This is a genomic window from Streptomyces panacea (genome assembly GCF_040560175.1).
Lineage (GTDB): Bacteria > Actinomycetota > Actinomycetes > Streptomycetales > Streptomycetaceae > Streptomyces > Streptomyces panacea.
On record NZ_JARJHW010000035.1, the window covers coordinates 1 to 47943 of the forward strand.

General features: G+C 68.3%; 52 protein-coding genes and 4 pseudogenes. 27 read left to right on the plus strand and 29 right to left on the minus strand.

The window, feature by feature from the left end; all coding sequences use genetic code 11:
* Window positions 1-1680 (minus strand): MobF family relaxase (gene mobF, locus P3L51_RS11525; protein WP_354605037.1); only part of this gene is annotated, 1680 nt, incomplete at its 3' end.
* A gap of 408 nt (window positions 1681-2088) precedes the next feature.
* Here mobF and P3L51_RS11530 point away from each other — a divergent pair.
* From P3L51_RS11530 to P3L51_RS11545, 4 genes are all read left to right on the plus strand, one after another.
* Window positions 2089-2382, plus strand: a complete 294-nt coding sequence (locus P3L51_RS11530) for a hypothetical protein (protein WP_354605038.1) — start codon at window positions 2089-2091, stop codon at window positions 2380-2382.
* Between the two features lie 9 nt (window positions 2383-2391).
* Window positions 2392-2529: a hypothetical protein gene (locus P3L51_RS11535; RefSeq protein ID WP_354605039.1), complete on the plus strand. Its 138-nt coding sequence runs from the start codon at window positions 2392-2394 to the stop codon at window positions 2527-2529.
* Window positions 2529-3320, plus strand: coding sequence for a carbon-nitrogen hydrolase family protein (locus tag P3L51_RS11540; protein WP_354605040.1), 792 nt, complete (start codon window positions 2529-2531; stop codon window positions 3318-3320). The genes P3L51_RS11535 and P3L51_RS11540 overlap by 1 nt, the downstream gene beginning before the upstream one ends.
* Window positions 3321-3786: 466 nt before the next feature.
* On the plus strand, window positions 3787-4170 hold the full coding sequence (locus P3L51_RS11545; protein ID WP_354605041.1) for a hypothetical protein: 384 nt from the start codon (window positions 3787-3789) through the stop codon (window positions 4168-4170).
* A gap of 617 nt (window positions 4171-4787) precedes the next feature.
* Here the strand turns inward: P3L51_RS11545 and P3L51_RS11550 are convergent.
* Together P3L51_RS11550 and P3L51_RS11555 are read right to left on the minus strand one after the other, a co-directional pair.
* Complete coding sequence (locus P3L51_RS11550; protein ID WP_354605042.1) at window positions 4788-5237, minus strand: hypothetical protein; 450 nt, start codon at window positions 5235-5237, stop codon at window positions 4788-4790.
* A gap of 103 nt (window positions 5238-5340) precedes the next feature.
* The gene (locus tag P3L51_RS11555; protein WP_354605043.1) at window positions 5341-5961 is read right to left on the minus strand and encodes a hypothetical protein; all 621 of its coding nucleotides are present in this window, start codon (window positions 5959-5961) and stop codon (window positions 5341-5343) included.
* Between the two features lie 220 nt (window positions 5962-6181).
* Between P3L51_RS11555 and P3L51_RS11560 the strand changes: the two genes are divergently transcribed.
* Window positions 6182-6586: a DUF8825 domain-containing protein gene (locus tag P3L51_RS11560; RefSeq protein WP_354605044.1), complete on the plus strand. Its 405-nt coding sequence runs from the start codon at window positions 6182-6184 to the stop codon at window positions 6584-6586.
* A 14-nt stretch (window positions 6587-6600) separates the two neighbouring features.
* Complete coding sequence (locus P3L51_RS11565) at window positions 6601-6927, plus strand: DUF6233 domain-containing protein (protein ID WP_354605045.1); 327 nt, start codon at window positions 6601-6603, stop codon at window positions 6925-6927.
* 350 nt (window positions 6928-7277) lie between these two features.
* Here P3L51_RS11565 and P3L51_RS11570 read toward each other — a convergent pair whose 3' ends face one another.
* The 4 genes from P3L51_RS11570 to P3L51_RS11585 all read right to left on the minus strand — a co-directional run bounded on the left by P3L51_RS11570 (window position 7278) and on the right by P3L51_RS11585 (window position 9315).
* On the minus strand, window positions 7278-7598 hold the full coding sequence (locus tag P3L51_RS11570) for a GYD domain-containing protein (protein WP_354605046.1): 321 nt from the start codon (window positions 7596-7598) through the stop codon (window positions 7278-7280).
* 387 nt (window positions 7599-7985) lie between these two features.
* Window positions 7986-8339 (minus strand): hypothetical protein, encoded by a 354-nt coding sequence (locus P3L51_RS11575; protein ID WP_354605047.1) that lies wholly within the window; start codon window positions 8337-8339, stop codon window positions 7986-7988.
* A gap of 50 nt (window positions 8340-8389) precedes the next feature.
* Window positions 8390-8863 carry a hypothetical protein gene (locus P3L51_RS11580; protein ID WP_354605048.1) on the minus strand — a complete coding sequence of 158 codons (474 nt, stop codon included), beginning with the start codon at window positions 8861-8863 and terminating at the stop codon, window positions 8390-8392.
* Entirely contained in the window at window positions 8860-9315 is a 456-nt protein-coding gene (locus P3L51_RS11585; RefSeq protein ID WP_354605049.1) for a DUF6228 family protein, read from the minus strand. The genes P3L51_RS11580 and P3L51_RS11585 overlap by 4 nt, the downstream gene beginning before the upstream one ends.
* Before the next feature lie 220 nt (window positions 9316-9535).
* On the opposite strand from P3L51_RS11585, the gene P3L51_RS11595 reads away from it, so the two are divergent.
* A complete protein-coding gene (locus P3L51_RS11595; RefSeq protein ID WP_354605050.1) occupies window positions 9536-9823 on the plus strand; it encodes a DUF6207 family protein in 288 nt (95 codons plus the stop codon).
* On the opposite strand, the gene P3L51_RS11600 is transcribed toward P3L51_RS11595, so the two are convergent.
* From P3L51_RS11600 to tpg, 4 genes are all read right to left on the minus strand, one after another.
* Window positions 9805-10851, minus strand: coding sequence for a UvrD-helicase domain-containing protein (locus P3L51_RS11600; protein WP_354605051.1), 1047 nt, complete (start codon window positions 10849-10851; stop codon window positions 9805-9807). The two genes, P3L51_RS11595 and P3L51_RS11600, sit on opposite strands and share 19 nt — an antisense overlap.
* A 543-nt stretch (window positions 10852-11394) precedes the next feature.
* Window positions 11395-11595: a hypothetical protein gene (locus P3L51_RS11605; RefSeq protein WP_354605052.1), complete on the minus strand. Its 201-nt coding sequence runs from the start codon at window positions 11593-11595 to the stop codon at window positions 11395-11397.
* A gap of 1020 nt (window positions 11596-12615) precedes the next feature.
* Entirely contained in the window at window positions 12616-12807 is a 192-nt protein-coding gene (locus tag P3L51_RS11610) for a hypothetical protein (RefSeq protein ID WP_354605053.1), read from the minus strand.
* A gap of 1232 nt (window positions 12808-14039) precedes the next feature.
* Entirely contained in the window at window positions 14040-14630 is a 591-nt protein-coding gene (gene tpg / locus P3L51_RS11615) for a telomere-protecting terminal protein Tpg (RefSeq protein WP_354605054.1), read from the minus strand.
* A 94-nt stretch (window positions 14631-14724) separates the two neighbouring features.
* On the opposite strand from tpg, the gene P3L51_RS11620 reads away from it, so the two are divergent.
* Together P3L51_RS11620 and P3L51_RS11625 are read left to right on the plus strand one after the other, a co-directional pair.
* Window positions 14725-15009 (plus strand): hypothetical protein, encoded by a 285-nt coding sequence (locus P3L51_RS11620; RefSeq protein ID WP_354605055.1) that lies wholly within the window; start codon window positions 14725-14727, stop codon window positions 15007-15009.
* Window positions 15010-15598: 589 nt separating this feature from the next.
* Window positions 15599-16072 carry a recombinase family protein gene (locus P3L51_RS11625; protein WP_354605056.1) on the plus strand — a complete coding sequence of 158 codons (474 nt, stop codon included), beginning with the start codon at window positions 15599-15601 and terminating at the stop codon, window positions 16070-16072.
* Here P3L51_RS11625 and P3L51_RS11630 read toward each other — a convergent pair.
* The 3 genes from P3L51_RS11630 to P3L51_RS11640 all read right to left on the minus strand — a co-directional run bounded on the left by P3L51_RS11630 (window position 16002) and on the right by P3L51_RS11640 (window position 17608).
* Window positions 16002-16472 carry a VOC family protein gene (locus P3L51_RS11630; RefSeq protein WP_354605057.1) on the minus strand — a complete coding sequence of 157 codons (471 nt, stop codon included), beginning with the start codon at window positions 16470-16472 and terminating at the stop codon, window positions 16002-16004. The two genes, P3L51_RS11625 and P3L51_RS11630, sit on opposite strands and share 71 nt — an antisense overlap.
* Window positions 16473-16708: 236 nt before the next feature.
* The gene (locus P3L51_RS11635) at window positions 16709-17257 is read right to left on the minus strand and encodes a hypothetical protein (protein WP_354605058.1); all 549 of its coding nucleotides are present in this window, start codon (window positions 17255-17257) and stop codon (window positions 16709-16711) included.
* A gap of 105 nt (window positions 17258-17362) precedes the next feature.
* The gene (locus tag P3L51_RS11640; protein WP_354605059.1) at window positions 17363-17608 is read right to left on the minus strand and encodes a hypothetical protein; all 246 of its coding nucleotides are present in this window, start codon (window positions 17606-17608) and stop codon (window positions 17363-17365) included.
* Window positions 17609-17680: 72 nt separating this feature from the next.
* Here P3L51_RS11640 and P3L51_RS11645 point away from each other — a divergent pair.
* From P3L51_RS11645 to P3L51_RS11665, 6 genes and pseudogenes are all read left to right on the plus strand, one after another.
* A pseudogene (locus P3L51_RS11645) lies at window positions 17681-17929 on the plus strand (DUF6233 domain-containing protein); the annotation flags it as partial.
* A gap of 543 nt (window positions 17930-18472) precedes the next feature.
* Window positions 18473-18790: a hypothetical protein gene (locus P3L51_RS11650; protein ID WP_354605060.1), complete on the plus strand. Its 318-nt coding sequence runs from the start codon at window positions 18473-18475 to the stop codon at window positions 18788-18790.
* 227 nt (window positions 18791-19017) lie between these two features.
* Window positions 19018-19188, plus strand: coding sequence for a DUF3885 domain-containing protein (locus P3L51_RS35970; RefSeq protein WP_435594432.1), 171 nt, complete (start codon window positions 19018-19020; stop codon window positions 19186-19188).
* A 225-nt stretch (window positions 19189-19413) separates the two neighbouring features.
* A complete protein-coding gene (locus tag P3L51_RS11655) occupies window positions 19414-19677 on the plus strand; it encodes a hypothetical protein (protein WP_354605061.1) in 264 nt (87 codons plus the stop codon).
* Between the two features lie 91 nt (window positions 19678-19768).
* A protein-coding gene (locus tag P3L51_RS11660; RefSeq protein WP_435594433.1) for an IS5 family transposase occupies window positions 19769-20628 on the plus strand; the annotation gives its coding sequence in 2 pieces (ribosomal slippage) (window positions 19769-20123 and window positions 20123-20628; 861 coding nt in all).
* Window positions 20629-20748: 120 nt separating this feature from the next.
* Window positions 20749-21018: a hypothetical protein gene (locus tag P3L51_RS11665; protein WP_354605085.1), complete on the plus strand. Its 270-nt coding sequence runs from the start codon at window positions 20749-20751 to the stop codon at window positions 21016-21018.
* A gap of 541 nt (window positions 21019-21559) precedes the next feature.
* On the opposite strand, the gene P3L51_RS11670 is transcribed toward P3L51_RS11665, so the two are convergent.
* The 4 genes from P3L51_RS11670 to P3L51_RS11685 all read right to left on the minus strand — a co-directional run bounded on the left by P3L51_RS11670 (window position 21560) and on the right by P3L51_RS11685 (window position 25344).
* On the minus strand, window positions 21560-22621 hold the full coding sequence (locus tag P3L51_RS11670; RefSeq protein ID WP_354605062.1) for a tyrosine-type recombinase/integrase: 1062 nt from the start codon (window positions 22619-22621) through the stop codon (window positions 21560-21562).
* A gap of 105 nt (window positions 22622-22726) precedes the next feature.
* Window positions 22727-23848 (minus strand): NADAR family protein, encoded by a 1122-nt coding sequence (locus P3L51_RS11675; protein WP_354605063.1) that lies wholly within the window; start codon window positions 23846-23848, stop codon window positions 22727-22729.
* Window positions 23849-24047: 199 nt separating this feature from the next.
* A complete protein-coding gene (locus P3L51_RS11680) occupies window positions 24048-24530 on the minus strand; it encodes a hypothetical protein (protein ID WP_354605064.1) in 483 nt (160 codons plus the stop codon).
* 4 nt (window positions 24531-24534) lie between these two features.
* Window positions 24535-25344 carry a tyrosine-type recombinase/integrase gene (locus P3L51_RS11685; RefSeq protein ID WP_354605065.1) on the minus strand — a complete coding sequence of 270 codons (810 nt, stop codon included), beginning with the start codon at window positions 25342-25344 and terminating at the stop codon, window positions 24535-24537.
* An 8-nt stretch (window positions 25345-25352) separates the two neighbouring features.
* Here P3L51_RS11685 and P3L51_RS11690 point away from each other — a divergent pair.
* Window positions 25353-25835: pseudogene (locus tag P3L51_RS11690) on the plus strand (ATP-binding protein); the annotation flags it as partial.
* A 275-nt stretch (window positions 25836-26110) separates the two neighbouring features.
* Here the strand turns inward: P3L51_RS11690 and P3L51_RS11695 are convergent.
* The 4 genes from P3L51_RS11695 to P3L51_RS35980 all read right to left on the minus strand — a co-directional run bounded on the left by P3L51_RS11695 (window position 26111) and on the right by P3L51_RS35980 (window position 28683).
* A complete protein-coding gene (locus P3L51_RS11695; RefSeq protein WP_354605066.1) occupies window positions 26111-26563 on the minus strand; it encodes an RNA-binding domain-containing protein in 453 nt (150 codons plus the stop codon).
* 74 nt (window positions 26564-26637) lie between these two features.
* A complete protein-coding gene (locus P3L51_RS11700) occupies window positions 26638-27177 on the minus strand; it encodes a hypothetical protein (protein WP_354605067.1) in 540 nt (179 codons plus the stop codon).
* A 702-nt stretch (window positions 27178-27879) separates the two neighbouring features.
* Window positions 27880-28272 carry a hypothetical protein gene (locus P3L51_RS35975; protein WP_435594430.1) on the minus strand — a complete coding sequence of 131 codons (393 nt, stop codon included), beginning with the start codon at window positions 28270-28272 and terminating at the stop codon, window positions 27880-27882.
* A gap of 186 nt (window positions 28273-28458) precedes the next feature.
* Window positions 28459-28683, minus strand: coding sequence for a hypothetical protein (locus P3L51_RS35980; protein WP_435594431.1), 225 nt, complete (start codon window positions 28681-28683; stop codon window positions 28459-28461).
* Window positions 28684-29088: 405 nt separating this feature from the next.
* On the opposite strand from P3L51_RS35980, the gene P3L51_RS11710 reads away from it, so the two are divergent.
* The 3 genes and pseudogenes from P3L51_RS11710 (at window position 29089) to ku (ending at window position 31513) form a co-directional block, all read left to right on the plus strand.
* Entirely contained in the window at window positions 29089-29814 is a 726-nt protein-coding gene (locus P3L51_RS11710) for a dienelactone hydrolase family protein (protein WP_354605068.1), read from the plus strand.
* A 411-nt stretch (window positions 29815-30225) separates the two neighbouring features.
* Window positions 30226-30408 (plus strand): annotated as a pseudogene (locus tag P3L51_RS36100) (DUF8825 domain-containing protein); the annotation flags it as partial.
* A gap of 184 nt (window positions 30409-30592) precedes the next feature.
* Window positions 30593-31513 (plus strand): non-homologous end joining protein Ku, encoded by a 921-nt coding sequence (ku, locus tag P3L51_RS11715; RefSeq protein ID WP_354605069.1) that lies wholly within the window; start codon window positions 30593-30595, stop codon window positions 31511-31513.
* 597 nt (window positions 31514-32110) lie between these two features.
* Here ku and P3L51_RS11720 read toward each other — a convergent pair.
* Window positions 32111-32992 carry a M4 family metallopeptidase gene (locus tag P3L51_RS11720; protein WP_354605070.1) on the minus strand — a complete coding sequence of 294 codons (882 nt, stop codon included), beginning with the start codon at window positions 32990-32992 and terminating at the stop codon, window positions 32111-32113.
* A gap of 370 nt (window positions 32993-33362) precedes the next feature.
* On the opposite strand from P3L51_RS11720, the gene P3L51_RS11725 reads away from it, so the two are divergent.
* Both P3L51_RS11725 and P3L51_RS11730 read left to right on the plus strand, forming a co-directional pair.
* A complete protein-coding gene (locus P3L51_RS11725) occupies window positions 33363-33554 on the plus strand; it encodes a hypothetical protein (RefSeq protein ID WP_354605071.1) in 192 nt (63 codons plus the stop codon).
* A gap of 889 nt (window positions 33555-34443) precedes the next feature.
* Window positions 34444-34602, plus strand: a pseudogene (locus P3L51_RS11730) (aldo/keto reductase); the annotation flags it as partial.
* 17 nt (window positions 34603-34619) lie between these two features.
* Here P3L51_RS11730 and P3L51_RS11735 read toward each other — a convergent pair.
* The gene (locus tag P3L51_RS11735; protein WP_354605072.1) at window positions 34620-35201 is read right to left on the minus strand and encodes a TetR/AcrR family transcriptional regulator; all 582 of its coding nucleotides are present in this window, start codon (window positions 35199-35201) and stop codon (window positions 34620-34622) included.
* 137 nt (window positions 35202-35338) lie between these two features.
* Here P3L51_RS11735 and P3L51_RS11740 point away from each other — a divergent pair, with 137 nt between their 5' ends.
* A complete protein-coding gene (locus P3L51_RS11740) occupies window positions 35339-36580 on the plus strand; it encodes an MFS transporter (protein WP_354605073.1) in 1242 nt (413 codons plus the stop codon).
* Window positions 36581-36618: 38 nt separating this feature from the next.
* On the opposite strand, the gene P3L51_RS11745 is transcribed toward P3L51_RS11740, so the two are convergent.
* The 4 genes from P3L51_RS11745 to P3L51_RS11760 all read right to left on the minus strand — a co-directional run bounded on the left by P3L51_RS11745 (window position 36619) and on the right by P3L51_RS11760 (window position 41856).
* Window positions 36619-36999 carry a cupin domain-containing protein gene (locus P3L51_RS11745; protein ID WP_354605074.1) on the minus strand — a complete coding sequence of 127 codons (381 nt, stop codon included), beginning with the start codon at window positions 36997-36999 and terminating at the stop codon, window positions 36619-36621.
* A 995-nt stretch (window positions 37000-37994) separates the two neighbouring features.
* Window positions 37995-38972 (minus strand): PDR/VanB family oxidoreductase, encoded by a 978-nt coding sequence (locus tag P3L51_RS11750; RefSeq protein WP_354605075.1) that lies wholly within the window; start codon window positions 38970-38972, stop codon window positions 37995-37997.
* 44 nt (window positions 38973-39016) lie between these two features.
* On the minus strand, window positions 39017-40453 hold the full coding sequence (locus P3L51_RS11755; protein ID WP_354605076.1) for a glutamine synthetase family protein: 1437 nt from the start codon (window positions 40451-40453) through the stop codon (window positions 39017-39019).
* 8 nt (window positions 40454-40461) lie between these two features.
* The gene (locus P3L51_RS11760) at window positions 40462-41856 is read right to left on the minus strand and encodes a Rieske 2Fe-2S domain-containing protein (protein WP_354605077.1); all 1395 of its coding nucleotides are present in this window, start codon (window positions 41854-41856) and stop codon (window positions 40462-40464) included.
* Window positions 41857-41968: 112 nt separating this feature from the next.
* Between P3L51_RS11760 and P3L51_RS11765 the strand changes: the two genes are divergently transcribed.
* A complete protein-coding gene (locus P3L51_RS11765) occupies window positions 41969-42760 on the plus strand; it encodes an IclR family transcriptional regulator domain-containing protein (RefSeq protein WP_354605078.1) in 792 nt (263 codons plus the stop codon).
* Between the two features lie 233 nt (window positions 42761-42993).
* Here the strand turns inward: P3L51_RS11765 and P3L51_RS11770 are convergent, their stop codons facing one another.
* A complete protein-coding gene (locus P3L51_RS11770) occupies window positions 42994-43926 on the minus strand; it encodes a PaaX family transcriptional regulator (protein ID WP_354605079.1) in 933 nt (310 codons plus the stop codon).
* A 178-nt stretch (window positions 43927-44104) separates the two neighbouring features.
* Here P3L51_RS11770 and P3L51_RS11775 point away from each other — a divergent pair, with 178 nt between their 5' ends.
* The 4 genes from P3L51_RS11775 to P3L51_RS11790 are packed head-to-tail and all read left to right on the plus strand — an operon-like array spanning window position 44105 to window position 47930.
* A complete protein-coding gene (locus tag P3L51_RS11775; RefSeq protein WP_354605080.1) occupies window positions 44105-45007 on the plus strand; it encodes an SDR family NAD(P)-dependent oxidoreductase in 903 nt (300 codons plus the stop codon).
* A 13-nt stretch (window positions 45008-45020) separates the two neighbouring features.
* The gene (locus P3L51_RS11780) at window positions 45021-45905 is read left to right on the plus strand and encodes an amidohydrolase family protein (RefSeq protein WP_354605081.1); all 885 of its coding nucleotides are present in this window, start codon (window positions 45021-45023) and stop codon (window positions 45903-45905) included.
* A 49-nt stretch (window positions 45906-45954) separates the two neighbouring features.
* Entirely contained in the window at window positions 45955-47469 is a 1515-nt protein-coding gene (locus P3L51_RS11785) for an acyl-CoA synthetase (RefSeq protein ID WP_354605082.1), read from the plus strand.
* Entirely contained in the window at window positions 47466-47930 is a 465-nt protein-coding gene (locus P3L51_RS11790; protein ID WP_354605083.1) for a MaoC family dehydratase, read from the plus strand. The genes P3L51_RS11785 and P3L51_RS11790 overlap by 4 nt, the downstream gene beginning before the upstream one ends.
* Window positions 47931-47943: the final 13 nt, after the last annotated feature.

Here is a 47943-nt window from a genome sequence, read left to right on the forward strand (position 1 = left end):
CCGCATTCCGTTCCGGAGTCTGGTGGCGGCGGCCAGGGCGAACTGCCGGGTGTGCTCCATCGTGAGGACATCGGTCGCCTGCTCCTGGTCCCGGCCGGCCTTCCGGTCCGTGCGGTCCGGGCGCCGTCGCGGAGCCGGGGTGGCGGGCACGGTCACGGTGTGCGGCAGGGTGCGGGAGCCCAGGCGGCGTGAGCGTCGCGCGGCGTTCACCCGGGCGGTCAGAGCACCGGCGGCGAGGCGGGCCCGCTCGTATCGGGAAGCCGTCCGGTTGCGGGTCAGCGGGCGCAGCACGGCCTGGTCCTCAGTGTCGCGCGGGTACAGGGCGCGCAGGTCGGCGGTCATCATCCGGCCCCGCCCGACAGGTCGGGTGTAGTAGTCGACGACCGCCTGCACGATCTGTTCGTCCAGGCCCGGCTGGTGGGGTCGGCCGCGCAGGACGTAGGAGAGGTGCCGTCGGGCTTCGGCGAGCAGATGGTGGCGCTTGAACGCGCCGTGCATCACGTACACCACGGCGACGGTTTCGACGGCGGCCAGCGCGATATCGACAGCCGGCCGCACCCGGGCCCACACCGCCGCGGCCGCCGCCCTCGCCCGGACCGCGAGCCGGTAGACGGTACAGGCGCCCACCTTCCGGATCGCCGAACGCCTCCAGCCGTCGCGCAGTTCGGACAGTGACCGCGCAACGGTGCGCTTGGGCGGGCGCGTACGGTCGGCGGCCTGACAGTCCAGTCCGTAGGCGGCCCGCTCCCCCGGCGGGTGCCCGTGCTTCTCCTCGTAGCCAGCCACGAGGGCGGGCATCGCATCCTCAATCTGTTGACGGCGGGTCGACTGCCAGCCGATCAGCCGCTGGGCGATCCCCGCGATCTCCATGACCGGCCGTTTGCCGGGCGTCACCTCGCGCGGCTCCCACGCCCACCCGAGCCGGGCGGACACCTCCTCCATGAAGTACAGGGTGTAGAGGGTGCCGGCGGCGACGATGTTCTCCAGCATCGAGTCCGCCGACAGGTTCCCCCACTTTCCGTCCGGCCGCCGGGCGCGGATCGACACCAGGCCGTGGTCATGGAGCAGGGGCTGTCCGGCTCTCGACTCGTAGTGCCGGAACACCGCGACGACCAGCCCGTCCCGGATCGGCTTGCGGTGCTTGCCGCCGCTTCCCCAGCGGATCTGTGCGACCGAGTCCTCCAGCCACGCCAGCGCCTTGTCCCGGGCGATGTCCTGGCACAGCTCCAGCACCAGGCGGTGCTCGTCATCCATGAGCGCCCAAGAGATCTGCGCGGTCGACGGCGCCCGGAACACCAAGTCCAGGGCCAGCCACGGCGAGCGCTCCTTGGCGTCCTCGGTCTTGGGTGACTGGTTGTGCTCGATGGGCCTGCCCAGCACGGTCGCCCGCCGGGCCTTCGCCGGGCTCTTGCCATCCGCCAGGAGCTCGCCCTCGATCCGGTCGGCGTCCGGGTGCCGGCCTTGCCCCAGGAGCAGCTCAGCCTGCCGCTCGGTCACCACGTCCCCAGCCGCCAGCCCGACCGCGGCAAGTCCCCGCCCCTTCCAGACGCCGGGCGGAACACCGGCTTCGTCCTGGGCGGCGCGCAGCGCCTTGCCCGCAGGGCGGTGGCCGTCGCCGACCGTCACGCTGCGGAAGTAGTACTGCCACCCACCCGGGCCGACCTTCTTCGCGCTGAGCATCGGGCCATGGAACACCGCCCATGAGCTGCGCAAAAGCGTGACCGGGGGCGCTTCCCGCCTGGCGGGAAGCCATCACCAGATTCCTTGCCGCAGCGCCCGCCAGGCGGGCCATCACACCAGCCCGAGACGGTAAGCCGCCGACGTGTGCACAGTCCGCCGCATGACGAACGAACTGATCCACGCAGCCGCCTGCCCGCTCTGCTCGCGACCGCTCCGGCCGGAGTTCCGCAGCACCCGCCCCTCCGCCCAGCAGGACCACCCGGCCCGCGTCTGGTTCTACCCGTACCGCTGCGCCAGCTGCGAGGCCGCCCGGCCCCAGACGTTCTGGGAGCCACCACCGCCCCCGGCCACCGGCCGGGGGCCGGGGGCCGGGGGCCGGGGGCTTCGTGCTTTCCGGAGGAGTTCGCCGTGCCCACCTACGAGGCCCTGCCCCGCTTCACCGCCGACCTGAACCGCCTCATCCCCGAACCGCGCCGCGCGTTCCATCGCGTCGTCACCCGCGCCTTCGTGCCCGATCTCCGCGCCGGAAGCGGGTTCCGGGACGGATTGCGTATCAAGGGTGTCCGCTGCGCACCGGGCGTCTACGAGCTCACGTGGTCCGGAGGCGGGCGGGCGACCTGGTCATACGGGACCGAGCGGATACGGGGCGTGTTGACTGAACTAACTTCGACGTTTTCGCAGCTCAGAGGGGTTGTCTGTTAGCTTCTCGGCATGCTTGATCACAGCGGTTCCGCCCTCCTCGCCCGGATGCCCGGAGTCCACATCCAAGTCGCGGTCCAGTGGCAGAAGGCATCCGGCGGCGACTGGGCCGCTTACGCAGCCGAGATCAGCCGCCGAAAGAAGGACTGATGAAAGCCTCCATAGCGATCGCGCAATTTCCCATCACCTGGGACATCGAGCATAATCTCGCGGCCATCACCTCGCTCCTGGCAGACGTCCAGCCAGACGAGATCGTCGTACTCCCCGAAGGTGCGCTGTCCGGCTACGGCGCCGACCTCTCAGCCCTCGAACGCCTACCGCCCTCGGCCCTCGCGCATGCCATGGACTGCCTCGCAGAGCTAGCTCAGCGCAGAGCCATCCACCTGTTCTGCGGCACTTTGCTATTCGAACGTGGTGCTTGGAGCAATGCCGCCCTCTACTTCTCTCCGGACGGCACCCGCTGGACCTACCGGAAGATAAACCTGGCGATGAACGAGCGAGGTCAACTCGGTGCAGGCTCTGAGCTCTCGACGCTCACGATCCACCTGGCGAGCGGACCCATCACGCTCGGCGTCCAGATTTGCCGGGAGATCCGTTTCCCCGAGCAATGGCAGCATCTAGCCGACCGCGGAGCACAGGCTTTCATCTACCTCACCCATGCAGCCAACCCCTCCGAGCCCGCAGGGGTCTGGCGGAGCCACCTCATCAGCCGCGCAGCGGAGAACCAACGGTTCGTCCTGGCAGCCAACGTGGCAGATCCTCACCAGCACTGCCCCAGCATGATCATCTCACCGAGAGGAGAGGTCCTCGCCGAGGCGAACTCTGGCGAGTCCACCGTAATCAGAACCACGATCGACCTTGACGAGTCCGCCAATTGGTACCTCGGCCAGCGCCGACGGGACCTACTCAAGACGAGCTATCAAGATCGAACAAACGTATAGCAATGGGACGACTGGAGGGCCTCAACGGCCAGGCATTCCGAGAGTTCCAATACCCGACTCCACCATTAGCCATCTACCCCGTCGATGCGCTCGAAGCGCACCGCGCCTTCATCGCCCGTCGCCCCGACCTCCGCCCAGCTGGCTTTGTTCACAAGAACGGACAGCGGATGTTCACCACTTCGGGAGGCACTGCGGTCGGCGACTGTTCGATTTCCGTTTGTGAGGTGGCAGTACGTCCAGGGTCGAGCAGGACCGTATTCCGGCGACTTAACGTGATACCCGAGCGCCTGCGGTGAGCTTCCACTTCGCTCTTACGGTGGGTTTGTCTATGAAAGTCACGAATGGAGCGGCGCGAGCTCCTACGGTCCGTAGTGGCCGGGCTCATTGAAGCCGGCGGACGTTCCTTTGAAAGGACTCACTCCGCATGCTCAAGAACAGCAGCAAAAGAACGCGCACAGCAGTCTGGGTGGCAGCCGCGCTCACGCTCGTGACCGGAGGCGTGTGCGCCGGGGTGGCTGGAGCGGCAGCCGCCCCTGGGGCCAAGGCGACGGCCCCGTACGCCCAGGCCGCCGCGGTGGTCAACTCCGACGGAAGCATCAACCGGTCCAAGGGAATCAGCAGCGTCACGAAACCTGCCGTCGGAAAGTACTGCGTCGAGTTGGAGGACAAAGACCTGGACCTCACCAAGCTCGTCCCGGTAGCGACCCTCCAGTACACCTCCTTCGAGTACGGGATCCGCATCTCGTACTGGCCGCACCCTGACTGCGGAGGCCGCGCGGACACCATTCACGTCATCACGGGAATGCCGAACAAGTGGGTAGACCAGGCCTTCGGGATCGTCGTCCCGTAAATCTGCACCGCTGGTGAACAGCGCCGGTGATTCCTAGGCCCCGCTCGGCATTCCGCCCGGCGGGGCCGCCCTTGTCCAGGCCGAGTCGGCTCACGGCCGACGCCTCGATGTGCAAGCAGTTCGATTCCCACGGTTCGCTCAGATGCCTCCCGAAGTGGTGAACATCTGCTGTCCGTTCTCGTGAACAAAGCCACCCAGCCGAGGAATACAGGGCTGTCACCGCCGAGGAATGGCAGGAGTTCCTGTCCCACTTCGAGCGGAGGAAGCTGGCGCTGGGCGAGTGCGGGCGGGCCTACGGAACCGACATCCACGAACACGCCTGCGTCCGCTGCCCGGTCCTGATCGTCGCCCTGGACGAGAAGCCCCGCCTGGAAGAGATCCGCGACAACCTCAAAGACAGGATCGCCGAAGCCAAACGCGAAGGATGGCTCGGCGAAGTCGAAGGCCTGTCCACCAGCCTCGCCGCCGCCGAAGACAAGATCGCCCAGATCGAGGCCCAGCAGGAGAAGAAGCAGTCCCCCGTCTTCCTGGGCCTACCCAACCTCACCCAGCTCACCGCCCGCACCAGCGAAGTCACCGAGTAGCGAGTTCGCATGGGCTGTCCCGTCATGTTCTCGTTACCAGCAAAGTCGTGGGTCGTGTTCGTGCTCGGGGGAGTGCAGCGATAGCGCCTCTGCGTCCGGTCCGTCTGTTCGTTGTAGGTATCCAGGTCGGGGACTGTCGTCCCACCACGGCGGTGGCGGGGTGTGGACCCGCTGTGTGCGCGGAATCGATACCTCGGCCAGCACCCCATCATGGAACATCCACAGCCCGAAGCAGTCGTCGTCTTCGTCGTGGAGCATGACCTGCACGCACTCCGGGTTGTTCCACGGCAGCGCCTCCAGGTCTGCGAGGACCCCGCGACGCTGGCTCTCGCGGAAGAACTCGAGATACCACCCGCCGACGAACCAGTCCGGTATCCGCTCGAAACAGCCGCGCCAAGTACGCGTCTCGTCGACCCGCGTCAGCGGCTCCATCACCTCGTCCTCATACCGTGCAAGGACTAGCACCTGCGCCATTCTGCTCATATGGGCATGTCATCCCGTAGAGCGGTCGAGTGGCAAGTTCGTTTCGACGCACGGCGTACGACTCACGCGCGTCCAACACGATCTCGGACCTCTACGGAGCAGCTCATAGCCGCCGCGCTTCGTGGACGAACCTCCACAAGGCCACCCCGGCCGCTTGATGAACTCTTTGTTCAGAGAAGGCACGCAGCACATCGTCTGGCGTCGCGTCGGCACGCACACCATCTTCAACCGGCCCTGAGTAGCACGCTGGTTCGGCCGGGCCGGGGTCCGCGCCGATGGTGTGGTCGATCACCTCGCACACCGCCCGCAGGCCCGCCGCGTCGAGGCCGTTGGCTACCAGGACGGGCGCCGTGCACGCGGCGCCGCACAGGACGAGGAGGGCAGCCCGGTGGCCGGGCGTCAGCGGCAGGTCGCCGTCGAGAATCCACCACGGGTCCGTGAGGCGCTCGCGCAGCTCCGGCATCATCCCGCCCCGCCCTTCGTGCTCCGGGGTGTCATGGTCGTACGGGTCCAGTCCGGTGAGCGCCTGGGTAATTTCACCGGCGAGGTCGAGCAGGCACCTGGGCTGGCCCCGGCCGACCAGGTCCCGCAGCCACCCTGCCGCCCGCAGGCCTGCCTCGCCCGTCGCCGCCAGCGCCGCGCTCTGCTCCGGCCCGGGCCACCGGTTCGTCCCCTCCGGCGCGGGCGGGCCGGGCGGCGGTGTGCTGAAGCTGCTGGTACTCATGCCCCTCTCAACGAGCAGCGCCAAGACGGCGGCCCCGGGCCGGTGGGCGCAGTTGTACGGAACGGGCGGCGCGGCACGTGCGCCGGCCTGTTCACCGAGGAACGGGAGGGTTCCAGCCGCGTCCGGGCACGAAGAGGGTCCCCCTGATCGTGGGTGGTCGCCCGTTTGGCGCGGGGTGGCGCCGCGCCGCCCATATTCGAACAGGCGTAGCATTCCGGCCGTGGCCGAATACGCCTTCCCCCAGGACCTCCGCGACGCTCAGCTGCGCCTTCACCAAGTGACCGCGGCCTACAACCAGTTGTGCCGGACCCTGCCGTGGAGCGTGGAGCCGGCGCCCGGATGGGCCGCCGGGGAGAAGCAGCCGTACACCGACTACAAGAGCACCAAACGGGACAGCCCCGGCTACACCAACCACCAGAAGAGCGAAGTGGCCCGGCTGCGCGCCGCTGTCCTGGCGCTGTCCGTCACGGTCTCCACGCACCCGTACTGGTCCACGCTCGGGCCGGGCACGGTGGCGGAGGGACGGATGGCCCTCAAGCAGACCGCCCCGGCGTCGGCCGGTGATGTGGCCGCGGAACAACCGGACGACGGCGCCCTCGGGTCCCCTGCTGCCCGCGCCGCCTGACCGCCGGCTTCGTCGTGTCCCGTGATCCCCGGGTCCGCCTGGAGCAGCTGCGCTTCCTGTACAACATCCAGCTTGACCACCTGCGGCAGACCGAGCACTGGATACGGGTGGCCGAGGAGCGCGTCGCGGAGGCGGCCTCCCGCGTGCCCCCTCCACCACCGCAGTGGGGATACAGCCACGCCAGAGGCGACAAACCTCCCACCGTCCACGCCTGGGACTGCGGCATGAGCGGCCCGAAGAAGCCACTCACCCGCGAACAGGCACTGCGGGCGCTGACCATCGACCAGATCCCGCCCTGCGTCTACTGCACCCCGGACCGAGACCTCGGCGTACTCGAGTAGCGCCAGACAGCTCGTGACCTGGGCGAAGAAGCGCCTCAACCGGCACGCTGCACAACATCAACAAACTCATCAATCACTCGACCAGGAAACGCTCTTGACCGTCACCGAGCAGGAGCCGTGCGACAGCCTCTCGCCTGCCCGGCCTGTGCGCCCAAACCCCGCGGGCCGGCCCCGGACGCCCACTCGGCTCGAAGAACCAGCGACCCACAACTCAGCCAGCCTTCTCCGCGGGTAGCGTGCGGGCCAGGGCGTGGACGCCCGATCAGAGGTCACCCGACAGGCTCTTACGTGAGGTCGCCATGCCTCGCGTCACGGCGGGCCGCACGGGCGACGAGTCCGACCGCTTCGCGTCACGGGCCGGGGGCACGGAAGTTCACCTGCCGGCGGGCCGCCTCGTCGATCTCGTCGATGGTGAGGAGTGGGGTGGCCCGGGTGTGGAGGGCGCCGCTGGCCTTGACGGTGAGACTGACGGCGGCCATGGAGACCGGGTCGGGGAAATCGACGATGAGCACGATGTCGTCCTCCCCGAAGGCAAAGTACATGGTCTCGACCTTCCCGCCGAGGCCGCTTACGACCTGGTCAACGGCGGCACGTCGGCCGCTCGCGCCTTCGCTGAGCAGCCCCTTCGTACCCTCGGGCGTATAGGTGGCTTGGATGAGGAACTTCGGCATAGGGACGCTCCGTGCCCATCGACTGTCCGGTACGCAGAATGGACTTCCCGGGTCACAAGTCCCTCACGTACCGAACGGCTGGATTCACCCGGTAGGAGTGCACGCCAGTCCGGGCCCGGACCGCCGAGCGTCGGGCCACGGCCGGGGTGGGGTGCCGTCGGCCCGTGGTGCGAACTGGGCGCGGCAAGGTGAGGATCAGGGGTACGGGCGGAGGTCCGCCCCCGCCGACTGGCAGCCCTGGCCGCCATCCGACCCCGGAGGTTTCCCATGCCGTCGGCGCAGCTGGCTCCGTCCGAGGTGACCCGTCTCGCTGAAGGTGAACCACGTCGGGGCTGTGAACGGCGGTGGTTCAGATTGAGCGAGACGGAGGCGCGGTCGGCGTCTCGCTCAATCTGAGTTCTGAGCGCCAGGACTTGCCTCGCGTTCGGCGGCGAACTCGTCCAGAAGCTGGAACAGGATCTTGATCCCGTGCTTCTCGTCCTCGGGCGGCAGGTCGGCGATGTTGTTCCAGCCCTCTGGGAGCGCGATATGCAGAACCTGTCCGGGCCAGGCATGGTTGCAGTTGCGGCCGCGACGGGCGATGAGCCACTCGTGCCAGCCTGTGAGCCCCTGTCCGCCGTGGCGCATTGCGTGTTGGTCGTAGCCGGTGAGGAAGGCGGTCAGCTGATGGAACGAGGAGGCTCTGCCGACGAACATGCCGGGACGCCTGCCGACGCAGGCGAAGTACTCACGCTCGCTCATTTCCCTGATCTGACTCATCGGTATCCTTCGCAGGTCTGGCGCGGATTCGGCTATGCACCGTGCGGATGGCGGCGGTCGCTCCACAGTCGTCTGAGGGCTTCGAGTTCGGTGCGGGGGAAGTGCTCGCCCCATTTGCCTCGGTAACCGCTGTCGCCGTAGGTCCGAGACACCTCGTCGAAGCAGCGGACCACAGCCCGGGCGAGTGCATCGATGGGGAGTCGGGACGACCAGATCTCGGTGCCTCTGTTGTCGTGGTCGCTGGCGCGACGTAGTCCCAGCAAGCGGATCCAGACATCCGCGGCTTCGCGGTAGAAGATCCACCGGTAGGCGGTCGGCTCGGCTTCAAACTGGGCGCGGGCTTCCGTCTCGCCCGCGACGAGCCGGGCCACCGCCGTCAGGAACTCTTCGGGCGCGTCGCTGATGTAGGACGCGGTCAGCTCCGCTTTCGCCTGCTGGTCCTCAACGACACATGCGGCCCATCCATGTGTCCCCAGCGTCCAGGCGATTCGTATGCCAGCTGTCACTGCGGCTCCCCGGCGAGGAAGTGCCGGACATCGGCCGCCAGGGAAGCCATCTGCTCACCGGCCTCCAGCCAGGTGGTCACCGAGGCGCTCCAGCCGCCGGCGGCCTTCGGCCATGGCCGCAAGGTCCAGGTCAGTCCGACGTGGCCGCCTGACCGGAAGACGGCTGACACTGCGAGGTCGCGGTCGTTGGTCTGCCAGCTCCGTTCGCCGTCCCATCCCCGGTAGCCGGCGGCGAGCTCTTCCAGGAACGGGACCAGATCGCTGTCCCAGATCCAGGCGACGACCTCATTGACTCGGGCGGCCAAGCCTGGAGCCCGTAGTTCGACGGCGTAGTGCACAGAGTCTTCGTCGAAGCTGAACCGATCGCAGAACCTCACACCGACAGCCGAGTTGTCCTGGCAGCGGATCGTCACGCCGGCCTCATCGTCAGTGCCGACGTCCGGGGTGGTCATGGGCGGAACGCTAGGTCAGCAGCACGTTCGACGTCACCTGGATTCGCTGTCGGTGGGGTGGAGAATGGCTTCGGCGATGTCACGGACGCGTTCCATCGTGATGTCGGTCCGCTGTTCGACTGCGAGAGGGTGATCGGTCGGCTCCAGCTCGATGAAGGGACGCTGCCCGATGGGGCCCCTGCCCTGCGGCGCTACCCGCCGACAAAGACCGGCCGGCTGTGTGCCGCGCTCGCCCTGCAACCGATCCCGAAACCGCCCCGCCCGCAGCGACTTCGACGCGACGCGGATTCCCGAGCCCGGCCCTGTCGTCCTGGACCTCACCGCTCACGACGAGGCGACCGCGCACGCCGTGATGGAAGTACTGGAACGCCTGTGGGCCACCTCCGGCATCACCCCCGTACGACGGGAGCCCGGGGTGCCGGGAGTCCGCGCCCGCATCCACGCGGACATCCGGCCCACCGGCACCCAGCCGTATTCCCTCGACTCGGGCTACGGCGCAGGGGTGTAGACAACGGCCGTGTTCTCGCACGGCCTGTCTTGGTCCAGGAAGGCGAGGACCTCGGCAAGGGCATCGGCGTTGCCTCGGCACAGGACCGCGTCGGGGACCTTCACCTCGGTCAGTTTGGACGGTTCAGCGGCGTGACCGGTGAGCCTCATCACCGAAGTAGACGCGCGCAGCCAGTGGTTAGCCACCTCTGCGATGGCCGGCCCGAAGCGGAAGGACTGGGTGAGCTCCATCCGCATTCCGGGGAACCCGCTCATGATGTCCTTGGCATGACGCCATTCGTAGATCTGCTGGGCCGGGTCGCCGACGCAGACGCGCTGGACGTCCTGCGCGAGGAAGATCTCCTCGAGGACCGGGTTCGTGTCCTGTGCCTCGTCCAGCAGGATGTAGTCAGCGCGCAGCCGGGGGCGGGTAAGCGCCCACATCTTGAGGTAGTGATCGTGCTTGAAAGGCAGTGTGCCGTTCGGTGAACAGATGTCGTCCCATGCCCACCGCGCACGGGGCAACAGAACTCGCGCAACGTACTGCTGCCCGTCATCGTCGAGACCCTTGACGGTGCCCAAGTGGCGCGCTGCGACCTGCTCCTCGGTGGAGTAGCAGAAGTGCTTGACCATCTCCATGACCAGGTGAGCCAGCATTGTCGTCTTGAGCCGGCGGCCTCCGACAGCAAGGTCCCGGTCGATGCCGAGGAGCTGCGCGGTGCGCCACAAGGGCATGTGCTGTGAGGCGTCCAAACGGGCCTTGAAGCGGCTCCCTAGCGCCCGGTAGGCGAGTCCGTGAGAGGTGCTGCAGCGGACATTGTCACCGAAGCGCGCCTTGGCCTCCTGCGCGATGAGCCTGTTGAAGGCGATGTACATGCCTCGGCGGCGGGTTGCCGCGCCCATCATCACCAGTGTCGATGTCTTTCCCGTACCAGCACCTGCCACCAGGGCAAGATCATGGCCACCGGCAAAGCTGTCTCGTGCTGCCGCCTGTTCCTCGGTCGCCTTCACTGCCACCGCGTCGTCCCTTTCCGCAAGCTTGCTGTTCACTCCGTCTGCCAGTGGATCTCGGCCGGACTGGCTCTGGGCTGGTGAGCAGCATGACGGAACGCACTGACACTCTGTCAGGATGCTGCGAACAGAGGTTTGAAATTGCGAAGAGGTGACCGAAAAGAGCGGTGCCTTCGGGCCTTGCTGTACGCATCCCGCACAGGGGCGGGGTTGCCGGTCGTGTGCACCACCGGTCGAGCCGTCCACGCTGGCCGCCATGGGAGCGCGCGTGGGCCCATCACGGAACTCCGCGAACGCGGCCATGTCACCGCTGGAGAAGCCGAAACATCGTACTGAGGCCCGTGGACCGCAAGTACCGGACTCCCTACCTCCACCCCTGATCGCCTCCTACGGCAACCAGGAGGCGCGGGAGGAAGCAGCCGAGCGCATCGAGGCTGGAGAGCTGGCCGGCGGTCGGCTGCTGCTGGGCGAGAACGGCCTTGGCTGCATCGGCAACACGCATCTGCCACCGGGTCGTGCGAATGCTGCACCGCCATCCACGTTGCCGCGCCCGAGCAGCGGGACCAGGAGCACGAGCAGCAGCTACAGGTTCAGGGAGAGGGGCTCGCCCCAACCGAGCGGCACACACGCCTGGTAGAGATTGTCGGCCGCCGCGTTCTCGGCTGCCATGCCCAGCATCAGCGTGAGGCTGTTCAGCGTCTTGCCCTCCGCGCCGGTTTTCTCGAGGCGGTCGGCGAAGACGCGGTGCGCCCGGTCAGGGCTTCGGACCAGCCGCCGGCGCACGTGGCGGGGTCCACGCCGGTGACCGGGGTGAACCACAGGGCTGCGTGCGACCTCGCCGCGTCACCCAAGCCCCGCAAGCGGACTGGCCAGTGACCCCCGACATGGAGCCGGCCCCCACCGTCTCCCGCCTCCCGCGCCAAGTCCGGCCGCAGGACCGCGAAGGCGTCGAGGCCTTCATCGTCCGCCTCGCCCAGGCCAACCATCTCCAGCCCGCCTACCTGCGGGACTACCTCTGCCCGCCGCCCCACCACCGCGGGAAACCGAGCTGGGGCCGGCTCGCCGCCGCGACCGGCCGTCACCCCGCCGCCCTGCGAGAAGCCCTCGAAGGCCCGGCAACCCGATGCGCCGAGTGTGACGCCCCGCTCCCGCCCAAGGGGACCGCCGGCGGAAGCCCTCGGCGCCACTGCTCCGCCCGCTGCCGCCAACGCGCCCATCTGCGACGCACCATCGGCACCCCGACCTGCGGATGCTGCGGAATCGAACTGCCCCGGACCTCGGGGAAGAGCACGCCGTCCTGGTGTTCCCCACGCTGCCGCCGGATGGCACACCGCCAAGGAGTCGAGCGGCCCCCCGAGCCGCCGGCCACAGCTGCCTCCCCGCCGAAGCTCTGCACGAAGTGCGGCGAGATCATCCACCGCATCCCCATGAGCCGCCGAGGCCCGGCTGACTACTGCCAGAGATGCCGAGACCAGGACTACCTCCAACGCCAGCAGAACCCCGCCCAACCTCCCGCCAGCCACAGCGTTTCCACGGGCCCGGCATACGGCTTCTGCCGATCCCCCATGGAAGCGGCCTCAGCCGCCCGACGATGGTGCTCGCACGCCTGCCGACAAGCCGCCTACCGAGCAGGCAAACTCGGTGAGCTCCCAGAGCAAGCGCCTGACCTGCGCGTGTCCGGTCTCCTTGAGCCTTGACCGATCTCACTACTGCTCTCGCTTGTGGCCAGCCGACTGCGGTCCGTGCTGTGGACAACTGGCCGACCACGCACGGTTCCGGGCCCGGGTGGCCGGTCAGCCGGCGCTAGCTGGAGGTGCTGACGATCAGGGGATCGAGCGGATCGCCCTCGTATCCGACGACGAGGCAGGCCGCGGCGACCGGTCCTCGGGAGAGCTCCACGAGCCGGGCCAGGGCTGCCGCCTCGGACGGCAGTCCGGCCGGATCGAGGCCGAGCGCCCGGGCCGCGCGGTCGCGTCGCCGGTCGAGGTCGGGCATGTCCTCCCGATACTCGTCGGCGACCGCCTGGAGTTCTCCGGCTGTCCGCCCGGGAGCATCCCCGCCACCACGGTGCCACCAGACACAGACGCACCAACTCTGGCAGTCCGAGGGCGAGTGGTCCGGCCTCGCCATCGAGGCTGACGTACACCACGGGGCGTTCCTCTCCGCCCTCGCCGACGAAGCAGAACGCGTCCCCTGAGGCCGCCCGCGCAAACTGCTCCAGCCGGGCTCCAGAGGCAAGCCGGACCCCGTCTTCCAGCTCCTGATCGGCGGGGTCCGTCGCGTCGAGATCCGCAACACCAGCGAAGAAGTCGATGACCTCCTGGTCGGCACCCAGGAGAGGCAACAACGCGCCGTGGTGGGCGGGTACGTCGACTGGTGCATTCAATCCGTTCACCTGGCAACCGTAACTGGGGCCTCCGACAGCGGCGGCGTCAGACCGCCAGGGGCCTGGGCAGGGACAAGGTGGCGAGGCCCGCAGGCGTGGGTGCGGTGAGGCTGGTCAGGGTCCGATATGACGGGACAGCACGAGCAAGATCCGATAACACAGGACAACCTCCGGACCCCGAGAAACGGACACAACGGGCACCTGTCGACGGGGGCGTGACAGTTTTCTAGGGGAGCGTGACACGGGTGTCATGCTCACGCTCCGTCAGCGTGACACGGGTCGCGGGCAGTTGTGGCCGGAGTCAGTGGCCCTCGGGGCGAGCGCGGGTGAGGTACGCGGCGAGCACGCCGGCACCCTCGGGCTCGGTGGTGGCGAGCCGGGCCGCGAACGCCAGCTCGTCGACGTTGGTACCGGGGACCAGGCGGGCGAGTTCGGCGAGCCAGCGCGGAGTGCGCGAGGACCAGCGGCGTCAGCAGGCCGGTAGCTGCCTCGCGGGCGGCCGGGTCCGCGTAGTGCCCGAGGTGCGCGGCCAGGGCGTGCGCGAGCCAGCCGTCGACGTCGGCCTGGACGTACCCGCCCGCGCACCGGGTGAGTTCGTCCCGGGCGGCTTCGTCACCGTCGCGGGGCTCGGTCTGCTCCAGCGTGCCCAGCTCGCGCAGCGCCTGGAGCTCGTCGGCGCGGGGCCCGGGGGCGAGAGGTCGGCGGGTATCGCCGCCGGGCGGCCACATCCTGGTCATCTTCGGTCTCGCATTCGTGGTGCGGATTTCAGGATCGGGCTGCTGTCAAATCAGTGCGGGCATCCCCGCCGAATAGTTATAGCAAGCCGGTAATTCCGGTCGGGTCAGAACTCGAATTCTATCGACTGTACGGGCGTGATTTCCGCGCGCAGACCATCGGTCCGACTTCCCCATTCCGTGAAATACAACTCGGTAATGGCCTCCGCGACAACCGGATGCAACTCTTCCTCCGTCGCACCGGCCTCCTGAAGCTGGAGTATCCGGGCGGCGTAAGTGGGCGAGATCGGGGTGGTGATGTGCCGCTCGCGGCCGTCGTCGGAGGACCCGGAGGCGGTGAACCCGAAGTAGGCGACAACGTGCACCATCATGCCGCCGGAGGTGGACGCCTGCTCCCGCACCTGCGCCCTGACCTGCGGTTGCCACTCGGACTCGGTCGCCTCCACCAGCGCCTCCCGGAGCCGCTTCTGCGGGGTTCTCAGCTGCCCGGCGCGGTAGCGCTCCACCGTGCGGCGTGAGGTGCCCAGACGCTCCGCCAGGTCCTTCGCCGAGTCCTTCGTGCGCGTGAGGAGGAATTTCACCTGAGCCTTTGCCGATTTCGGCGCGGGCCGGGTGAACACCTTCCGCTCCGCCTGTGCGAGGGCGTCCAGGATCTTGCTGCGGCGCGGGGCCGACTTCTGCTGCTCGTGATCGCTCATGTCCCCCAGGGAGCCACCGGCCGCCTGTGGACAGATCTTGAAGTCCGCGCAGGCGACGGCAGGGCTGTCGGTGTCCGTCCGTACGGTGGGAGGCGTGACGACATCCTCCGCCCCCGAGCCGATATCGGTGCCCATCCGGGTACTGCTGCCCGGGGACCAGGAGGTCGTCGCGCACCTGTGGTCCCGGCGCCAGCTGCGCGACGGCTGGTTGTACGAGGTCGGCCCCCGGGCCTACCGCAACGGCCCCGGGGACTCGGTGGAGCCTGCCGAGTACCGCGTCTGGGTGCGCGTTCCGCAGCACGTACGGCCCGTGGAGGGCGTCTCGTACGACGCTTCTGTGTCAAGTCCGAGCGTGTTGCCGTCCGAGCCTCACGCGTAAACGAGCTGTTGGGTGCGTATGCGGTCCATCTGGAGCCGTCGGCCCCGGGCCAGGTGATCCGGCTGGTGGCCTCGGCGGTGAACACCTTCGAGGAGCGGTTCTGTGCCACCACGACGGACCGGGTTGTCGGCGATAACCCGCTCCCGGCTGGACGACTTGGTGGCCGAGGACGACGGCGAGGGCAGCGTGGGCGGTGGCCGGACGTTCTTCACCGAGTTGAAGGCCGACCCGGGCGCGCTCGGGCTGGAAAGCCTGCTGGGCGAGGTGAACAAGCGCCAGGTAGCCGACCAGGCTTTCCAGATGTGCCGTCAGGTTCTTGTGTCGTCGCAGCTCACGGATCTGCTCGGTGGGAAGGTCGCGCCAGCTCTCGGCGAGTCCAGCAGCTTGTGGGGCGTAAAGGTCGAGTCGTCGACATGTCGGACGCCAGCGCCTCGGGACTCCAGTCGGTGTCCGTGTCGTCGGGGCCCAGATGGTCGATCACCCACATCCGGAGCATGAACTCCTGCTACCGAGAACCGGGGATCAGTCACCGCGTCATGGCCTGGCCCTGGGGCGGGTGAGGACTGCTGTTCGCAGGGGCGTTACGAGGGTGGGCCAATGCGGGGATCTCGACTCGCAGCTGGATGCGCTCGCCAAGCACGCCATCGAGCGAGAGAAGATCTTCAGCGAGAAGATCAGTACCCGCATCAAGGTCCGCCCCGCCTTCGAGGAGGCGCTGAAGACCGCCCGGGAGATCAAGGCGCACGCGCCGCATTGCCGGGTCCTGCTCACGGTGTACGAGATGAAACGACTCGGGCGCGATGCCGCCGAGCTCACAGCCCTCGCCGACCATCTGACCGAGCATGGCCTGGTGCTGGAGATGCTCGCCGGACCGCTGCCCGGCATCTACGACCCCACCGGGCCGGGCAAGCTCCTGTTCGGCTTCTTCGCCGCACATGTCCCGCGCATCCCGGGCAGGTGGGACTCGCCGAGTGTGGCCGGAACCCCGGCATTCACTCCGAATCGCCGGCGCGCGTACTTGACGGCCAGTGAGCGGGCGACCAGTCTCCGTCTGGGTCGGTAGTTTGCCCTACTTCGATCAGGTGGCCGTCGGGATCGCGGATGTAGCAGCGGATCTCGTACTCGTGCTGTTTCGGCGGCGTCAGGAACTGGGCACCCCGGGCGCTCCACTCCGCGTACAAGGCGTGGACGTCTTTGACTCGGATGTTGAGGAAACTGCTGACCCGGTCGGGATCGCGCGGCGTGTCAAGGGTGACCGTCGGCTTGTCGTCGGTCGGGCCTCCGCCGACGTTGATGATGATCCAGCTGTTGGCCAGTGCGACGTAGGTCAGCCCTCCGGGGCCGGAGTAGGCCACCCGGCCGCCGAGTACTTCGGTGTAGAAGCGTCGGGAGCGCTCGACATCGTCCGAGACGATGAAGTGGGCCAGCACAATTCCTTCCGGCGGTGGCGGGAGCTCGGCCATCTGGGTACCTCCACACGTCGGTCTCATACCCCGTTTACGACGCCGCCTGCAGGCGGCGTTGCCGCGATCGGGATTCGGCGTTGATCTAGCGTGCCCCTCGAAGCAGCCAACAATTCACGGCGTCACCCTTCTGGCAGATTCGCGGACTGTCGCCGCAAGCGTGTCCGAGCCGCCCGACGAGAAGGGTTCGACAGAGCCCTGATGTTCGTCCGGGGGTGCCGGGCCGCGGCTTGCGTTCACCCTTGCAGGCGAGTCCGGACGCCGGCACAAGCCTCACCCAGGACCCGGAAGACGGTCCCGGTCGCGGCGCCGTAGACGAGGTGGGGGCCGAGATCGGCCGCGAGGGTCTTGAGGTCGTACTTCCAGATGGGCTCGTAGAGCCCGGCGATCGGCAGGGTGATGTAATCGCTGAGCCACACGAGCGCGCCGAACGACACGCCATAGACCCCACAGGGCTTGCGCACCGATCCGGCGAGTACGCCGTAGAGCGCTCCGTTGGCCGCACCGTACGACCAGTGCATGAACGTGCTGACCGGCCAGGCTGCGGCATCCGGGAGTTCGCGCTGGGTGAAGCCCTCGATCAGGCGCTTGCCGACCTGTCCGGGATCCGGCGCCTCCTGCCAGGTGCGGACCGGAGCGAACTCCCACCGCAGAGGATTGCGCTCACCGCCGGATCGGCGCTGCCGCAGGAACCGGACCGTGTCCATGCAAGCGGTGCCGACCAGGCCGGCGGCCAAACCCGACGCGATCGCGCCGAGCGGAGTCAACTGCTTCGGGGTGCGCATTGTGCATCGCTCCTGCTGGTCTTGGCGATACGGGGCCAGTCTGCGCGACGTCGCGCGAGCGGGCGACGCCGACGTCTCCTCGCAGGCATGCTCACATGCACACCCTCATGACACCATCCGGAGCGGACGGGCCGGGTACTCAGGTCTGGCGGGCCTGTACGGACCAGACCTCGCGCTGCCGAGCACCACGGCGCAGGCGAGGATCCAGACGGTCAGGGCGGTGATGCCGAGGGCCAGCCCGTCGTGGCGGAGTACGCGATCCCGGAAACCGAGCCCTCGCCACCGCTCCGGCAGCCCCGACCAGGCGCCGGGCTCGGCGTACCACCACCGCCGACCCAGAACAGACTCCACTCGCTCAACACACAGACTCCAACCAGGCAACACGGCCTGCAGCAACACGCGGAACGTACACAGAACCGCGCCGTGCCCACCGTCTACCTGGAGCCGTCCTCACCTCTCCAGCAGGCTCTGGGGCCGTCCCGCCCGTCCGGCTGGGTGCTGGCGAAGGCCGGCGGGCGTGGTCCCGTCCGGGGCGTTATCCACGCCGTCGACTGCGAGGAAGCGCCGACCGGAGCGCCGGTCCTCACCCTGGAGCGGGCGCTGGACGCAGCCGAGAATCCCGGCAACCGGCTGTGCTCGCTGTGCGGCGCGGCCCTCGAACTGGACCCCGTATCGACCACGATGGCGGAGAGGCGTAGCGGGGCGGCCGGTTCGGTCAGCCATCGGCGACGGTGGTTGCCGCCAGCACATCAAGGGGGAGCGGGGGGCGCCGGGCGACGATCAGCGCAGAGCCGACATCCCGGGTGGCGTCTTGCGGCGATGTCGATGAGCCGGAGACGGGAGCGCCCGCTGCACCATCGGCAGTGCACCGACCACGGCGCGGTGGGGGAACCCGGGAAGGGCTCCACCGGGTCCAGGCCGAAGTTGCCCAAGATGATCACAGTCCGTCGGCGGCCTCAGGAAATGGCTTCACCACCAGGTTGACCAGGGACTTCGTGACCATGGTTGGCTCCTGGTCACGACCTCGTGCCCGGCAGCCGTACGGCTCTTGTGAGGGCCACGGTCATGGTCGTCTCTGCCACGATGGCTGCAGAGCTGGCAGGCGACGGGCCGTGGTGTGATGCCGATCGAGCATGACTGCGTACTCGTCGTCGCTGTCGGTGCGCGTACTTCGCCTTCATCCGGTTCAGCTCGTTGCCCAGCCGGGAGGATCGGATGCTGCTGCGTCCCGGAAAGACCTGCGATGAAGCACTCGCCTTCCTGAAAACCCTGACTGAACAGGGCCTCAACGACGTGCAGAACTCCGTACCTCACCTGCCTGGCGGCGACATACGGCCGTCCATCCGCAACGAGACGGAAGCCAGCCTGAGCCTGAGCGTAGACAAGTACGACCGGTGGACCCTGGAGGCGATCAGGACGGGATCCTCCACCGGGTGCGGACCGGCCGGCGGGGCTGCAACCACCGTCGGCGATCACGATGACGGCTTGGGGCGCGGGCCTTCCTCCGAGAGTGGTGAGGACCAACCCTCCTGACGCGTGGACGTGTCCACGCGGTAGGCGGCAGCGGCGCGCTGGGCGCGTTCGGCACGTGCCCAGCGCAGCGCGGCGGCCTCGGTCGCCGCAGCCTGGCGGCGGAGCTGTACGCGGGACTGCTCGATCGGGGCCGGCGCATCGTCAGGGGCAGCGTCGGGTGCAGGGAACGCCCGGCGCGACAGCCTCGGTCCATCGCAGCCGCCGCCAGCCAGGGCCGGGGGCTGCGGCTGGTAGCTGACGATGTGATCGCAGGAGTCACCCTGGCCCCGCTCGATCTTCGCTGGCTTTACCACCCCTATGACGGAGGCGGGGATGTATTCGCCCCAAGCACCAGCGTCAGGGACGCCCTCAAGGCAGCACATCCTGACTGGCTTTCCACCCACCCGACCGGCATGTGATGGTTACTTCTCTGAGTCCGGACCTAGGCCGTTTCGTTTGGATCATCGGGCTGACCACAGCAAGATGCCTGCGATGTGGAGAAGTCCCGGCCAGGTAGATCGTGGCGGTCTTCTCGTACCATCGGCACGGACGCAGGCGGCCGCAAGGCGGAGACCGTCGAGGTCAAGCCGTCCGTTCCGCCCGCGCACTGACCTGACGGACACGCCGGAGAAGAAGGGCACCGAATGAGCAGGCTGCTGGAAGCGGTGTGTGCGCTGACCATCGGCGTCCTCGTTGCGCTCCTTGTATGGGGTGCTAACCCTGGCGCCGTGCGGGTGGCGTGGCGGGAGGGCGAGATGAGCGGTGTGACGGTCGTGTTCGTGGCGGCGTGTGCGCTGTGGCTGGTGCTTTGGCGCAGGCGTACCGGGCGCGGCCCGCTGGCATGGCCGCTTGCGGTGCTGCTGTGCGGTGCGGCTGTTGCGCTGGCCGTGGCAACCATGGCCGGTTAACCGGCACAGGCGGGCAGTTGGGGCTTCTCCTCCTTGTGGGCGGGGAGCCCGCTGGCGCTCTCGGGGTAGTCCGTTTCGTTCGCGTCATCTGATCGTTGGTCTGGGTGTGTCGTTGACTGACGCGCAGTGGGCGCGGATCGAGCCATTGCTTCCGGACCGGTCGCGAAAGCGGGGTGGACGGTGGCGTGACCATCGACAGGTGATCGACGCGATCGCGTTCAAGTTCCAGACTGGCTCGCAGTGGGTGCACCTGCCGGAGCGGTACGGCAACCGGCGGGGCGTCTATAACCGGCTGCGGATGTGGGCCGTGGACGGCACCTGGGAGCGGGTGTTCACCGCGCTGATGGCCCAGGCCGACGCCGATGAGGATCTGAACTGGGCAGTCTCGGTGGACTCGACGATCGTGCGCGCTCACCAGCACGCGGCCGGGGCCCGCAAAAAGGGGCCCCGGCCGGCGAGCCGCACGACCATGCCATCGGCCGGTCCCGCGGAGGACTGACCACAAAGATCCATCTCACGTCCGACGCGCACTCCCGGCCCCTGGCCTTCGTTCTCACCGCCGGACAGGCCGGCGACGCGCCCGCCTTTCCGGCGGTGATGGCCCAGCTTCGCGTTCCCCGCCCACGCGGGCGGCCCCGGACCAGGCCGGACACGGTCCTGGCCGACAAGGCGTACTCCTCACGCGCCATTCGCGAGCACTTACGCAAGCGCGGTATTCGAGCAGTGATCCCCGTCCCGGCAGACCAGCGGAGCCACCGGCTGCGGCGCGGCCGCCAAGGCGGCAGACAACCCGCCTTCGACCGCGAGGCATACAAACAACGCAACACCGTAGAGCGATGCATCAACCGCCTGAAGCAATGGCGCGGCATCGCCACCCGCTACGAGAAGACCGCCACGATCTACCTGGCCGGACTCCACATCGCAGGCATCTTCCTGTGGTCAGCCCGATGATCCAAACGAAACGGCCTAGGAAATCTGACTGGTCGTCCGGCAGCCAACCGGGCGTTCTTGATGGCGAGTCGGCTGGGCGCCTACGACTGCCGGGCCGTCGGTACAGTCATGCCGGTGACAATGAGTCGAGGCCGGTGGCCGAAGATCGATCAGGACAGCGGCGTCGAGGACGCGGCGTTGCTCATCCTGGAGTGGTTGGGCGAGCAAGGTGTGGGCGCCGCGATCAGGGTGGACGCTGAGCGGTTGCGGGACCAGAAGCCCGCATGGACGTTCACTGCTGGTGGCGGCCCGTTGAGCCACCCGATGCGGGTGGACGGAGCCACCGCCCACGAGTGCTTGTCCCGCGCTTTGTCCTATCTCCGCGAAGCTGGCGTGGACGTGCCCTTCTGACGCGTTGCTCATGGAGCGGACGGTGGCGGCCGCCTTCGGGTGTCGGTGGCGCGTCCAGCGATCTGGGTGAAGGTGGGCATCCCGAGATCGACCGCCGTGGCCGTGCGGGCTGTTGCGGCGTCCATCTGGGAGAGCTTGTCCTCGGCGCCGGCGAGGCTGGTTTCGAGGCCTTCGACTTCGCCAAGCCGCCTTCCCGCTTGGCTTCGGCGATGCGGTCGATGAGGTTGCCGCGGACCTCGACGAGCCGGGGACGCTCGGCGGGGTCAGGCCGGAGCATGGCGCATCTCAAACAGGCGTGCTCATGAACGCAAGGGGTGGAGAAAGCCCGGCCGCAGGTGCCGATGGCTCGTCGTGGCCTCGTTCTGCGCGGTGAAGGGGTGCTGTGCCAAGCGGTGCACGACCTCGTCCCTGGGCGCCTGGGTGGCTGGCCCGGAGGCGACCGGAGTCCGAGCGGGGAACTTCTCTCTCAGCGCCGATTGTGCTTCCCCGAATCGTCCTCGTTCCGCGGTCTTCAGAACTGGCGGGCTGTGCTCGACGGTGGTCACGAGTTGGGCCTTCCGAACAGGATGTCCAGCGAAGCGGGGTCGTAGCCGGGGGCGGGCAGCGCTGGTCGCGGCTGTTTGGTGGCCTTCTTCTCCTGACGGGCGTGGTGGGCGAGCATGTGCCCGACGATCTCGTCGGAGTCGGAGGTGAGGTAGATCTGAAGGGTGGTCAGCTGCCTGTGGGCGAGGACCCATTGCACGTCGGTGAGGCGGACGAGGGGATCACTGGTCATGCGGTAGGTCGCTGTGTGGCGGAGATCGTGCAGGGACCAGTTCGACCCGAGGAGCTCCTGGACGCGGATGAACATCGCCCTGGCCGCCGGGTACTCCAGCGGTCTCCAGGGGCGCCGGAGCGTCCACCAGAGCGGGGCGTTGCGTCCCCGCGGCACCCCTCGGCGCCAGGCTTCCTCCTGGGCGAGCCGTAGCCAGACGAACGCGTCCGGCGAGGCCGGCACCCGCTGGTAGTCGCGGGTTCCCTTGCGGATCACGCCGATGACCTGCTCGCCGGGCAGGGCGTCGCGGTTCGTGCTGGTCAGCAGCTCTTCCGCGCGTACGCCCGTGGAGACCCAGAAGGCGAGCATCGCGCGGTCCCGGTTGTACTTCAGCGCGGCAAAGATCGCGTTGAACATCTCGTCCGGGATCCGTCGCGGGATCCGCTTCGCGACCTTGGGTCGGTAGCGGCCGGTCCGCTCGTGCTTGAACCGTTCCATCGGCTTGTGGTGGGCGTTCGCCCGGCCGGCTTGGCGGGAGCGGTCCAGCGGGAACGGGTTGATGATCGGTCCGGTGCCCTCGCGGAGGTGGAAGTCGTAGAAGGTCCGCGTGACCGTTTCGCTGTGAGCCCTCGTCGTCGCCGCGTACTTGACGCCCGGCGACGACTTACCCGTCACAGGATTCGGTGTCCTCGGTGCCGACCTCGCGACGCCAGGCCCCTTCGGTGCTGGCGTCTGTGGTCGGAGCTGGAGGCGCCAGTGCACGCGCACGGGCTTGTCGGCCAGCATCATCCAGCGCATGAAGTCCCTCGCCTCGACGCTGGTCGCCCGGTCCCACCTGATGTCGAGCATCGAGAGGAATCTTCTCTGCGCCAAGTCAAGCGGGAGCTGGTGGTTGATGAAGTGGTAGCTCCGCATCGAGCAGTCGCAGCTCGGATTCGAGCGGCGGGTGGCCCTTCACAGCCCTGCGATTCCGGCCCGCTGTGCCTGCAGTTCCGAGCGGACGAGTTCTAGGAGGCGGCCTGCCCAGTTGCGGCCGCGTCCGGCGTTGTCCCCCCAGAAGCCCGAGTCGGCGTCGTCGTAGATCACGGTGGCGTCGTTCGTGGTCAGCAGGATTTCAGCCAGGTCGGGGTGCTGGTCGTACTTCGCGCGCAGTAGGGCCGCCATTACCGCGGTGCGGGCGTGCTGCCAGCCCTCACGCTGTGCTGCCGCGGTCGCGGACTTGCGTGCGGCGGCATGGGTTTCTGCCGTGGCGATCGCGGTCCGGACCTCGGGGTCAGCGACTGACAGCGCCCAGTATGCGTGGGCGGCAGATGGGTAGCTGACCTCGCCGACGACGATCGGGGCCGGGTAGTCGTTGCGCAAGCCCCGGAATCCCGGGGAATCGACCGGTTTGCTCGGATACGTGTGGTACAGCTTGATCGCCGGGGCGAAGGAGGTCACTGGTCCGTCTGCCGGGACGCGTGCGGCCCGTTCAGCGGCCCATCGCGCCCGTTCCTCGAAGTAGGCGACGGCCCTGTCGTAGTCCTCCTGCATGATCGGCCCATCGGCCGGGATGTACGTTTCGCCGCCGGGTCCCGCCACCAGCACCCGCAGCGGCCAGTCTTTGCTGTCCATGTCGCCCAGTGCGTAGCGGCGCTTCGAGATCGGGATGGCCAGGAAGGCGTTGCGGGCTGCGGCGCGGTTTCCCTCGGTCCGGTCGGCGAGGAAGGTGTCGACGGCGACGAGGCATCGGCCCGTCGAATCCGGGCGCCCGTTGAGTTGGTCGATGGTGTCTCGTATCTCGGCGACCAGCAGGTCGGGGGTGAGGTAGCTGTGGGGCTCGCCGAAGGTCCAGCTGGCCAGTTCGAACGCGGATGCCTTGGCGCCGTCCGGCAGGGTGGTGGCTACCCAGCCGCTGCGGAGCTTGTTCTGGAACTCCTCAAGGGTGACCAGTTCCCAGCAGTCGATGAGCCCGTCGGCGTAGATGAACAGGTCGGTGAGGAAGTGCGTGCCGCCGTTGCGGATGAAGGCGTGGCGCCAGGTGCCGGGTATGTGAACGCCGTCCACCGTGCGGTGAGTGGTCTTGTTGCCGATCATCCGGCGATTGTGCCGCAGCTGCCGCTGTGGGGCCGGGGAATTCCGCACGGTCGAAGTCCCTCACCCGATTGTTTGACGGGTGGTGGGCAGGCAGAGCCTTGGCGGCTTCATCGGACTGCAGCTCATCCCACTTGGTCGCAGCACCTGCTGGCCTCACAGAGTGCCGAAGGCCGGTGCGTGACCATTGGCAGAACCATTTTCACGAAGCCTTACCAGGCGGGAGCCAGTCGTCCGTGTCGCGGTGGCGGCCGAGTCCGACTGCGGCGAACTCGTCGACGTGATTGCCCTTGGCGGCGCCGAGTCGCCGAAGCGCCTGAGAGATCGGCGTGCCGGTCGTCGGCGATGACTCCCCTTCGGCCAGGCGCAATGGTCCAAGGACTATCTTCCCTGCATCCCAGGTGAGAGCGTTCTGGGTCCCTACCCCGCCGAAGTAGTCGGCTTCGACGTAGGCCACCGGACCTGCCTTCGAGCACGCGCTGAGCAGGCGATCGAAGCCCGCTGGAGCCTTCCAGAACCCGTCGAGTTCGGGCGCTTCGGCGACCGTGACCGCATCGAACAACGCGTTGCTCATCGGCAAGAGCCAGAGGTGCTGGCTGAGAGGAACGATGCGCGCCTCTGTGGTGGAGCCGGCCAACTCGCGGAGCACGGATTCGGCGGCGATGACCGCCTGAAGGCAATACATCCCCTCATTCTCGCCTGGCCGCTGATCGCGGCGCGATGCCGGGTATGCCGAGGTCGACCGGCGCGACGCTGGCGAGCCGACGGGTCTGATCCCGCTTCTGGCGCAGGAAGGACAGGGTGAGGTCGATCCCTTCGATCTCACCGAGCCACCCCTCTGCTTCGGCCCGGGCCCGGCGGGCCAGAAGGTCGACTTCAATCTCGTCGAGGCGGGGCAGCATCTTCGGATTGATGTTGATCATGGGACATCTCAGACAGGCGTGCTCATGCTGGCAAGGTGTCGAGTAGCGGCGGGTGCACCCTCCCAGCTCGACTTTGCGCTGGTCGAAGTGCTCCTCGAAGCCGAGCCATTCGGGTTCGGTGACCGGCCGGTACTCGTCGGTTGGCCTGGCCTGGCGGCGCCGGTCGAGAAAACCCTGGCAGTGCCGGACGACGTCCTCGCTGAACACGGCGACGTAACCACGAGTCGTTTGAAGGTTCAAATGTCCGAGTGGGGCCGCTCCAATGTGGATCGGAAGCCCGCTGTTCAACAGCTCCGTGGCCAGGAGTCGGCGAAAATCGTGCGAGGTGAAGCTGGTCGCAAGGAAGCCAGGGTGTTGTTCGGCGAGCTCGGCGCAGTGACGCTTCAGCATGTTCACCACGGTGGTGTCCGACATGACCTCGTGCTTGGTACCGATCTTGCGTTGGAACAAGAACGGCATGGGCGCGCTGCTCTGACGTTCCTTCGGGTCGTAACGAGGCAACAGCGGGATGGTCTGGCCGCCGGTGGTGTGGCGACGGACGATGGCTGCGACGACGGCCAACAACTCGGCGAACATGGGGATGACGCGTTCTCAACGCCGCCGGCTTCCCACGCGAGAAGTCACTGCGGGCCTTCGACTACGACGCGAACCCCAACATCAACGCCGTGACCATCAACACCCTCGCCACCTGCGAATGGGTCCGCAAGGGCCACCCACTCTGCCTGATAGGCGACTCGGGCACGGGCAAGCCCCATCTGCTCATCGCGCTGGGCACCGAGGCCGCGATGAAGGGATACCGGGTCAAGTACGTCCTGGCGACCAAGCTGGTCAACGAGCTGGTCGAGGCGGCCGACGAGAAGCAGCCGGCCAAGACCATCGCCCGCTACGGACGCGTCGATCTTTTATGCATTGATGCACTCGGCTACATGGAACTCGACCGGCGAGGCGCCGAACTCCTCTTCCAGGTTCTGACGGAGCGTGAGGAAAAGAACTCTGTGGCGATCGCTTCGAACGAGTCGTTCGGCGGGTGGACGACGACGTTCACCGATCCCAGGCTCTGCGCCTCCAGAAGCCGCCGTAGCCACTTCCCGCCGCCGATCCACGCATGGTGGTAGTCGCAGAGCAGATCGGCCGCAGCATTGAGAACGAACCCGGCCACCGCAAGACGCTCGAATCGGTCACTCGTGTCGGCGAGATCATCCAGCGCGTCCGTCAGCCCATACCGCTTCGTTTCGACTGTCTGCGGTTCCAGCGCTGGCGGATCCTCACGGAGGTCCGCTTCGGCAAGGGCACGGGCACGCCCGGCCTCACCATCTGTATCGACGAGGACGAGACCGTTGGCCTACATGCTCTGCAAGACCGCACGACGTGCAGCAACTTCCGCAGCGAAGAGGTCCAAGAGACCGGCACGGGTATGGACGAAGAACTCCACGACACGACCCTCGAACCGGATCGTCTCGCCGCCGTCGCCGTCGCCGTCGCCGATGAGTATCGCAAGATCCAGGTCACTACTGGCAGTGGCTCGCCCGGCGGCCGTCGACCCGGCAAGAATCACGCTCAGCGCATCGGGGAAACGACCGCTGTGGCCCGGGATCGGTTCGACGGGGGCCAGGTCGTTTGCGTGGTCCTGATTTCCGTCGTCGACGCCGATGACGACGGTACCGCCAGCGGTGTCGGCCATGGCGGACACATCCTTGGCGAGCTCCTCCCTGCCCGCGTCGGTGCCCTTGTAGAAGTCCTTCTTCCAGTCGAGGTCGACACTCTCAGGGATGTGGTTCTCGACCGCACGCTGCAAGCCGGATCTCTCTTCGTGCGACCTGTACGACCGGCCCGTGCCGCGCACCCGGGGTGCGCGGCACGGCGAAACGATCAGAGGTCGATGTTCGGTCCCTGGGGGATGGAGTCGAGGACGAGGTCGTCCAGCATTCTGACCTTGCCCCCGTCGAAGGCGTACCTCTCCCAGGCACGGCCCGTGATCCCGCGCTTCTGGCCGTTGCTGATCAGCCAGATGGTGTCCGACGACGGGGCATCGGCCAGGATGGCGCCCGCGGACAAGGGGCCTCCGTCGGTGATGCTGGCGATGTCGATCACCTGTTCCACTCCGTTGTAGGAGTGGAACAGGTTGAGGTACGTGTTGCCGGGAATCCCCCGGCGCTTGCCGTCGATGACGACCCAGATGGTCATGCTGCCGACCGTCTTGAGGCGGTATCCGTTGAGTTCCGGCCGGTCGGCCACGGCGGCCTTCGTCGTACGGGCCGAGCCTTCCGCCGCGCTCAGTTCCGCGACCGTGCGCGCGCCGGACGGGGCGTCGGCGGCGCTCGCCGTGAACGCCGTTCCGAGAGCGAGCGGGAGGACGAGGGCAAGGCTGACGGCGCCGAGTGACGCGCGTCGACCGAGGGTGCTGGACATGGCTCCTCCAAGGAGTCGGGAGAGATGGTGGAGCTGCGGGGCGGGTGGTTGTCCGCCCGGCGGCGCCTCCTCAGGCTGCCAAAGCCCGAACAGCCTTCCCATCCCAGAAAGTTGGGGTGCTCCGCGTCGTCCAGCTCAACGATCGGCTCCGTGGCGAGCCTTACCACCACATGGACGACGGGGCCCGCCGGATCACCCCCGCCCGCTCATGCGCGGGCGCGAGGCGTGCGGATGCCCTCAGCTTGTCGCTAACGCCCGGTGCTGGCGGCTTCGAGTTCCCTCTGGGGTAGGTCTTGCTGTGCGGGGTGGTCTCAAAGGGTGCCGTTTCGGCGTGGTTTGGTCCCGGTCCTGTGGTGGGTGGCCTGTTCTTCGAGCCGGGCGGCCTGCCGGGACCAGGCCGGGACGGTTTCGGTGCGCCCGCTGGAGTACGCACACGGGCGGGGGTCAGCTTGTTCGGCTCGGCCGGCTTCTCCCACGGGCGCCGGAGATGTGTCACGAGCGGTCGGGCCAGCCGGAGCTGGGCGTGAACGGCGATCACGAGCCAGATACAACGGTCCGCCTCGGCCGAGTCACGCAGTCGCGGCCGGGTCCAGCCCAGGGTCTGCTTGAACAGACGGAAAGTGTGCTCCAGGCCGAAGCGCCGCTGGAAGGAAACTGCCAGCAGCGGTCCACGTCCGTCCCGGTGGCGCCGGTGCGCGACGATCACTTACTCACCGCGCCGGACGGCAACTTCTCCACCACCAGGCGGATGACGGTGCCCTCGTTGACGGGCAGCGGGCCGTCGTGGTCGAGCCAGGCTGCCCGGTGGGTCGGCCGCGGGCGCAGCCGATCCCATGCCTGCGCGGTGGCCTTGCCGTAGAGCCGCGTGTCCGTGGTGGTCACGGCCTGCTCGGCACCCCAGCTCGCGAGTTCGCCGGAGACGAACTCGCCGCCGTGCTTCGGCGGCCGACCACCCTGGGGGGGCCAGGAGGAACTCTTCGCATGAGGGTGTCGGCCGACGCATGACGCGGTCGGAGCGCAGGCAGCCGAGGATCTCGACGGGCAGCCGTCCAGGAGGTGGACGATGCGCGGGGCGTCGTATCCGGAGTCCAGCACGACCAGGATGTCCGGTCACCCGTCTTCCACTGACCCGCGGCGACATCCGCCCGGGGGTGAAGGCGGACCGCGTCCACCACCGCGGTCCAGGAAGTGCGGCCCGTCTCCAGTGCGGCCACAACCGAATACGGCCAGCCGGGCACCATCTGGTGCTTGCCCCGGCCGAACGTGTGGCAGAACGACCGGTCAGCGCTGGTACTGGCGTCCGGCCGCCGCCAGGGCGAGACATCCGCGGCCAGCACCAGCCGGGTCGACCAGCGTCCTCACCGGTCCGTCCGAACACAGCAGGGCATCACGCAACTCGAACAGCGCGTCGCCCCGCGCGGTCATCGACGCATACAACTCCGACCGGAAGTCGGACACTTCCGCGAACGCATCCCGCAGGACACCCCGATGCACGAAACTCACCATCACGGTGTCCCGTCTCTCCCACTGTTCTCGCTGTCTCAGGTGACCTTGTTGGATTCGCGTCTGGTCTCAGGTGACGTTGTCGCAGTTGGCCCGGGCGGAGTTTGATTCGCACGCGATGTTGTCGCTCAGTCGGGTTCGCCCCAGCTCTGCGCTAGCGGGGGGCTCCCGCTACTGGCCGTCGAGTCGACTTGTTCGTCGTGTAGGCGCCGGTCCCCCGGCGCAAGACCCGGCAGGTCCACGTCCAGCACCGTGCCCAGGGCAGGTGATCCGATAACGCTGCTGCGGGGACGGGGTTTGTGACGGACCTTGTGAGCCATCGCCGCATTTCAGAGGCGCTCCCGCGCCGTTCTGCCACCGGCAGAACACCGGCCCCACCGGGCTCGGCGATCACTACAGTCCGGGCTCATGACGACGATTACAACGCGCACGGTCGAGTACCCGGCCGACGGCCTGACGATGATCGGGCACCTCGCGCTCCCGGCCGGCGCCGGCCGCCGGCCCGCGGTTCTGGTCGGGCCCGAGGGGATGGGGCTCAGCGACGTCGAGCGCCGCCGGGTCGATGCGCTCGCCGAACTGGGATACGTAGCGCTGGCCTTCGACGTCCACGGCGGGCGCTATTTGGGCGACCCGGACGAGATGCTGGCCCGTTGCCTGCCGCTGCTCGCCGACCCCGACCGGATGCGAGGCATCGGCCACGCGGCGCTCGACGTGTTGCGCGCCGAACCGCGGACCGACCCCGAGCGGATCGCCGCCGTCGGCTACGGCACCGGCGGCGCCATCGGGCTGGAACTCGGGCGCGACGGCGTCAACCTACGCGCGATCGGCACAGTCAACGCACTGACCACGGGCCGACCGGGCGAGACGGCGCGCATCCGCTGCCCAGTGTGGGCCGGGGTCGGGTCGGAAGACCCGATCATGCCGCCCGCGCAACGGGACGCGTTCACCGCCGAGATGCAGGCCGCGGGCGTCGACTGGCGCCTCGCGGTCTACGGCGGCGCCTTGCACGCCTTCCACCACCCGCCAGTCGACCACCCCGTGGTTCCCGGCGTCGGCTACCACCCACAGCACGCGCAACGCGCCTGGCACGACGTCATCGCCCTGCTCACCGAGTGCCTGCCCATAACGGAGTGACAGGGAAGTCGGTCGGAGATCTGGGAACGCGGGCAGCCGACAACATCTCTTGAGACGAAAGCGCCGATCTGATCCCCGGCGACAACATCTCTTGAGACCGGCCGCCGGGCCGGTCTCACCACTGATTGCATCTGCCCACGTCAGGGACTGCCCACCGGCAATGATCAATTGAGACGGAACACACGGCCTTCGCGCTGATCCGCTCTGTGACGGAGGACAGGATCAGACGAAGGCCGCCTACGCGTCCGGCGAACAGCGAAACGCGCTGACCAAGTTCGAGCGGTGTGCCGGACCCTGCCCTTCCGTCGAACCGTTGCCCGGGTGAGCGACAAGCAGCCCTGCACCGAGTACCGCACCGGAAAGCCCGACAGCCCCGGCTACACCCCCGGGTAGAAGGCGGACGAGGCCCGTCCGTTCGGCGAAGTCCTGGCGCTGTCCACCACCGTCCCCACACACCCGTTCTGGCGGACCCTGGAGGCCTGCACCACGGTCGACGCCCGGATGGCGCTCAAGCACATCCACATCCACATCCACGACCAGGGCCCGGCGCTCGTCGACACCGGTACGGACGACCGGTCGCCCCACAGCGTCTGACCGCGATCCGTCCGGCAGGTGCCGCGGTCGGTGGCCTGACCCATACCGACCGCAGGTCCGGGTGCTGTCCCGCTCGTGGTGCGAGCTCGGCCGGGCGGAGCGAGGATCAGGTGTACGGGCGGCGGTTCAGCCGCCGCGTTCTCCCTACTGGCGGCCTGGCCGCCGTCCGGCCACGGAGGGTCGTATGCCTGCTGCCATCTGGTCCGGTGCCATCAGCTTCGGCCTGGTCACGATCCCGATCCGCCTCCTGGCCGCGACGGAGGACCACAGCATCCGCTTCCGCAGGATCCACCTGGAGGACATGGGCCGGATCCGCAACCGCACCTTCTGCGAGATCGACGGCGGGGAAGTCACCTCGGCCGAGATCGGCAAAGGCTACGAAGCGGCCAAGGACAACGTCATCCCGATCAGCGACGACGAGCTGGCCGACATGCCCCTGCCCACCGCGAAAGCCATCGACGTCGTCGCCTTCGTCGACCGCGACAGCATCGATCCCATCCGCCTCGGCCAGACCTACTACCTCCAAGCGGCCGGCGAGGTCGCGGCAAAGCCCTACACGCTCCTGCGGAAAGCCCTGGAACGGTCCTCGAAGGCGGCCGTCGCGAAGTACGCGCTCCGCGGCAGGGAACGCCTCGGGTTGTTGTCGATCAAGGACAACGCGATGGTGCTGCACCAGATGCACTGGCCCGACGAAATCCGCGATCCTTCCGAGCTGGCACCGCGCGCCGTGGAACTGGACGAAGGCGAGATCGAGGGTGCGCTGGCCCTGATGGACACCATGGCCCTCGATGGCGTGTCCGGCTTCCGCGACACGTACATGGACGCCCTGGAGGAACTGATCGAAGCGAAGGCCGAGGGCAAGGCGCCGCCGCAGCCGGCGGGCGAGGAGAAGAAGAGCGGCCGGGTCGTGGACCTGATGTCCGCGCTGGAGCAATCCGTGCAGCAGGCCCGCGAGTCCCGCGGCGACAGCGGCGAGAGCGGCGAGGATGCCACCGTGCACGCGATGCCGACCCGCAAGAAGACCACCGCGAAAACGGCGAAGAAGGCCCCGGCCAAGAAGACGGCATCGAAGAAGACGTCCGGCCGCAAGCCCCGCACGGCGTAGCCGGTTGTCGGCGGCTCCGTGTTCCCTACGACACGAGAATCACGTCCAACTCGCGTGATGTGCCGGACAGTGTGGTCAGGCGAGCGTCTTGTTGACGGCAGTGAAGATCTGCTCGAAGCGGGTCAGAGTCGTCTCGGAGAGTGCTGACAGAAAGACGTCTCGCCTCCGGAGCAGGGTGTCGGCGGGTCGACCGTGCTCGGTGTCGCCGGGGGAGAAGGGGTCCTCGATGTCGCTGTCCTTGACGCCATCGGTGAAGGTTTCGGTGAGCAGGAGCCTCTTCGGGGCCAGGGGCCGGAGACACCCGTGGCCCCGGTTCCGCTGTCCGGAGTGCGGGGATACCTGCTACCCCAGCGGCATCCGCGTAGAGCGTTGAGGAACATCGGCGTCAGAGCGTGCGCTGTGCCGGTTCTCGTCCGGATGTTCTTTGAGCCAACACGTTCAACGCGGAGCCGGGCTGACTGGAGCGCTCACCATCGGTTCGCTCGGCACGCTGTTCACCATCGTGTCCGGGATGGTGATCTGGTCGGTCGGCGCGTCCAGCCAGCGACCGCCTCAGGGGCATCGGGCCGATCACCGGTCAGGTGGACGGGAGTGGGGTCAGAGCAGGCCGACGGTCTTCCAGGCTTTGGTGACGGCGTCCAGTTCGTTCCCGGTGCCGTAGAGGTCTTCGGCGATGGTCGTGGTCAGCTTGGCGAAGTCGGCGAAGCTGGCCTTCACGGAGAGCTTGCCGCCGGTGGCGGCGTCGTACCAGATCCGGCCGGCCCTCTCCCAGGCGTTGCCGCCGATGGCGGTGGCGGCGAGGTGGAAGGCACGGTTGGGGATTCCCGAGTTGACATGCACGCCACCGTTGTCCCGCTGGAGGGACATCTCGTGGTAGTCGTCCATGTGAGCCAGCTGGGGGTCCTTGCCGAGATTGGGGTCGTCGTAGGCCGTGCCGGGTGCGGCCAGCGAGCGCAGGGCCTTGGCCTTGGCGCCCGGGGGCAGCATTCCGGCGCCAAGGAGCCAGTCGGCCTGGTCGGCGCTCTGGCCGAGCGAGTACTGCTTGACGAGGGAGGCGAAGACGTCGGCGACGGACTCGGAGAGCGCCCCGGGCTCGTTGGCGTACAGGAGCTGAGGATTCAGGATCTGCCTGGCCAGGCCGGCCGCAACGACGTCGAGGATGCTGTGCGGGCGCAGCCGGAAGTGCTCACCGTCGCCGTCGCCGAGAACGAACCGCTCACCGTCCCAGAACGCGTTCGCGAACTTCTCGCGGTAGTGGACGGTCACCCGCAGCGGACCGCCTTCGCCGTCGAGGGAGTTCCTGCCGTACGCGGCGAGGAAGAAGTCGAAGGTGGCGCCGAGCGCGTCGTAGACGCTGTTGACCAGCTCGTCCGTGCTCGCGTCCTCGCCCTCGGAGCGCACCGGGGAGCCCGGGAGGCTGTCCTTGTTCCCGGCGTCGCAGATCTCGCGGCGGGGCGTGGGGGTGTCTTCTCTTTCCATGCGATCAGTGTGGACATCGGCCGCCCCGAATATTCCACTTTCTGCGATTTGTGGTCGCGTGTCCTGTGTTCCCGTGGCAGGGCCTGGGGGTGACGTCCCATCGGCTGAAGCAACGGACAGCAGCGCGTTCCCGCACTTGCAGTTCTGGGGAACCGCGCCGGCCCGGACGGCAACGGCGGCCCTGCGCGACATTCCGCGGGTTCTCCCGAGCACTGGCGAACCGCGGTGGTGCTCGGCTTGTCAGGGCCCGCCGGCCGGGACGGCTGGGCACTGTGACGGTCACCAGGATCCCGGTCCGGCGCTCCCCGTCGTGCCGAGGGCCCAGCCAAACCGGGCCACCGCACCGTTGGACACCATCTGAGGAAGACTCATGAGCGCACGACGCGCGACCGATACCCTCCTCACCGCGATCTTCGCGGTGAGCCTGTTCACGGCGCCAGCCCAGGCCCAGCCCGCCGCGCCGCCGGCCAACGCCCAACGTGCCGACGCCAACGAGGAAGAAGAAGGGGGCAGTGGCTCGAGTGCCACCCCCACGGAGCCCGTCCTGGCGCCCCGCGACTGACCACAAGACGACCCGTGCGCCCTCACGACTGTCACGCCCCTCGCGGCCGGGACGGCGGGGCGGCGCCTGCCCTTCTTCGCCTTGGCCTCGGCGGCGCGCGGCCCGTCGTACGTCAGCTCGTGCTGGAGGTCGTGCTGGAGGTCGTACCGGAGTTCGCCGGCGGCGGCGAGGGAAGACAGACAGCGGTCCATACAAGCTATGGCAGGGTTCCTGAGCTGCTCGGCAACAGTTGAAGGTCCGCCTCAGATTCAGCAGCCCGGACGTCGACCCTGGCGGCCCGGATCACGGCCTGTCAAAACTTCTGACAGCAATACCGGTTTCCTGGTCCGCGCCTGCGCGATCTCCAAGCAGGTACACGCACCGAGGAGACCGGGGTCCGCGTCGGCGGCATGTCGTCGAGGACCGGCGGCAGCGGCGTGCTCGCCCGCCGTCGACCTCCGGATCCCAGGTGCTGTCGTGCTCCGGCGCCAAGCCGGCCAGCAGTTGGGCGTACTCGGCGGTCGAGCCGGGCCAGGGATCGACGCCGATCATCTGCCACTGCTGCCCGCGGGGCCCAGGCACAGGCTGCCCGTCGGGTCCGGTCACGTAGTTCTCGCGCGGCGCATCGACCCGGCGGCCGCTCCGCACCGTCCTCGCTGACGGTGACGTGCGCCTCGGGCCCTTGCTTCGCCAGCCGCACGACCTGGGTCCCGACGGGGCAACTGGCGCAGCACCTCCGGACGGCCGAACTGGGCATCACCGCCCTCCTGGGTGGCGCACGACCCGGTCCGGGTCGTCGGACGGTACGCCGCCCAGAGTGCGGCGGCGGAGGACCGCGCCTGTTCCCGGCTGCGCGGGCCGGTGGTCGCCGGCACGGCGCCCAGCCTGTCCGGCAGTTCCCCTGGCGTTCTCGGAAGAGATCGTCGGCAAGGCACTCAAGGGCCGCGAGGGCGTATTCCTCGCGACCAAGTTCTTCATGCCGATGAGCCGGGACGATCCCGGCCGGCGCGGCGGATCACGGCGCTGGATCATCCGCGAGTCGAGCAACTCCCTGCGCCGGCTGGGCACCACGGTCCCGGGCAGCCGTCAGCGGGCGAGGAGTCTGCGGGCGGCTTCCTTGATGGAGACTCTCAGGCGTTCGCGGTCCGTGTCCTCCGCACCGGTGAGGATGCGCCGCATCTGTGGCACGACGACGGCCCAGTTGGTGAGGGCGACCAGCAGGAAGAGCAGGTCCCCAGGTGGGAGGGCATCCGTGATGACGCCCCGGGCCTGGCCGTCCGCGAGCCCCGCGACCTTGCCCGCGTAGTAGTCCCGGCGGGCCGCCTCGTCCGGCAGCTCGGCGCTGCCGTACTCGACGCCCTCCCAGAAGAGCAGGCGCAGCATTTCGGGGTGGGCCGCGTGGTAGTCGAGGAGCCGGTCGACCCAGCCGTCGATATCGTCCGGATCGACGGGGACGGCCGCGGCCAGGTCGACCATGGACCTGCCCAGGACCTGGGCGAAAAGTTCCGCCTTGTTGCCGAAGTACGCGTAGATCAGCTGCTTGTTGGCCTTGGCCTCGGCGGCGATGCGGTCGATGCGGGCGCCCGCGATGCCGTGCCGGGCGAACTCGGCCACCGCCGCGTCGAAGATGCGGGCCCTGGTGGCCTCAGGGTCCCTCACTGATGCCATGGGGTCAGCATAGCCGGGCAAGTAACCAACTATTTGGTTGACAGGAATTCCACGTGCGGAGCACACTGCCAAGCAGTAACCAACCAGGTGGTTACTACTTGGTCTCTCCTCCCCCGCTCCAAGGAGTGCCTGCGCTCATGCAACCAGCGAACCCGCCCCAAGAGGTGGACGGGCCCCGGGCCACCGGCCGCGAGCACGCGTCCACCGTGCCCCGCTCAGGCGGGCCCCTGCTCGTCCTCATCACCGCCTGCACCGCGGTCACCGCCGCCAACATCTACCTTGCCGCCCCGCTCCTCCCCCTCATCGCCGCCGGCTTCGACACCACCGCTTCCGACACGGCCTGGATCGCGTCGGTCGCCCAGTTCGGCTACGCCGCCGGACTGCTCGTCTTCGCCCCGCTCGGGGACCGCGTCGACCGGCGGCGGCTGGTCGCCGGGCTCTCGTTGGTCACCATGGCCGCGCTGACCGTAGCCGCGATGGCACCCGGTCCCCTCGCGCTGGCCGCCGCCGTTCTGGTCGCCTGCGCCGCCACCGTCGTGCCGCAGCTGCTCGTCCCGCTGGTCGCCGCGCGCGCACCGGCCGACCGGCGCGCCCGCCATGTCGGGGCGGTCACGGCCGGACTGTTCATCGGGATCGTGGCGGCCCGGGTCCTCGGCGGACTGATCGGGCAGTTCTACGGCTGGCGGGCGGTCTTCCTCGGTGCGGCCCTGCTGACGGTGGTCGTCGGCGTGGCGACGGCGTACGCCCTGCCCCGGGAGGATCGCTCCCGCCGCGGCCCCCTGTTCGCGGGGCTGGCCTCGCTGCCATCCGTCGTGCGCGGTTCCCCCGACCTTTGGCGCGCCTGTGTTCGGCAGGCAGGGATGTACGGCGCCTGGAGCGCTCTGTGGACCTCGCTGGCCCTGCTGCTGACCGGCCCGGGATACGACTTGTCGACCGCCACCGCCGGCCTTTTCGGCCTGTTCGGGCTCTCGGCGGCCGCGGTCGCCCCCCTCGCGGGCGGACTCGTGGACCGCTTCGGAGCCGGCGTGGTCGTCCGCTCCGCGTATCTTCTCGCGGCCGTCTGCGTTCCGCTGTTCTGGCTCGGCGGGCACTCACTGGCCGCGCTCTTCGCGGGCGCCGTCCTGGTCCATGCCGCCCTGGTCGCGTCCAATGTCGCCAACCAGACCCTCGCCCTCACCACCACCACCGTCCCCGCGACCGCCAACACCGCCTGTGCGGTGGCGAGTTTCGGGGGCGGCGCCCTCGCCTCCGCTCTGGTCGGCCCGGTCTATGACTCCTGGGGCTGGAACGGGGTGTGCGCGGTGGCGGGAGCATGGCTGGTGCTGGGATGGCTGGCGGCCGCGATCCCGGCGCGGCGCAGGGAGCCCGTACGCCCCTGAGGAAGGTCCGTCCCCGGGCGGAATCGGGGCCCCGCGATTCATGCCCTCCAGGCCGGGCGGCGGACGGGACGTCCGAGCGGAGGCGTGAGGTTGTAGCGGTCGACGACATCGCCGAGCCAGTCGGGGTGGCCGTAGATCAGGCCGTACTTCTCGGCGAGTTCGGCGAACGCGCCGCGGTCGCCGAAGTTGTGTTCGAAACCGCCGGGACCGATGATCTCGATGATGCGGCCAGGGGTTGGCCCCGCGTTCGACATGGCGTGCGTCTCGCCACGGGGTTTGAGGATGCAACCGCCGGGCCCGAGTACGGTTTCCGCGTCGTCCGAGCGGCAGCCGATCCCGCCCTCCAGGACAATCGAGTATCCGTCCTCACGGCTGTGCGTGTGAGGCGGGGCGATGAACCCGCATCCCGCATCCCGCATCGAAAGGGGTGCTCGACGGTGGAGACGGCGCCGCTGGTGGTGGCACTCCATCGCTTGAACTCGGCTCCGAAGCCCGGGAAATGAACCTTCTGGCCCCCGCCGGGACACACGACGGTCAGCGGTGGAATGGCGGTGGTATCCATAGGGCCCTCTCCGGGCCATGCGGCCGGCCTGTGGCCGACACGGAGACAGGGGGATCCGCTCACGCGGTGAAGGGCGGCCTCACGGCGTGTCAGATCCGCAGCCGCGGCCCAGGAGTTGGCGTCCCCGCGGCGAAAGCGATCCTACTGTCGCGACGAGGCCGCCCGTCGGCGAGCGTTGCCGAGCGAGGCCGATCGAACGCGCGCCGGCGGCAGGCGCCGACAGCAGCTCTCACTCCCGGTGTCACCGCTCCTTTGGATGACGGGTACGAGAGGGTGGGCGGACCGGTCCGGCCCCCAGTGCAGGGTGCAGCGTCCCGGGGTACCGGCCCCTCGCGGAGCGCTCCGCCACCGGATGGCGGACCTACCGGGACGCCGCCGCCGTCGACACCGACATCGCGGACGACCGGCAGCAACTCCAGCTGATCCGGCGCGACGCCTTCCACGACGTCATGGCACACCTGCCCCCCTGAGCCCTCCACTCGCACCTCACACGGAGCCAGGCAGCCGACACCGCCTGGGTGATCGCGAGCCCCGAAACGTACGAACTGCTCGTCCGCCGGGCCGGCATGACACATGACGAACTTCAGGAGTGGGTCAGGACCACACTCTCCTCAGCTCTCCTCAGCTCTCCTCCACGACCCACGGTGACAGGTCGGCAGCGTGCCGCCCTGCCTCCCGAAGGCGGCAGGTCAGCCGCTCCGACCGTCCTACAAGGCAACGCGACGTCGGGGAATGCCGCTTCACCCGCTTGAAACGGTTCGGACCGGCGGCCTCGGTCGCCTCTTCGACGACCGGGGCCGCCGGCGCCGCCGGACACAACGGTGTTGGAGGGGTGAGGGAGAGGGGAGCGGGTCAGAGATCGAGGAGCAGTCGCTCGGACTTGGCTCGACTGACACAGATCATCATCGTGCGGTCCCGTCCCTGCTCGTTCGTACCGAGTACCTCGTCCCGGTGGTCGGGAGTCCCGCTGAGGACACGCGTCTCGCAACTCCCGCAGTATCCCTCCTCACAGGAGAAGGGAACATCGGGCCGGACCTCCCGAACGGCGTCCAGGATCGTCCGGTCGGCCGGAACGGTGATCGTCGTTCCGGTCCGGGCGAGTTCGACCTCGACGGGACGGTCACCGTCGGTCCGCGCGGGCGACGACTCCGGGTCGGCGGCGAATCTCTCGACGCGAACGACGAGCCCGTTTCCCGTTGTCTCCGAGGCCGTTACGACATCGGAGATCAGTGAGGCCGGGCCGCAGCAGTAGACAGCCGTGCCCGCGGGCAGCCGGCTGATCAGAGCCTGTACGGCCGGGCGGCCCCGCTGGTCGGTCTCGACGACGGTGACGCGCCCGGCGTCGATGTCCCGGAGTGCGTCGACGAAGGGCATGTTGTGCCGACGTCCGCAGTACAGGACCCGCCAGCTCTGTCCGGCGCGTTCCAGCGCTCGTGCCATGGCGAGGATCGGGGTGATTCCGATACCACCGGCGATGAGGAAGTGCTGTTCCGAGCGGGCCAGCGAGAAGTGGTTGCGCGGACCTCGGACCGCCAGCTCTTTTCCCACCAGGGGGACGGTGTGTACTTCATGGGAGCCGCCACGTCCCGCGGGCTCGTGCTGGACGGCGATCGTGTAACTGGCCCTGTCCTGGTCATCGCCGCACAGGGAGTACTGCCGAATCGTTCCCGAGGGCAGGACCAGGTCGAGATGGGCTCCGGCCTCCCACGGAGGGAGCGTTCCTCCGGCCGGGTCGACCAGGGTCAGTGTGACCACATTGGACGACTCGGAACGTATCTGCTTGACCAGAAGTGTTCCCGGGTGGCCGGGGTCTGACGTGTCTTCGGGCATGTGCTGTGCTACCTCTGTTTTCCGAGCACCTGTGCGCCGGCGTCTCAGAAGAGATCGACGTACTCGTTGTGCTCCCAGTCGGTGACCGAGGCGTTGAACCGGGCCAGCTCGTGACGTTTGATGCCGAGGTAGTACTCGACGAACTGCTTTCCGAAGGCCTGGGTGAATTCGGTGTCGTCAGCGAGGGCCTGCAGGGCTTCGGCGAGCGTGGCCGGCAGTCGCGGCGCCTCCGTCTCGTACGGCTCGTCGGCCGCGGGGCCCAACTCCCACCGCTCCTCGACACCGTTGAGACCGGCGGTCAACTGGGAGGCCATATAGAGATAGGGGTTGGCGGTGGGCTCTCCGACCCGGTTCTCCACATGGGTCGATCCGTCCGCGTCCGAACCTGTCACCCTGAGCATCGCCGCACGATTGTCCCTGGCCCACAACACCCGGTCCGGTGCCATGGAGTAGGACTGGAACCGCTTGTATCCATTGATCGTGGGGACGGCGAAGGCCGAGGCCGCTCGGGCGTGACGCAGCTGCCCGGCGAGGTACTGGCGTCCCACCTCGGACAGGACGACGCCGGGATCACCGGAGACGAAGGCGTTCTCGCCGTCGAGTGCGCCGGTGTGCAGGAGTGACTGGTGAAGATGCCAGCCGCTGGAGAAGACGCGCGGAATCTTCGGCCGGCACATGAAGGTGACGTGATAGCCGTGCCGGCGGGCAATCTGCTTCAGGGCGCTGCGCATCAGCATCACCGTGTCGGCGGCGCGCACGCCGACCTCGGGGTTGAGGGTCACTTCCAGCTGGTTGGGGCCGAATTCGACCTCGAAGGTGCGTACCGGGATGCCGAGGCGCCGCAGATGCTCACAGAAGACCGAGACGATCGGCTCCATGGCATCGATCCGGTCCTCGGAGAGCAACTGATAGCCCGCGTTGACGGGCCCGATCTCCGGTGTGCGGGCACCCGATTCGTCATGGACCACATCGCCGGGGAGCACGCGGAAGAGATGGAATTCGAGCTCCGCGCCGGTCAGGACCTCGTAGCCGTGATCGGCCGCGCGCCGGACCGCCCGCCGCATCAGGCCCCGGCTGCACAAGGGGACGGGCTGTCCGTTGGTGAAGTAGAGGTCGCACAGCAGCCACCCCGTCCTCTCCGCCCAGTCCAGCACATGGAATGTACTGGGGTCCGGGACCATCACCATGTCGCCGGCACCCGCCATCTCGGCGATGCCGACGCCGCCGTCGGTCGAGAAGGCCGGGTAGACAGTGGTTCCGGAGGTGTCCTTGGACAGCAGGGTGGACACCACGGTCAGACCGCCGCGCAGCACGGCTGCCAGTTCGCCGGCCACGACGGTCTTGCCGCGCAGCAGCCCGTGCTGGTCCGCGAAGACGACGCGGACGGCCCGCAGGTCCTCGTTCTCGATTCTCCTGACGATCTCGGCCGCGGCCTCGAGTTGTTCGCCGGAGTACAGCTGATGCCGTTCGATGAATCCCATGGTGTACCTCAACTCGACGTGCTCGGCAGCGGCGGGAGCAGATCGTCGTCCGGTTCCGGCGGGGAAAGACGCACACCGGCGGGGCCACTGGTCCGGGCGGCCTCGGAGTCCTGAGCCCACGGGCTGCCGCGGCGCAGGGAGTCGATGGCCTCGGTCCAGAAGGACTCCCACTCTCCTGTCGGTCCGATCCCGTCGAGCGGGATCGGACCGAGGCTCTCCACGTCCGCGGTGTCCTTCAGCAGCAGTTCGGGGCTCTTGCCCTCGGCGACGGCGTCGATGGCGGCGAGCAGCATCCGACGGTAGGTCACGATGGACTTGTCCGAGCGGCTCAGGTGCTCACGGGTACGGTCGTGAATGTGGCCCTGGCCCTCGACGGCCATCTGGTCGTGCACATTGATGTCGTGGCCCAGTCCGGTGTAGGTGGTGGTTCGCTGCTCCTCGGGGTCGAAAATGTACTGGTTGGACCGGTTCCTGACTGGCTTGTAGTCCGGCAGGGTGATGCCGTCCAGGCGCTGCTCGCGCATCTTCTCGCGGTCCACGGGTTCATCGAGGCTGGTGAACATCGCGTACCAGTAGCTGGAGGTGTCGTCGACGGGGACGTGCCACTGGGTGATCGCCATGGTGGCGCTGAGCGGGATGGTGATGCCGTGCGGGAACACCTGATGAGTGATGCGCACATGGGTGGCGTTGCCGTCGTGCCCCTCACCGTCGATGTGGCGGAGCGCGACGATGCGCTGTCCGTATTCGGTACGGGCGTTGATGATCTCCGGGCGGCCGTACTCCCGGAGGATCTTCGTCATGGGCAGGTCGGTACCGAGGGACACATTGCGGAACTGCTTGCCGTAGGCGTCGCCGGAGTCGTCGTCCTCCTCGAACCGGTGCAGGTAGGAGGCGTGGGCGGGGTCGATCCCGACTTCGAGCGCCTGGAGCCAGTTGCAGTCGAGGAAGCCTTTGAACGCGAAGGTGTACTCGTCGGGGGCCAGGAAGCAGTCCAGCGCCGGCAGGGACGGCGGCTCCCCCGGACCGAGGTAGCCCCACACGATGCCGTTGCGTTCCCTCACCGGATACGCCGTGATCCGCACCCGGGACGCCAGCTGGCTGCCCACCGGCTCCGCCGGAGTCTCCAGACAGCCGCCGGCGCCGTCGAACAGCCAGCCGTGGAAGTAGCAGCGGAGACCGCCGTCCTCCAGCCGGCCCAGCGACAAGTCCGCGCGCCGGTGCGGGCAGCGCCGCTCGACCAGGCCCAGGGATCCGTTCTCGTCGCGGAACAGGACCAGGTCCTCCCCGAGCAGCTTGACCACGACGACCGGACGCGGCCCGGCCAGTTCCTCCGTCAACGCGACGGGTTGCCAGTACAGCCGCATCCAGTCCCCGGCTCGGGTGCCGGGACCGGTGCGGGTCATCTTTTCGTTCTCTTCTGCTAGCATCTGAACCCCGGGGTGTTCGATTGTCGCACGAAAGTTCATTCTTTTGACGTGTGAGGCGGACACTACGACTGGAGGAGGGATTGGCGCAATGGGTCGATTGGATGCCGCGCATGCCGAGGCCCGGCAGCAGCGGAAACTGGCAGGGGCGAACCCCGCGGACTTCTCCGAGGCCCTTGGGCGAGGGCTCGCCGTCCTTGCGGCCTTCGGGGCGGAACGCCGGCGCCTGACGCAGGCGGACCTGGCGCGTGAGCTCGGCCTGCCACGGGCCACCGTCCGGCGCGTGGTGGTCACCTTGGAGCACCTTGGTTATCTGCTGGCCGACGGTCGGTCCTACACGCTGAGCCCGCGCATCCTCCGCCTCGCCGAGGGGTATTTGCGGTCGAACGTCATCAGCACGATCGTGCAGCCGACCTGTGACCGTATCTGCGATGAACTCACGGTCTCCTGTTCCGTGGCCGTCCTCGACGGTCCGGACGCTGTCATGATCGCCCGCGCCGTGCCGCAGCGACTGCTCCCCGTCGGCAGCGGGGTCGGGTTCCGTGTACCGGCGCGGCGCTCCTCATTGGGCAAGGTACTGCTCGCCCATCCCGACACCCCCGATGAAGACCGCACCGGCCACGACAACGCCACGGCTGCCGATGGGGCAGTCGACGATGAAGTGCTGAGGGAGATCCGGGACACCGGCTACTGCTATGTCGTGAACGATGTGGAGGTGGGGTTCCACTCGATCGCCGTTCCGATCAGACGCTGGGACGGCCGCGTCATCGCCGCGCTCAACGCCGGTTCGGCCCTGGAGCAGCTCTCGGCCGAGGAGATGCGCGGAAGGGTGCTGGAGGCGCTCCGGCGGAACGCCGAAGAACTCCGCAGCCAACTCCTCTAAGGGGTGGCCCGTCATCCCCGGTGGATCGGCGCGCGGCGTCAGACGCGGTGCGTCGCAAGGCGGAGGGCCGCCCTCGTACCGGGCGTATCCGGGCGATCCGGCAACACGGCGAGGTGCCGTAGCTGCCGTCGTGCGCCCGCCGGGGACTACGGGGCAGCGCTGAGGTATTCGTGAGATTCCCCAGCCTCTCGCACCCCATGTCCCCGGCGCCGGGGGCTCCGGCAAGGAGCAGCTCACCCCCGTAGCGGGATCGTCTCCAGCAACAGCTCCGCCGACGCCCGGGCCGTCTCGTCGACCCGGGCGTCGGCGCGGCGGAAGATGTCCTGCGCCGCGGCGGCAGGCCAGTCGGCCGGCAGATGCTGGACGGGAAGACGCGGGTCGGCGTGGACGATGTGAAGCCACTCCGTCTGCAGACGCAGTTTGAGGGCGAGCGCGTCGAGATCGGATCCGGACGTCGCGGCACCCTGTCCCTCCGCGAAGGCAAGCCAGCGGTGCCGGAAGGCCCGGTATCCAGAGGCCGGGGTGTCGAGGTCCCAGGTGTTGTGGATCACACGGGCGACATCGGTGACCGGGTCGGCGGTGGACCGGAAGGCCGTGACATGGGGGCTCAGTGCCGGGTCCCCGGTGATGCGTGTGACGTCCACGTCCCCCGGCGCGATCCACAACCCACCGATCAGCGGCCCGAATCCGGACCAGGTGAGTTGCGAGCGCAGGTCGTGGCGGCGGCCTTGGCTGCTTTCCGGCAAGGAGAACGCGAGCAGCGTCCAGGTTCCGTCCCAGGTGTCATTGACGGCTCCCTGCTTGAGCAGCCGCCGCTCCCCGTCACGCAGGACGGCCGTTGCGCGGTCGGTGAGGCCGAAGTACATCCTCCGCCCCGCGCGCTGACGCCGCAGCAGACCGCGGTCCACCATTCGGCTCAGCGTCGAACGCGTGGCACGTTCACCCACGCCGGTGCGTTCGAAGACCTTGATGATGCTGCCGGAGTAGATGCAGACATCACCGTCGAGTGCGAAGTTGCCGAGGAAGTTGAGCATGAGCGACTGGGGTTTGAGTGTCGCCTCGGACGCCGTGTCCGGTTCCGTCCTGCCGCGCAGGCCGCCATCCGCCGACCCGTCTGTGCCATCCGCCGACCCGTCTGTGCCATCCACGAACGCGGTGTCTTCCATGTACGCCTCCTGATCACGTCGCCCTCAAGGTTAATGTTACGCATTTTATTGACGTCCATCACAGAGATGCATAACCTAATTCCTGATAGCACGGAGAGGCGAGCACTCTTCGGTGCCCCGCAGCGGCTTCTCGTCCGACCGCCGCCTCCCCTTCCCTTCCTCCTCCAGGAGTCTCCTCATGAACCTTTCCGGCAGGGTCGCTGTCGTCACCGGCAGCGGACGCGGTCTCGGTCTCGCCTACGCCCGGGCGCTGGCCGCCGCAGGCGCCGCGGTGGTGGTGAACGACGTGGACGCCGACGCGGCCGAGGCGGCCGTCGGGCAAATCCGCGACGAAGGCGGCCGCGCCGTCGCCGAGGTCGTCGCCGTCGGCACCAGCGAGGCAGCGGACGCCCTGGTGAACCGGGCCGTGTCCCAGTTCGGTCGGCTCGATGTGATGGTCACCAACGCGGGCATCCTGCGTGACCGAGTGCTGTGGAAGATGTCCGAGGACGCCTTCGACGCGGTCCAGCACGTCCACCTGCGCGGCACCTTCACCTGCGCGCGCGCCGCCGCGATCCGGATGCGCGAGCAGGGCGACGGCGGTCGCCTCATCCTCACCGGGTCCCCGGCCGGCCAGCGCGGCAACTTCGGTCAGACCAACTACGCGGCCGCGAAGGCGGGCATCGCCGCGATGGCCCGCACCTGGGCCTTGGAACTGGCCAAGGCGGGCATCACGGCCAACGCGGTGATCCCGACCGCGGCCACCGAGATGACCAAGACCATCCCGGCGTTCACGCCGCATGTCGAAGCGCACGAGGCGAACGGCACACCCTTCCCGGCCGACCTGCGCAAGGGCGCGGCCTTCGGCACCGCCGAGGACTGTGCCGGCCTGGTCGTCTTCCTCGCCTCCGACGCGGCCAAGGACGTCACCGGCCAATGCGTCGGCATAGGCGGCGACAAGCTCTCTCTGTGGTCGCACCCGCGGGAGATCTCGGCCGCGTTCGCCGACGGGGGCTGGACGGCCGACGCGATCGCGGACGTCTGGCCGACTTCGGTGGGCCAGCTCACCGAGACCTACGGCATCCCCGCCCCGCAGCTGTGAGGAGGACCGTCTGATGACCGGCATTGACATCAACGCGATCACCGCGATCGACGTGCACACACACGCCGAGGTCTCCTCGCGCGGCCAGGACTCTCTGTCCGCGGAGTTGATGCAGGCTTCCAGCCAGTACTTCAACGTCGACGCCGCCCATAGGACCCCGACCCTGCCCGAGATCGCCACGTACTACCGCGAGCGGGCGATGGCGTGCGTCGTCTTCAGCGTGGACGCGGAGGCCACGACCGGAGTCCCTGCCCCGCCCAACGAGGAGATCGCCGAAGTCGCGGCGGACAACCCCGATGTCCTGATCCCCTTCGCTTCCATCGACCCGGCAAGGGGGCGACCGGGAGTGCGGGAAGTGCGGCGCCTGGTAAGGGACTTCGGGGTGCGGGGCTTCAAGTTCCACCCGAGTCTCCAGGCGTTCTACCCGAACGACCGTGTCGCGTACGGGCTGTACGAGGCGATCGAGGAGGCCGGTGCCGTGGCCGTCTTCCACACCGGGCAGACCGGCATCGGCGCGGGCGCGCCGGGCGGTGGCGGCATCCGGCTGAAGTACTCCAACCCCCTGTACATCGATGATGTGGCGGCCGACTTCCCGGGCATGCCCATCATCATGGCCCATCCGTCCTTCCCCTGGCAGGACGAGGCCCTGTCCGTGGCCACGCACAAACCGCAGGTCTACATCGACCTGTCCGGCTGGTCCCCGAAGTACTTCCCACCGCAACTGGTCAAGTACGCCAACACCCTGCTCAAGGACAAGGTCCTCTTCGGCACGGACTACCCGCTTCTCACCCCCGAGCGCTGGCTGAAGGACTTCGCCGCCCTTCCCATCAAGGACGAGGTCCGGCCCAAGATCCTCAAGGAGAACGCGGCCCGGCTGTTCGGTTTCCTCAAGGACTGACCGCCCCTCGCGGTTCCCGCTCCGCCCACGGACACCAAGGAGCTCCCTCATGCGTGACCACGGCATCGGTTCGTGGACCCGACGACGGGCCCGCAAGAACCCCCACCGCGTCGCCATTGTCCACCCGGAAGCCAGGTACACCTACGCACAGTTGCACGACCGCGTCACTCGCCTCGCCCACCACCTGCGTTCCCTCGGCATCCGCCGCGGTGACCGGGTGGCGTTCCTCGGCCCGAACCACCCCGCGTTTCTGGAGACCATGTTCGCGGCGTTCCGCCTGGGCGCCGTGTTCGTCCCGCTCAACATCCGCCTCGCCGGGCCGGAGCTGCGGCACTGCCTCGAGGATTCCGGCGCCTCAATCCTCGTTCACACGCCCGCCTTTGGGGCGGTCGCACGCGACTGCGGGGCCGGAGGACGGCTCATCGCCGTCGACGCGACCTACGAGGCGGCGCTGACAGGGGCCGAGAACAGCGAGATCGACGAGCACGTCGCCCGCGACGACATCGCGATGATCATGTACACCTCGGGGACGACGGGACGGGCGAAGGGCGCCGTCCTCACCCATGCCAACATCACCTGGAACTGCGTCAATGTCCTTGTCGACACGGACCTCGCCTCCGATGAGGTGAGCCTGCTGTCCGCGCCGTTGTTTCACACGGCGGCCCTCAATGTGACATGCCTACCGCCTTTCCTCAAAGGCGCCACCCTCGTCCTGGAGGAGGCGTTCTCCCCCTCCCGCACCCTCCATCTGGTCGAGGAGCACGGCGTCACCGTCATGTTCGGCGTGCCGGCGATGTTCCAGCAGATCGCTTCCGACGAGCGGTTCGGCGTGGCCGACCTCACCTCTGTTCGGTTCCTGATCTGCGGGGGCGCCCCGGTGCCGCCCGCGCTCATCCGCACCTACGAGCAGCGGGGCCTGTGCTTCCTCCAGGGCTACGGCATGACCGAGTCCTCTCCCGGCGTGTGTCTGCTGGACGCGGAACACGCCTCGGCCAAGGCGGGCAGCGCGGGCCTCCCGGAATTCTTCAACGACGTGCGCGTCGTGGCCTCCTCCGGAGCGGAGTCGGAACCCGGCGAACGGGGCGAGCTGCTGGTCGAGGGCCCCACTGTCGTCTCCGGCTACTGGGGCCTGCCCGACGCCACCGAGGCGTCCTTCTCGAACGGCTGGTTCCACTCCGGCGATGTGGCCGTCCGCGATGACGACGGCTACCTCACCATCGTCGACCGCCTCAAAGACATGATCATCTCGGGTGGGGAGAACATCTACCCGACCGAGGTGGAGAATCTGCTGTTCGAGCACCCGGCGGTCGAGGACTGCGCCGTGATCGGCGTGCCCGACCAGACGTGGGGCGAGGTCGCGCGTGCCGTTGTCGTCCGTGCACCGGGCGCCGAGGCTTCCGCCGAGGACATCCTCGCCTTCCTCACCGGGCGGCTCGCCGGCTACAAGATCCCCAAAACGGTCGTCTTCACCGACGAACTGCCGCGCAACGGCGCCGGGAAGCTGCTCAAGCCCCGCGTCCGCGCGACTCATGGAACTCTCACGACTTCTGGAGCCCACTCATGACCGCCCTTCGCACCGTTGCCTCATTCGACGCGATCAAGGCCCTCGCGGGAGCCAACCTCGGCCGCACCGACTGGCTGGAGGTCACCCAGGAACGGGTGAACACCTTCGCCGACGCCACCGACGACCACCAGTGGATCCACGTCGAGCCCGAGCGCGCGGCGCGGGGGCCCTTCGGGGCACCGATCGCCCACGGCTACCTCACGCTCTCCCTGATCATTCCGCTCTTCGGCGATCTGCTCGCGATCAACGGAATCTCGGTGAGCGTCAACTACGGCCTGGACAAAGTCCGCTTCCCCAGCCCGGTGAGGGTCGGCGCGAAGATCCGGCTGCACGGCGTGGTCGGCTCCCTCGTGGAGGTCAAGGGGAACGGCATCGAGATGCGGGTGTCCTTCACGGTCGAGGTGGAGGGCTCGACAAAGCCGGCCTGCATCGCCTCCGCGATCTACCGCTACTACGCGTAACGGCGATCCCGTT

Excerpts from the sequence above, each read along its gene's own strand:
- P3L51_RS11535 (WP_354605039.1), top strand. The coding sequence starts at position 2,392 with ATGCTTGATCACAGCGGTTCCGCCCTCCTCGCCCGGATGCCCGGAGTC.
- P3L51_RS11540 (WP_354605040.1), top strand. The coding sequence starts at position 2,529 with ATGAAAGCCTCCATAGCGATCGCGCAATTTCCCATCACCTGGGACATC.
- P3L51_RS11550 (WP_354605042.1), bottom strand. The coding sequence starts at position 5,237 with ATGAGCAGAATGGCGCAGGTGCTAGTCCTTGCACGGTATGAGGACGAG.
- P3L51_RS11555 (WP_354605043.1), bottom strand. The coding sequence starts at position 5,961 with ATGAGTACCAGCAGCTTCAGCACACCGCCGCCCGGCCCGCCCGCGCCG.
- P3L51_RS11570 (WP_354605046.1), bottom strand. The coding sequence starts at position 7,598 with ATGCCGAAGTTCCTCATCCAAGCCACCTATACGCCCGAGGGTACGAAG.
- P3L51_RS11575 (WP_354605047.1), bottom strand. The coding sequence starts at position 8,339 with ATGAGCGAGCGTGAGTACTTCGCCTGCGTCGGCAGGCGTCCCGGCATG.
- P3L51_RS11585 (WP_354605049.1), bottom strand. The coding sequence starts at position 9,315 with ATGACCACCCCGGACGTCGGCACTGACGATGAGGCCGGCGTGACGATC.
- P3L51_RS11610 (WP_354605053.1), bottom strand. The coding sequence starts at position 12,807 with ATGCCCGACCTCGACCGGCGACGCGACCGCGCGGCCCGGGCGCTCGGC.
- tpg (WP_354605054.1), bottom strand. The coding sequence starts at position 14,630 with ATGAGCGATCACGAGCAGCAGAAGTCGGCCCCGCGCCGCAGCAAGATC.
- P3L51_RS11630 (WP_354605057.1), bottom strand. The coding sequence starts at position 16,472 with ATGGCCGAGCTCCCGCCACCGCCGGAAGGAATTGTGCTGGCCCACTTC.
- P3L51_RS11635 (WP_354605058.1), bottom strand. The coding sequence starts at position 17,257 with ATGCGCACCCCGAAGCAGTTGACTCCGCTCGGCGCGATCGCGTCGGGT.
- P3L51_RS11650 (WP_354605060.1), top strand. The coding sequence starts at position 18,473 with ATGCTGCTGCGTCCCGGAAAGACCTGCGATGAAGCACTCGCCTTCCTG.
- P3L51_RS11655 (WP_354605061.1), top strand. The coding sequence starts at position 19,414 with ATGAGCAGGCTGCTGGAAGCGGTGTGTGCGCTGACCATCGGCGTCCTC.
- P3L51_RS11665 (WP_354605085.1), top strand. The coding sequence starts at position 20,749 with ATGAGTCGAGGCCGGTGGCCGAAGATCGATCAGGACAGCGGCGTCGAG.
- P3L51_RS11670 (WP_354605062.1), bottom strand. The coding sequence starts at position 22,621 with ATGCTCGACATCAGGTGGGACCGGGCGACCAGCGTCGAGGCGAGGGAC.
- P3L51_RS11675 (WP_354605063.1), bottom strand. The coding sequence starts at position 23,848 with ATGATCGGCAACAAGACCACTCACCGCACGGTGGACGGCGTTCACATA.
- P3L51_RS11680 (WP_354605064.1), bottom strand. The coding sequence starts at position 24,530 with ATGTATTGCCTTCAGGCGGTCATCGCCGCCGAATCCGTGCTCCGCGAG.
- P3L51_RS11685 (WP_354605065.1), bottom strand. The coding sequence starts at position 25,344 with ATGTTCGCCGAGTTGTTGGCCGTCGTCGCAGCCATCGTCCGTCGCCAC.
- P3L51_RS11700 (WP_354605067.1), bottom strand. The coding sequence starts at position 27,177 with ATGTCCAGCACCCTCGGTCGACGCGCGTCACTCGGCGCCGTCAGCCTT.
- P3L51_RS35980 (WP_435594431.1), bottom strand. The coding sequence starts at position 28,683 with ATGGTGAGTTTCGTGCATCGGGGTGTCCTGCGGGATGCGTTCGCGGAA.
- P3L51_RS11710 (WP_354605068.1), top strand. The coding sequence starts at position 29,089 with ATGACGACGATTACAACGCGCACGGTCGAGTACCCGGCCGACGGCCTG.
- ku (WP_354605069.1), top strand. The coding sequence starts at position 30,593 with ATGCCTGCTGCCATCTGGTCCGGTGCCATCAGCTTCGGCCTGGTCACG.
- P3L51_RS11720 (WP_354605070.1), bottom strand. The coding sequence starts at position 32,992 with ATGGAAAGAGAAGACACCCCCACGCCCCGCCGCGAGATCTGCGACGCC.
- P3L51_RS11725 (WP_354605071.1), top strand. The coding sequence starts at position 33,363 with ATGAGCGCACGACGCGCGACCGATACCCTCCTCACCGCGATCTTCGCG.
- P3L51_RS11735 (WP_354605072.1), bottom strand. The coding sequence starts at position 35,201 with ATGGCATCAGTGAGGGACCCTGAGGCCACCAGGGCCCGCATCTTCGAC.
- P3L51_RS11740 (WP_354605073.1), top strand. The coding sequence starts at position 35,339 with ATGCAACCAGCGAACCCGCCCCAAGAGGTGGACGGGCCCCGGGCCACC.
- P3L51_RS11745 (WP_354605074.1), bottom strand. The coding sequence starts at position 36,999 with ATGCGGGATGCGGGATGCGGGTTCATCGCCCCGCCTCACACGCACAGC.
- P3L51_RS11750 (WP_354605075.1), bottom strand. The coding sequence starts at position 38,972 with ATGCCCGAAGACACGTCAGACCCCGGCCACCCGGGAACACTTCTGGTC.
- P3L51_RS11755 (WP_354605076.1), bottom strand. The coding sequence starts at position 40,453 with ATGGGATTCATCGAACGGCATCAGCTGTACTCCGGCGAACAACTCGAG.
- P3L51_RS11760 (WP_354605077.1), bottom strand. The coding sequence starts at position 41,856 with ATGACCCGCACCGGTCCCGGCACCCGAGCCGGGGACTGGATGCGGCTG.
- P3L51_RS11765 (WP_354605078.1), top strand. The coding sequence starts at position 41,969 with ATGGGTCGATTGGATGCCGCGCATGCCGAGGCCCGGCAGCAGCGGAAA.
- P3L51_RS11770 (WP_354605079.1), bottom strand. The coding sequence starts at position 43,926 with ATGGAAGACACCGCGTTCGTGGATGGCACAGACGGGTCGGCGGATGGC.
- P3L51_RS11775 (WP_354605080.1), top strand. The coding sequence starts at position 44,105 with ATGAACCTTTCCGGCAGGGTCGCTGTCGTCACCGGCAGCGGACGCGGT.
- P3L51_RS11780 (WP_354605081.1), top strand. The coding sequence starts at position 45,021 with ATGACCGGCATTGACATCAACGCGATCACCGCGATCGACGTGCACACA.
- P3L51_RS11785 (WP_354605082.1), top strand. The coding sequence starts at position 45,955 with ATGCGTGACCACGGCATCGGTTCGTGGACCCGACGACGGGCCCGCAAG.
- P3L51_RS11790 (WP_354605083.1), top strand. The coding sequence starts at position 47,466 with ATGACCGCCCTTCGCACCGTTGCCTCATTCGACGCGATCAAGGCCCTC.